Origin of the sequence: Stenotrophomonas sp. OVS01A (assembly GCF_019969775.1) — a bacterium.
GTDB lineage: Bacteria > Pseudomonadota > Gammaproteobacteria > Xanthomonadales > Xanthomonadaceae > Stenotrophomonas > Stenotrophomonas indicatrix.
In genome coordinates this window covers 461,374-519,044 of record NZ_JAHXYV010000002.1, presented here as the reverse complement: position 1 = coordinate 519,044, position 57,671 = coordinate 461,374, and the positions used below count along the sequence as shown (strand labels likewise).

Sequence of the window (57,671 nt, the reverse complement as noted above, 5' to 3'; positions counted from 1 at the left end):
CTGCACATCACGGAAGCGCAGGCGCTCGGGCGCCGTCAATGCAAGATTGGCACGCAGGGCCAGGGCAAGGTGGCCGCGCTCCTGGTGCAGGTAGGCGAGCGAGGCACGGGTGCGCTCGTCGCCCGGATCCAGCGCGATCGCCCGCTCGTATTCGGAAATGGCCTGCGGCATCTGCCCGAGGCAGTCGTAGGCATAGCCTCGAAGCGCGTACACAGCACCCTCCTGCGGCGCGAGTTCACGTTCGATGTTGGCCAGCGCCAGCCCTTCCCGGACCTGCTCGGGCGATCCATTGAACAGACAGCCCTGCGCGGACAACGCTCGTGACAGGCCGCGGCGCGCCGGACTGGAATCAGGGTCCACCTGCAATGCCTGCCGGTACAGGGCGATGGCGCGCTCGTTGTTGCTGGCCTGGCCAATGCTGGCGTAATAGTCGGCGCGCTGCAGCAACGGCAGCGGGCCACCGGCCGCCGGCGTGCGCGGCCAGAACGAGGCGGCAGCGGCGAGAACGACGACACCGGCGCCGGCAAGCCATGGCCACTTCTTCCGGTGCGCGGCAGCGGGCAACGCCGCTGCCGGCGGTGCGGTGGTCGGCACTGCACACAACTGATAGCCACGCCCGCGTACCGAACGGATGTAGCGCGGGCGTCGGCTGTCATCACCCAGCGCCTGCCGCAGCAGCTTGACCCGCTGGCTGATCGCATCCTCGCCAACCACTGCAGGTGCCCACACCTGTGCAGCCAGCGTGTCGAAGTCGACAACGTCGTTGCCGTGTGCCAGCAGCACGTCGAACAGGCGCCAGCTCAGCCCCTGGATCGGCAGTACGTCGCCGTCGCGGCTGACCCGCTGCGCGGGGCGATCGATCTGCAGGTCAAGCAGGCGCAGGGTGTCCATGGGTGAAGCATAGCGCCGCGGTACGACGTAGGCAGCGCCGGACGACAGGCAAAGAAAAAGCGGGCCGAAGCCCGCTTTTTCATTCTGGCGTGTCAACCAAGGTTGACACCTACCGTCATCGACCTGCGGTCGATTACTCGGCGGTGGCGCCTTCGCCTTCCTCGACGGCCTTCATCGACAGGCGGATACGGCCCTGCTTGTCGACTTCCAGCACCTTGACCTTGACCACATCGCCTTCCTTCAGCACGTCGCCGACCTTCTCGACGCGGTCGCTGGAGATCTGCGACACGTGGACCAGGCCGTCCTTGCCCGGCAGGATGGTGACGAACGCACCGAAGTCCATGATCTTGGCGACCTTGCCTTCGTAGATGCGGCCCGGCTCGACGTCCGAGGTGATCTGCTCGATGCGGGCCTTGGCGGCCTGGGCAGCGATGGCATTGACCGAAGCGATGACGATGGTGCCGTCATCCTGGATGTCGATCTGGGTGCCGGTTTCCTTGGTGATGGCCTGGATGGTCGAACCACCCTTGCCGATCACTTCGCGGATCTTGTCCGGGTGGATCTTGATGGTCAGCAGGCGCGGCGCGTAGTCCGACAGCTCCTCACGCGGGGCGGTCAGGCCGTGGGCCATTTCGCCCAGGATGTGCAGACGGCCAGCCTTGGCCTGCTGCAGAGCCTGCTTCATGATCTCTTCGGTGATGCCTTCGATCTTGATGTCCATCTGCAGGGCGGAGATGCCCTCAGCGGTACCGGCAACCTTGAAGTCCATGTCGCCCAGGTGATCTTCGTCACCCAGGATGTCGGACAGGACGACGAAGCGATCGCCTTCCTTGACCAGGCCCATGGCGATGCCGGCCACCGGAGCCTTCACCGGCACGCCGGCGTCCATCAGGGCCAGCGACGAACCGCAGACCGACGCCATCGACGAGGAACCGTTCGACTCGGTGATTTCCGAGACGACGCGGATGGTGTACGGGAAGGATTCCAGCGACGGCATCACTGCCAGCACGCCGCGCTTGGCCAGACGGCCGTGGCCGATCTCGCGACGCTTCGGGCCCATCATGCGGCCGGTTTCACCCACCGAGTAGGGGGGGAAGTTGTAATGGAACAGGAAGTTCTCTTTGTACTCACCGGAGACGGCATCGATGACCTGGCCATCACGGGCGGTGCCCAGGGTGATGGTCACGATGGCCTGCGTTTCACCGCGGGTGAACAGCGAGGAACCGTGGGTACGCGGCAGGATGCCGGTCTTCACTGCGATCGGGCGGACGGTGTCCAGCGCACGGCCGTCAATGCGGACCTTGGTGTCCAGCACCGAGTTGCGCATGGTGCTGTATTCCAGCTCGCCGAATTCCTTCGACAGCTCGGCCGGGTTCCAGCCTTCAGCGGCAACGCGGCCGGCCAGCGACTCGACCACGTCCTTCTTGATCGCCGAGATGGCGTCGCGGCGCTGCAGCTTGTCGCGCACCTGGAAGGCCTCGCCCAGACGCGGGCCGATGGCTTCCTGCAGGGCGCTGATCAGCACGTCGTTCTTGGCCGGGGCGACCCAGGTCGACGGCTTGGTGCCGGCTTCCACGGTCAGTTCGTTGATCGCGTTGATGACCTTCTGCATTTCGCGGTGACCGAAGGTCACGGCGCCCAGCATCACGTCTTCGGACAGCAGCGCGGCTTCGGATTCCACCATCAGCACAGCGTTGGCGGTACCGGCAACGACCAGCTCCAGCTCCGAATCCTTCAGTTCGGTCACGGTCGGGTTGAGGATGTACTCACCGTTCTTGTAACCCACCTTGGCGGCGGCGATCGGACCCTTGAACGGGGTGCCGGCCAGCGACAGCGCAGCCGAGGCACCGATCAGGGCCGGGATGTCACCGTCGATGTCCGGGTTCAGCGACATCACGGTGGCGATGATCTGGACTTCGTTCTTGTAGTCTTCCGGGAACAGCGGACGGATCGGACGATCGATCAGACGCGAGATCAGGGTTTCCTTCTCGGTCGCGCGGCCTTCGCGCTTGAAGAAGCCACCCGGGATACGGCCACCGGCGTAGAACTTCTCCTGGTAGTCACAGGTCAGGGGGAAGAAGTCCTGGCCCTCACGCGCGCTCTTGGCGGCAACGGCGGAGACCAGCAGCACGGTGTCGTCGAACTTGACGATGACGGCGCCACCGGCCTGGCGGGCGATTTCGCCGGTCTCAAGCGTGACGGTGTGCTTGCCGTACTGGAAGGTTTTGGTGATTTTTGCCACGGAGGGTGTCCTTGGGGATGCTGTCTGCGAATGGACCGTGGGCGACCCTTGCCGCCAACGGATGACCGGTCGTTCCGATCTGAAAAAGGTATTGCGGTGCTACAAAACAAAACCGCGGCGCATCGCTGCGCCGCGGGGGATTCGTTGCTTAGCGACGCAGGCCAAGCTTCTCGATCAGGGCCTTGTAACGCTCGACGTCCTTCTTCTTCAGGTAGTCGAGCAGGCTGCGGCGGCGGTTGACCATCTGCAGCAGACCACGGCGGCTGTGGTGATCCTTCTTGTGGGTCTTGAAGTGGCCGGTCAGCAGTTCGATGCGGGCGGTCAGCAGTGCAACCTGGACTTCCGGGGAGCCGGTATCAGCCGAGCTGCGCTTGTTGTCTTCAATGACCTTCTGGGTGTCGATCGACATGTCTTTTTTTCTCTGTGATGCGTGGCCGGCAGGAACGCGCTTTCGCGCACCGCCTGGCTCGCCGTGAACCAACAATGGATGAAACCCGCCTTCGGCAGGCTGCCGTAAAACGGCCGCGGAATTGTAACGGCCAGGGGGCTTTGGAACAAGGTCCGGGGCTGAACCGGGCCTCCTCGTTCAGAGGTTGAAGCGGCGCTGCGGGGCCAGCAGACCGCTGTCGTCGACCTGGCCCAGGCCCTGCGCCACCGATCCAGGGCCAAACACCGCCACCAGGCCGCGCGGCCAGGAGAGGTCGCGCTGGCGCTGGCCCACGCAGAAGCGCTGGGTCTGCTCGGCGTCCAGGTCAACCCGGGGGTATTCGGACAGGCCCGCCGCCAGCGGCAGCAGCAGCGCGTCCATGGCGGCCTCATCCTGCGCTTCCACCAGAGCCCTCAGCTGCTCCAGGGTGACCATCGCCGGTTCGTGGAACGGTTCCACCCACAGGCGCCGCAGGGCGCTGATGTGCGCGCCACAGCCCAGCGTTTCACCCAGGTCACGGGCCAGACTGCGGATATAGGTGCCCGAGCCGCAGGTGACCCGCAGCCGCAGCCGCTCGGGGTGCTGCTCCAGAATCTCGATGGCGTGGACCTTGACCTGGCGCTCGGGCGCCTCGATGGCGTCGCCACGGCGGGCCTTCACATACAGCGGCTCCCCGCCCTGCTTGAGCGCGGAATAGATCGGCGCACGCTGCAGGATGTCGCCAAGCAGCGGCGCGATCGCCGCCTGCAGGGTCTCGGCGCTGATCACGGGCACCGGCCGTTCGAGCAGCACCTGGCCCTCGGCGTCGTCGGTATCGGTGGTCTGGCCCAGCACGATCTCGGCGTCGTAGGCCTTGGCCGAGCCCAGCAGCAGGCCGGCAATCTTGGTGGCCTCGCCGAAGCACAGCGGCAACAGGCCGGTGGCCAGCGGGTCGAGGCTGCCGGTGTGCCCGCCCTTCTCCGCACGGAACAGGCGACGGGCGACCTGCAGCGCGGCGTTGGAGCTCATGCCGGTCGGCTTGTCGAGCAGCAGGATGCCATCCAGGCGGCGGAACTGAATTCGGGTCATGACAGGTACGGGTAGCGCCGGGCCATGCCCAGCGAGCGCGCAGCGCGGTCTGCATCAGACATCGCGCAGCCGGAATGCAACAACGCCGGGCATGCCCGGCGTCGCGCGGTTATTCTTCGTCGCCTTCGCGACGCTTTTCGGCGGCCACGGTATCGGGCAGGTCGCGCAACAGGTTGTCGATGCGCTCGCCACGATCGACCGAGTCGTCGTAGTGGAAATGCAGCTCCGGCACATGCCGCAGCTTCATCGCGCGCGCCAGCTCCATGCGCAGGCCCCAGGCCAGTTCCTTCAGGCCCTTCACGGCTTCAACCGAACGTTCCGGCATCAGCGCGGTGACGAACACCTTGGCGTGGGCCATGTCGCGGGTGATTTCCACGTCGGACACGCTCACCGAGGGCAACCCGTGCTCACGCACGGCGTTGTGCACCAGGGTGCCGAGTTCACGGCGCAGCTGGGCGGAGACACGGTCGGTTCGATGGAAAGTCTTGGGCACGAGGGACTCTTGATTGAGTTGTCGCCCGACCAACGGTCGGGCGCTACATGTACATGGTAGGGCCCGACCGTTGGTCGGGCCACCGCACAGCATTACAGGGTGCGCGGCACTTCGATACGCTCGAAGCACTCGATCTGGTCACCCGGCTTGACGTCGTTGTAGGCCTTCACCGCGATACCGCATTCGGTACCGTTGCGGACTTCCTCGACGTTTTCCTTGAAGCGGCGCAGCGATTCCAGCTCGCCTTCGAAGATCACCACGCTGTCGCGCAGGACGCGGATCGGCTTGTTGCGCTTGACCACGCCCTCGATGACCATGCTGCCGGCGACGGCACCCAGCTTGGAGCTGCGGAAGACGTCGCGGACCTCGGCGATACCGATGATCTCTTCGCGGATCTCCACGCCCAGCAGACCGGAGGCCACCTGCTTCACCTGATCGATCACGTCATAGATGATCGAGAAGTAACGCAGGTCCACGCCGTTGGATTCGATGATGCGACGGGCCGAAGCATCCGCACGCACGTTGAAGCCGATGACGGTGGCCTTCGAAGCGGCAGCCGAATTGGCATCCGACTCGGTGATGCCGCCCACGCCGGAGTGGATCACGTTGATGCGGATGTCGTCGTTGGACAGCGCCACCAGGGCCTGGCTCAACGCCTGCACCGAACCCTGCACGTCGGCCTTGATGACCAGGTTGAGGACCTGCTGGCCCTCGCCCTTGCCCAGGGTCGCCATGATGTCTTCCATGCGGCTGCCAGCGGTGGCGACCAGGCGCGATTCGCGGCGCTTGGTCTCACGCTGCTGGGCAACGTCCTTGGCCAGACGCTCGTCGTCAACGACGACGAAGTCGTCACCGGCTTCCGGCACGCCGGACAGGCCCAGGACCTGCACCGGGATGGACGGACCAGCGAACTCCGGCTGCTTGCCGGTTTCGTCGAACAGCGCACGCACGCGGCCGTACTGGATGCCGCACACCAGGTAATCGCCCTTCTTCAGGCGGCCCTGCTGCACCAGCACCGTCGCGATCGGGCCACGACCCTTGTCCAGCGACGATTCGATGACCACGCCGTTGGCACGACCGTCGTCGACCGCCTTCAGTTCCAGCAGTTCAGCCTGGACCGAAACAGCTTCCAGCAGATCGTCGATGCCCAGGCCGGTCTTGGCCGAGATCTCCACCATCTGGGTGTCGCCACCGAAGTCTTCGGCCACGACCTGCTCGGAGAGCAGCTCGTTCTTGACCCGCATCGGGTCGGCACCGGACTTGTCGATCTTGTTGATCGCCACGATCAGCGGCACACCCGCCGAACGGGCGTGCTGGATCGCTTCCTTGGTCTGCGGCATGACGCCGTCATCGGCAGCCACGACCAGCACCACGATATCGGTCAGCTTGGCACCGCGGGCGCGCATCGAGGTGAACGCGGCGTGGCCCGGGGTATCCAGGAAGCTGATGACGCCCTTCGGCGTTTCAACGTGGTACGCACCGATGTGCTGGGTGATGCCGCCGGCTTCGCCGGTGGCGACCTTGGTGCGACGGATGTAATCCAGCAGCGAGGTCTTGCCGTGATCGACGTGGCCCATGATGGTGACCACCGGCGGACGCTGCACGGCCTCGCCCTGGTTCTCGCCAGCCGATGCCAACAGCGCGTCTTCAGCGTCGTTGTCGCTGGCGCGGATCGCCTTGTGACCCAGCTCTTCGGTGACCAGTGCCGCAGTGTCGTGGTCGATGGACTGGGTGATGGTGGCCATCACGCCCATCTTGAACAGCGCCTTCACCACCTCGCCGCCCTTCAGCGCGAGCTTCTGCGCCAGGTCGGCCACGGTGATGGTGTCGCCGATCGCCACTTCACGCACGACCGGTGCGGTCGGACGTTCGAAGGCGTGCGGGCCGGAGTTGCCACCGCCGCGCGACATGTCGCGACGGCCGGACGTCGGACGGCTGCCCGGGCGACCACGGTTGTTGCTGTTGTTGCTGTTGCCACGGCGCGCACGATCGGCGGCGGACAAGTGCATCTGACCGGCAAAGCGATCACCCGGGCCACGCTCGTTGCGCGGCGCGTTGCGATTGTTGCGGTCGTCGCTGCGCGGCGGCGCACTACGCGGAGCAGCCGGGGCTGCAGCCGGAGCACGCGGCGGGCGCGGCGCGGTTTCGTCGATCGGCGCGCGCACCTTGGGCTGGCTGGCAGCCAGGGCTTCGGCAGCCTTGGCGGCGACCGCAGCTTCCTCGGCCGCCTTCTTCTCGGCCTCGGCACGCTCCTTGGCAGCGACCTCTTCCTCGCGCTTGCGGACGATTTCCTCGTCACGCAGGCGGTCCTTCTCGGCCAGTGCCTGCTGCTCGGCGAGGTTGCGTGCGCGCGACTCTTCCAGCTTGCGCAGGATGTCGGCACGCTCTTCGTCCGGGGTCATCGCGCGACCACCATCGGCCTTGACGTAGGTGCGCTTCTGGCGCACTTCCACGTTCACGGTTGTCTTGCTGCGACCGGAATTGACCGTCACTTCCTGCTGCTTGCGACGGTTGAGGGTGATCTTCTTGGCAGACTGATCAGTCTCTTCCGGGGCCTGCTCGGGCTTGCCATGCGAACGACGAAGGAAGCCCAGGAGCTTCACTTTCTCGGAGCTGGTCACGACCTGGTCGGGACCGCTGAACTTCATGCCGGCACCAGCCAGCTGTTCCAGCAGTTTTTCGACCGGTGTATTGACCAGTTCAGCAAGCTTGCGGATGGTGGTTTGCTGCGACATTCGGATCCTATGATCTTGTGGGCGCCCCCCCGCATCTGGAGGTGGCGCGGATTCTACGCCCTGATCGGCTCAGGGCCCTGTTCATTGCCGGCTCATTCGCCGCGTTCCAGTCGGGCGATTTCCTCGGCACGCGCGGCCAGGATCAGCGCCGCGGCGCGCTCCTGGTCCAGCCCTTCGATGCCGAAGTCCATGACCTCGTCGGCGGCCAGGTCGGACAAGTCCTCGCTGGTACGCACGCCGTGGCCGGCCAACGCATATGCGGTGGCTTCGTCCATGCCCTTCAGGGACAGCAGGTCCTGCGCCGGCTGGCCGTCCTCCAGGCCTTCCTCGACTGCCAGGGCCTCATTGAGCAGCGCATCGCGGGCACGTGCGCGCAGCTCTTCGACGATGTCTTCGTCGAAACCTTCCACGGCCAGCAGTTCGCCGACCGGTACATATGCGATTTCCTCGACCGTGCCGAAGCCTTCGCTGACCAGGATGCCGGCGATTTCCTCGTCCACTTCCAGCTTGTCCATGAACAGCTGGCGAGCCGAAGCCTGCTCGGCTTCCGACTTGGCGGTCACCTGGTCCTGGGTCATCACGTTCAGCTGCCAACCGGTCAGGCGGCTGGCCAGGCGCACGTTCTGGCCGCCCTTGCCGATCGCCTGGGCCAGGCGGTCTTCAGCAACGGCCAGGTCCATCGAATGCTTGTCTTCATCGACGATGATCGACTGCACTTCGGCCGGCGCCATCGCGTTGATGACGAAGTTGGCCGGGTTCTCGTTCCACAGCACGATGTCCACGCGCTCGCCATTGAGCTCGTTGGACACGGCCTGCACGCGCGAACCACGCATGCCGATGCAGGCGCCGATCGGATCGGTGCGGGCATCGTGGGCGAGCACGGCGATCTTGGCGCGGTCGCCCGGATCGCGGGCGCACGCCTTGATTTCCACCAGGCCCTGGCCGACTTCCGGTACTTCCAGCTTGAACAGCTCGATCATGAATTCCGGCGCTGCGCGGCTGATGAACAGCTGCGGGCCACGCGGCTCCGAACGCACTTCGGCCAGGTAGCCGCGGACGCGGTCGCCGGCACGCAGGACATCACGCGGAATGCCCTTGTCCTTCGGAATGAAGCCTTCGGCGTTGCCGCCCAGGTCGACATAGATGTTGCCGCGCTCGGCGCGCTTGACCACACCGGTGATCAGCTCACCGACGCGATCGGCCCAGGCATCGACCACCTGCTGGCGCTCGGCTTCGCGCACACGCTGCACGATCACCTGCTTGGCGGCCTGGGCGGCGATGCGACCGAAGTCGGGGTTCTCGATCTGCTCTTCGATGTAATCGCCGACATCCACGCCTTCGGCTTCGTCGATGGCGTCCATCAGGCGGATCTGGCGATCCGGCGATTCCATCACTACGTCGTCGGCCACCACTTCCCAGCGGCGGAAGGTTTCGTAGTTGCCATCCTTGTGGTCGATGACCACGCGGGTCAGCACTTCCTCGTCGGGATAGCGCTTCTTCGCTGCCGAGGCCAGGGCGGCCTCGATGGCATCGAAGATCACTTCACGCGGCACGCCCTTCTCGTTGGCGACCGCGTCCACTACCAGCAACAGTTCCTTGCTCATTGGCTCACTCCGCGCGCGGCTTCTTTGCCGCCGGCTCGTTGGAAGAAGAATTCTTGTTCGGCTTCGGACGCTTCGGTGCCGGACCGGTCGGCTTGCTCGGGGCCAGCCCCAGCGCCACCCAGTCAGGCATGATCCGCGCCTTGTCGATGTTGTCGGCCGACACCACCAGTGCGGCGTTGTCGACGATGAAGGTGATGCTGCCCTGCGCCTCGTCGATCGCTTCGATGCGACCCTGCAGGCGACGACGGTTTTCCTGCGGCAGCTTCAGGGTGACCTTGGCCGATTCGCCGAGGTGACGACCGAACTGCTCCAGGTTGAACAGCGGGCGATCCACGCCCGGCGAAGACACTTCCAGCGTGTAATTGCCGCTGATCGGGTCTTCGACGTCCATCTGTGCGGACACTTCGCGGCTTACCCGCTCACAGTCGTCCACATTGATGATGCGCTCCGGCTGTTCCGCCAGCGGCACGTCGATGTAAAGGCGAAGGGTCGCACCGCCGGGGGCCGGCAGATACTCAACGCCCAGCAGCTCCAGGCCCAGCGACACAACGGTCGGGGCGAGCAGATTCGCGATGTCGGTTGCCTTGTCGCTCACAGCCTGCCTTGATCTCTTGGTTGGGTGCCGGCCTTGGCCAGCATGGAAACATGACGCCCCGAAAACGACGAAGGGCCCGCTGGGCCCCTTTTCCGGAAAGACTCCGGTGACTGGATTCCGGTTGCAACGCGCTGAACAAGCGTGCTGCGGCCCTCCTTCCGGGTGGATCTCCGATGGGGAGCGCCGCCGTCAGGGGTACTTCTAGGCCGCTGATGATAGCCCCTGCACCGCTCTGGTGCAAGGCTGCGGCCGTCCTGAAACCCTCCGCTGCACTCGCCGGGCATGGCCCGGCGCTACCGGGTGACCGCGCGATGGTAGCGCCGGGCCATGCCCGGCGGATCGGCGGAAGCCGCAAAGAAAAACGCCCTCGAAGCAGAGCTTCGAAGGCGCATTCTTTACTTGGTAGCGGGGGCAGGATTTGAACCTGCGACCTTCGGGTTATGAGCCCGACGAGCTGCCAGACTGCTCCACCCCGCATCAGAAGCGGAATTATGAGGGATAACTTCAAAACCTGCAAGCTTTTCCTCATTCATCGAATTGGTTGGCGCCGATTCGATGTGTTGGTAGCGGGGGCAGGATTTGAACCTGCGACCTTCGGGTTATGAGCCCGACGAGCTGCCAGACTGCTCCACCCCGCACCGGAAGTGTTTGAACCGCTGCCCCACTCTGGCGAGGGAGGCGCTCCGCAACGATGTTCTGGCTGAACCGCTGCAGTGACAACTCAAGCTGCGTATATTACACGAATCGCGCAGCTTTGTGTCAACTTTTATGCAAGATGCGCAAATGCCTGCTGGCACCAGACCATGATCGGGTTCCAGGCCAGGCCGAGCGCCAGCAATGCCAGTGCGTTCACGCCCAGCACGACACCCAGCACGCGATCCTTGCTGCGCGGCATGGCCTCGCCCACCGGCTCATCGAAGTACATGACCTTGATGACACGCAGGTAGTAGAAGCAGCCGACCACGGCACACAGCACGCCCAGGATCGCCAGCCACAGCAGGCCGCCATTGATGGCAGCGCCGAGCACGGCCAGCTTGGTCCAGAAACCGAGGAACGGCGGAATGCCTGCCAGCGACGCCATGATGCACAGCACCAGGCCGGCCATCCACGGGTTGCGGGCGTTCAGGCCCTTGAAGTCCTCGATGTTCTCGGCCTCGAAGCCGGCGCGCGACAGCGCGATGATCGCGCCGAAAGCAGCAGTCGACATGATCGCGTAGGCCAGTGCGTAGAACAGCGCGGCCGCATAGCCCTGCGAACCGCCGCCGGCGATGCCCATCAGCAGGAAGCCGATATGCGAGACCGTGGAGAACGCCAGCATGCGCTTGAGGTTGCTCTGCGCAATGGCCATCAGGTTGCCGATCACCAGCGAGACCGCGGCCAGGCCGGCGATCAGCAGCTGCAGTTCGGTGGACAGCGGGCCCACGCCCATTTCCAGCAGGCGGTAGGCCATGCCGAAAGCGGCCAGCTTCGGCGCCGAGCTGATGAACAGCGCGACCGGCGCCGGGGCACCCTGGTACACGTCGGGCAGCCACATGTGGAACGGTGCGGCACCCAGCTTGAAGGCAACGCCGGCAATCATGAACACCGCGCCGGTGACCAGCAGCACGCGCTCTTCCGAGTGCGGGATGGCGGCCTGGATGGCGTCCAGGTGCAGGCTGCCGGTGGCGCCGTAGATCAGCGACATGCCGTACAGCAGCAGGCCCGAGGCCAGCGAACCGAGCACGATGTACTTCATCGCCGCTTCCGAGGCCAGGCCGTTGTCACGGTTGCTGGCAACCAGTGCGTAGGAGCACAGGGCCAGCAGTTCCAGGCCCAGGTACACCATCAGCAGGCTGCCGGCGGACACCAGGATCATCATGCCGGCGGTGCCGAACAGGATCAGCACCGGAATCTCGCCCTGGAACAGCTTGCGCTCGCGCAGGTAGCCCCAGCCGTAGATCAGGGTCAGGCCGCTGAGCAGCACGATCCCAGTCTTCATCACGTCCGCGGCGGTATCGCGCACGAACATGCCATGGAAGACCTCCCCCTGCCCGCCCACGCCGGTGGCCAGCATGAACAGCACCACGGCCAGTGCGGCGACCGAGAACAGGTGGGTGACGATCTTGTTCCGTTCGCTGACGAACAGGTCGAGGATCATCAGGGCGAAGGCACTGCCGATCAGCACCAGCTCGGGAGCGAGCGGTGGCAGGTCAGCAGCGGTCAGTGGCAGCAGCGGCGAGGTGGTCATCATCAAATCCTGGAATTACAGCAACTTGCTGGATGCGATCTGCATCGCCAGCTTTGCGATCGAGGGCTCCATCAGGTCGGTCAGCGGCTTGGGGTAGATGCCCAGGGCCAGTACGCCAATGGCGAACACGCCCAGCACCAGCCATTCGCGGCCGTTGATGTCCTTCAGTTCGGCGACGTGGCTGTTGGCCACCTCACCGAAGAAGATGCGCTTGTACAGCCACAGGGTGTAGGCCGCACCGATGATCAGGGTGGTGGCTGCGCCCAGGGCGATCCACGGGTTCCGCTGGAACGCCGACAGGATGACCATGAATTCACCGACGAAACCGCTGGTGCCCGGCAGGCCGGCGTTGGCCATGAAGAACAGCATGGCGAACGTGGCGAACCACGGCATCACGTTGACCACGCCGCCGTAATCGGCGATGCGGCGGCTGTGCATGCGGTCGTACAGCACGCCGACGCACGAGAACATCGCGCCGGACACGAAGCCGTGCGAGATCATCTGCACCATGGCGCCCTGCAGGCCCAGGCGGGCCGCATCGACGTTGCCGGCTTCACGCACCAGCCACAGGGCGATGAAGGTTCCCAGGGTGACAAAGCCCATGTGCGCGATCGACGAATAGGCGATCAGCTTCTTCATGTCGTCCTGCACCAGGGCGACCAGGCCGACGTAGATCACTGCGATCAGCGACAGCGCGATGACCAGCCATGCCCATTCCTGCGAGGCATCGGGAACGATCGGCAGGTTGAAGCGCAGGAAGCCGTAGCCACCGATCTTCAGCGCGATGGCGGCCAGGATCACCGAACCGGCGGTCGGCGCTTCCACGTGCGCGTCCGGCAGCCAGGTATGCACCGGGAACATCGGCACCTTGACCGCGAACGCGATCAGGAAGGCGAAGAAGATCCAGGTCTGTTCCTTGCCCGACAGCTGCAGTGCGTAGAGGTCGGCCAGCTGGAAGCTGCCGCCCTTCATGTACAGGTAGATCAGCGCCACCAGCATCAGCACCGAGCCGAGGAAGGTGTACAGGAAGAACTTCAGTGCGGCGTAGATGCGACGCGGGCCACCCCAGACACCGATGATCAGGAACATCGGGATCAGCATCGCCTCGAAGAACACGTAGAACAGCATCGCGTCCGTGGCGGCGAAGATGCCGACGGTGACACCTTCCAGGATCAGGAAAGCGGCCACGTACTGGTTCACGCGCTTGTCGATCGCGCTCCAGGCGCCGATCAGGGCGAGCACGCTGACCAGCGTGGTGAGCAGGATCAGCGCTACGGCGATGCCGTCCACGCCCAGGTTGTAGCCGATGTTGTAGGTCGGGATCCAGGCGTGGGTCTCGACGAACTGCAGCGCGTCGATGCCCGGGTTGTAGCCGCCCAGCAGCGACAGACTCGCCACGAAGGTCAGCACCGCGACGCCCAGCGACGCCCAGCGGGCGGTCTGCGCATCACGGATCGCAAGGATCAGGGCACCGCCGAGGATCGGCAGCCAGATGAGGACACTGAGTAGAGGCCAGTTCGACACGTCTTCTTATTCCGTACAGGTCATCAACGCAGGTAATGCATCAGCACGCCCAGGAGGGCAATCAGGCCGATGATCATCGCGAAGGCGTAGTGATAGAGGAAACCGGATTGGGTACGGCGCAGCACGCTGGCTGCGACGTCCACAACACGTGCCGAGAGATTGACCACGCCGTCGACGATGTTGCTGTCGATCCAGCGCGAGACCTTGCCCAGCTTGACACTGCCACCGGCAAAGCCATCGATCCACAGCTTGTCGAAGCCGTACTTGTTTTCCAGCACGGACACCACCGGGGAGAAGGTCTTGCGTGCCTTGCCCGACAGGTCCGGCTTCCACAGGTAGAACAACGCAGCCAGCAGGAAGCCTGCCAAGGTCAGCCAGAACGGCGGCAGCATCATGCCGTGCAGCGCGAACGCCACCGGACCATGGAACTCCTCGCCCAGGAAGGCCACGGTGTTCTTGGCCGGATCGTAGAAATCGACGATGCCGGTGAAGAACGTGTTGACCTGGCCCTTGATCGCCACATGGGCGTGGTGACCGGCCCAGTCGGTGCCGTGCAGCATCGGACCGATGCTGAAGAAACCGATGGCGATCGACGGGATGGCCAGCAGGATCAGCGGCAGCGTCACCACCCACGGGGTTTCATGCGGCTCATGCGGACCGTGGCCATGGCCGTGGTCGTCATGCGCGTCGGCATGATGTGCATCGGCAGCATGGTGGTCGTCATGACCATGGCCATGATCGTCGTGCGCATCGCGGAAGCGTTCCTTGCCGTGGAAGGTCAGGAACAGCAGGCGGAAGCTGTAGAAGCTGGTCACCAGCACGCCACCCAGCACCGCCCAGTAGCCATAGGTGGCCACCCAGCTGTTCTGCATGTGGGCGTGGATCTCTGCGGCCTCGATGATGGTGTCCTTCGAGTAGAAGCCGGAGAAGAACGGCGTACCGACCAGAGCCAGGGTACCGATCCACATGGTGATGAAGGTGATCGGCATGTACTTGCGCAGGCCGCCCATCTTGCGCATGTCCTGCTCGTGGTGCATCGCGATGATGACCGAGCCGGCACCCAGGAACAGCAGCGCCTTGAAGAAGGCGTGGGTCATCAGGTGGAACACGGCAGCGGAGTACGCCGACACGCCCAGCGCCACGGTCATGTAACCCAGCTGGGACAGCGTGGAGTACGCGACGACGCGCTTGATGTCGTTCTGCACGATGCCGATCAGGCCGGTGAAGAACGCGGTGGTGGCACCGATGAACAGGATGAAGTTCAACGCGGTCTGCGACAGCTCGAACAGCGGCGACATGCGGGTGACCATGAAGATACCGGCGGTCACCATCGTCGCGGCGTGGATCAGTGCCGAGATCGGGGTCGGGCCTTCCATCGAATCAGGCAGCCAGACGTGCAGCGGAACCTGGGCCGACTTGCCCATCGCACCGATGAACAGGCCGATGCAGATGACGGTGGCGATCGACCAGATCACCGGCTCGTTCAGCAGCTGCATGCCGAACATGGTGCCGTCCCAGATCTGCAGCTGGGCGCGCGGGTCGGCGAGCATGCCGGCCTGCGAGAACACCTGCGAGTAGTCCAGGGTACCGAACACCCACAGCACGCCGGCGATGCCCAGCAGGAAGCCGAAGTCACCGACGCGGTTGACCAGGAACGCCTTCATGTTGGCGAAGATCGCGGTCGGGCGCTTGAACCAGAAACCGATCAGCAGGTACGACACCAGACCCACTGCTTCCCAGCCGAAGAACAGCTGCAGGAAGTTGTTGCTCATCACCAGGGTGAGCATCGAGAAGGTGAACAGCGAGATGTAGCTGAAGAACCGCTGGTAACCCGGATCATCCTGCATGTAGCCGATCGTGTAGATGTGGACCAGCAGCGACACGAAGGTCACCACCACCATCATCATCGCGGTCAGCTTGTCGACCATGAAGCCGACATGGGCCGAGTACTGGCCGACTTCGAAGAACGTGTACAGGTTCTGGTTGAACGGCTGCGCCCCGCCCCACAGCAGCTGGTAGAGCGTGTGCATCGACAGGCCGCAGGCAACCGCGACACCGAGGATCGTGATGGTCTGCGCGCCGAAGCGCTTGACCTGGCGACCGAACAGGCCGGCGATGATGCTGCCGAACAGCGGTGCAAGCACCACTGCGATCAACAGACTCTTGGAGAGAGTGATTTCCATCTGTGGATCAGCCCTTCAACGAATCGACTTCGCCGACATTGATCGTGCGGCGTGTACGGAACAGGGTCACCAGGATCGCCAGGCCGATGGCGGCCTCGGCAGCAGCCACGGTCAGGATGAAGAACACGAACAGCTGGCCGGCCGTGTCCCCCAGTTCCCGGGAGAACCCGACGAAATTGATGTTGACCGACAGCAGCATCAACTCGATGGACATCAGCAGGACGATGATGTTCTTTCGGTTGAGGAAGATGCCGGCGAGGCTGATGCAGAACAGCACCGCGCCCAGCGCCAAGATGTGGCCCAGAGTGATCGAGATCATGCCTTGGTCTCCTCGTCGCCCGCGGCCGGCGTGCTGTTGCTGTGGATCTGCGGCTGTTCGGCGTCCATCTTGACCATGCGCAGGCGGTCGTGTGCCTTGACCATGGTCTGCTGCGACGGGTTCTGCGTCTTCAGGCCTTCACGACGGCGCAGGGTCAGCATCACCGCGGCGACCACGGCCACGGTCAGGATGACGGCGGCGAACTCGAACGGCAGCAGGTACTCGGTGAACAGGCTGCGTGCCAGCCAGGTGACGTTGGAACTGTCGGCGGCGAGCGCGGCGGCGTTGTCGGCCGGGAACGGGTTGACCGTCCTGCCCTTCACGCCGATCAGGATCAGCATCTGCACCAGCATCGCCACGGCCACGATCAGGCCGACCGGCAGGTAGCGCACCCAGCCTTCACGCAGCTTGTCCGGATCGATGTCGAGCATCATCACCACGAACAGGAACAACACCATCACCGCACCAACGTAGACCAGCACCAGTGCCACGCCGAGGAACTCGGCGCCGACCAGCAGCCACACGCAGGCGATGGAGAAGAAGGTCAGCACCAGGCACAGGACAGCGTGCACGGGGTTGCGCACGCTGATCACCGCACCGGCCGAAACCGTTGCCGCGATGGCGAAGACCCAGAAAGCGATATTTACCCAATCCATCTCTCGACCTCAGCGGTAAGCGGCATCGGCGGCACGACGCTCGGCGATCTCGGATTCGAGACGGTCGCCCAGGGCCAGCAGCTGCGGCTTGGTAACGATGTTTTCGCCACGATTCTCGAAGTGGTACTCGAGGATGTGGGTCTCGACGATCGAGTCCACCGGGCAGCTTTCCTCACAGAAGCCGCAGAAGATGCACTTGAACAGATCGATGTCGTAGCGCGTGGTACGGCGGGTGCCGTCCTCGCGCTTGGCCGAATCGATGGTGATGGCCAATGCCGGGCACACCGCTTCGCACAGCTTGCAGGCGATGCAGCGCTCTTCACCGTTGGGATAACGGCGCAGGGCATGCAGGCCACGGAAGCGCGGCGACTGCGGGAACTTCTCCATCGGGTACATCATCGTGTACTTCGGCTTGAAGCTGTACTTCAGCGTCAGCCAGAGACCGGCCAGCAGTTCGAGCAGCAGCAGGCTCTTGAAGTAATGGGTAATCCTGTTCATCACTTAGACGCCCTTTTGAATCACGCCGAAGAACACCATGACGGCGGTAACCGCGATCCAGAAAATGGTCAGCGGGATGAAGACCTTCCAGCCCAGGCGCATGATCTGGTCATAGCGGAAGCGCGGGAAGCTTGCTCGGAACCAGATGTAGGCGCTGGCGAAGAAGAAGACCTTGACGAACAGCCACGGCCAGCCGCCCTTCCAGATCCAGTCGATGAACGGCGAGATCTCGCCCGGGTTGACCCAGCCCTGGATCGGGCTCAGCCAGCCGCCGAGGAAGAAGATCGAGATCAGGAAGCTGATCAGGATCATGTTCGCGTATTCGGCCAGGAAGAACAGGGCGAACGCACCGCCGGAATACTCGACCATGTGGCCGGCGACGATTTCCGACTCGCCTTCCACGACGTCGAACGGCGCGCGGTTGGTCTCGGCAACGCCGGACACCCAGTACACGATGAACAGCGGGAACAGCGGCAACAGGAACCAGTCGAAGAAACCGGAGTTGCCAGCTTGGGCCATCACGATGTTGCTGAGATTGAGGCTGCCCGAAGCGATCATCACGCCGACCAGGGCGAAGCCCATCGCGATTTCGTAGCTGATCATCTGCGCCGAGGCGCGCATGGCACCCAGGAACGCATACTTCGAGTTGGAGGCCCAACCGGCGAGGATGATGCCGTAGATGCCCAACGAGGTCATCGCCAGCAGGTACAGCAGGCCGGCGTTGGCGTTGGACAGCACCAGCTGCGAATCGAAGGGCACCACCGCCCAGGCCGCAAAGGCCGGGGCAAGGGTGATCAGCGGTGCCAGCAGGTAGATCGCCTTGTTGGCGCTGCTCGGCTGGACCACTTCCTTGAACAGCAGCTTGAAGACGTCGGCGAAGGCCTGGAAGATGCCCATGCCCACGTACATCGGTCCGTGGCGGACGTGCATCCAGCCGATCAGCTTGCGTTCCCAGACCACGTAGAAGGCCACCGAGACGATCACCGGAACGGTGATCACCAGGATCTTCAGGATGATCCAGATCAGCGCGCCGATGTCACCCAGGCCAAGCAGCCACTGGTGCAGCGGATCGACCGCGTTAATCAGCAATTCGTTCATGCAGCCACCACCGAAACACGAGCGGCACCCAGCGGCGCGGTTGCGCCGTGGCCCGATTCAATCCAGACCGAACCCGCAGCGACGCGGGCGTCGACCACCACCGGCAGGGTGGCCTTGCCGGCATCGGTGCCGACCTTGGCCATCTGCCCTTCCTGCAGCTGCAGGCGGGCGGCATCGTCAGCGTTGAGCACGATGCGCGGGGCGTTGTTGAGCGGATGCGACTGCAGCGCCGGGGCGCGACGGACCACCGCATCGGTGCGGTAGATCGCAGCGGTCGAGGCCACTTCCATGCCCTCGCCCGCCAGCACCGGCTGTGCCGAAGCGGACACCTGCACGTTCACCGGTGCCAGGCTGGCGCGCAGGCCGGCCAGGTCGATGAACTCGAAACCGGCCACGGCCAGCTCACCGCCGAGTGCACGCAGCACGCGCCAGCCCTCGCGGGCCTCGCCCGGCAACTTGCCGCCGGCACGCGCCGACTGCTCGCGACCATCGAGGTTGGTCAGGGTGGCATCGATTTCCGGCAGCGCACCGATCGGCAGGATCACGTCGGCAACGTCGCGGGTCGAGGCGCAGGCGAACTGGCTGAAGGCCACCACCTGTGCGCCGACCAGCGCCTTGCGCGCGGCCGGAGCATCGGCGAAGTCCAGGCCCGGTTCCAGGCCGTAGACCACGTAGGCCTTGCGCGGATCGGCCAGCATCGCAGCGACGTCCTTGCCGGCCGGCAGTACGCCGGCGCGGGTCAGGCCGATCGCATTGGCGCCCTGCGGGATGCGGCACAGCTTGGCACCGGTGGCGGCGGCGAAATCACGCGCAGCGGCGCGGATCGCGGCAGCCTGCGGATGGTTCTCGGCGATGCCACCGACGATCAGCACCGTATTGGTACCGCCCTGCACCGCCGAACGCAGCTCGGCGTTGGCCAGCGCATCGGCGAACTTCGACGGAGCCACGATCTGCTTGCCGGCAACGCTGAACGCGAAGTCGAAGTCGACCGGGTTGACCACGTGGATCTTCGCGCCGTTCTGGGTCTGCGCCTTGCGCAGGCGGGCGTGCAGCAACGGCAGCTCGTGGCGGATGTTGCTGCCGAGCACGACGATGCGGTCCGCGCCTTCGATCTCGGCCAGCGGCAGGCCGAACACTTCGGCAGTGGCGGCGTCGGAGAAGTCGCGGTTGTTGATGCGGTGGTCGATGTTGGCCGAACCCAGGCCGGTGGCCAGGCGGGCCAGCAGTGCGCCCTCTTCGTTCGACGTCGACGGGTGCACCAACACGCCCAGGTTGTCGCCCTGGTTGGCCTTGAGGATCTCGGCGGCCGCGGCCAGGCCTTCAGCCCAGCTCACTTCCTTCCACTCGCCGTTGACCTTGCGCAGCGGCTTGACCGCACGGTCTTCGCTGTACAGGCCCTGGTGCGAATAACGGTCACGATCGGACAGCCAGCACTCGTTGACCGCCTCGTTGTCGCGCGGCACGGTACGCAGCACTTCGCCGCGACGTACGTGCAGGAACAGGTTCGAGCCCATCGCGTCGTGGTAGCCCAGCGATTCGCGCGCGGTCAGTTCCCACGGACGGGCGCGGAACTGGAACACCTTGTTGGTCAGCGCGCCGACCGGGCACACGTCGACGACGTTGCCCGAAAGCTCGGTGGTCAGCGGCTTGCCGTCGTAGGTGCCGATCTGCAGGTTTTCACCGCGGTACATGCCACCCAGTTCATAGGTACCGGCAACGTCGGCGGTGAAGCGCACGCAGCGGGTGCACTGGATGCAGCGGGTCATCTCGGTGGCGACCAGCGGGCCCATGTCCTCGTCGGCCACCACGCGCTTGCGCTCGTTGAAGCGGCTGACCGAACGGCCGTAGCCCAGCGACACGTCCTGCAGTTCGCACTCGCCGCCCTGATCGCAGATCGGGCAATCCAGCGGGTGGTTGATCAGCAGGAACTCCATCACCGAGCGCTGGAACTTCAGCGCCTTTTCACTGCGGGTGGCGACCTTCATGCCTTCCATCACCGGCGTGGCGCAGGCCGGTGCCGGCTTCGGCGACTTTTCCACATCCACCAGGCACATGCGGCAGTTGGCAGCGATCGGCAGCTTCTCGTGGTAGCAGAAGCGCGGAATCGAAATGCCCGCCTTGTCGGCGGCCTGGATGATCATCGAACCCTTGGGCACGACCAGCGACTTGCCATCGATCTCGATGGTGACGTGGTCCGGTGGCACGCTGGGATTTATGGGTTGCGCGCTCATGCAGCGGCTGCCTCCACCTTCTTGCCGTCAACCATCGAATGACCGTTGACGATGTAGTACTCGAATTCGTCCCAGAACTGGCGCAGGAAGCCCTGGATGGGCCATGCCGCCGCTTCGCCGAACGCACAGATGGTATGGCCTTCGATCTGGCCGGCCACGGTCTTCAACTGGTGCAGGTCTTCCATCGTGGCCTTGCCGGCGACGATGCGCTCCAGCACGCGGTGCATCCAGCCGGTACCTTCGCGGCACGGGGTGCACTGGCCACAGGATTCCTTGTGGAAGAACTGGCTGATGCGGCAGGCGAACTTGACGCAGCAGACGCTGTCATCCAGCACCACGACCGCACCGGAGCCCAGGCCGGAGCCCAGCGCACGGATGGTGTCGTAGTCCATCGGCAGGCCCTTCAGCTCGGCCGCGGTCAGCACCGGCATGGACACGCCGCCCGGGATCGCGCCCTTGAGCTTGCGACCCGGCTTGAGGCCGCCGGCCATTTCCAGCAGGTCGTCGAAGGTGGTGCCCAGCGGCACTTCGAAATTGCCGCCCTTCTGCACGCAGCCGGACACCGAGAAGCACTTCGGGCCGCCATTGGCGGTCAGGCTCAGGCCCTTGAACCACTCCGGACCATTGCGGATGATCGCCGGCACCGAACCGTAGGTTTCGGTGTTGTTGATCGTCGACGGCTTGCCATACAGGCCGAAATTGGCCGGGAACGGCGGCTTGTAGCGCGGCTGGCCCTTTTTGCCTTCCAGCGATTCCATCAGCGCGGTTTCTTCGCCGCAGATGTAAGCGCCGGCACCCAGGGCGCCGTAGATGTCGATATCCACGCCCGAGCCCAGCACGTTCTTGCCCAGCCAGCCGTTTGCATAGGCATCGGCCAGGGCCTGCTCGAAGTGCTCGAACGGCTCGTGGTGGAATTCACCGCGCAGGTAGTTGTAGCCCACGGTCGAACCGGTGGCGTAGCAGGCAATCGCCATGCCTTCGACCACCGAATGCGGGTTGTAGCGCAGGATGTCGCGATCCTTGCAGGTGCCCGGCTCGGATTCATCCGAGTTGCAGAGGATGTACTTCTGCACGTTGCCCTTGGGCATGAAGGACCACTTCAGGCCGGTCGGGAAACCGGCGCCGCCGCGGCCGCGCAGGCCCGAGGCCTTGACCATCTCGATGACCTGCTCCGGCGGGATCTTCTCTTCGAGGATCTTGCGCAGGGCAGCGTAGCCACCGGTCTTCAGATAGCTTTCGTACGACCACGGGGTGTCGTAATGCAGGGTGGTGTAGACCACCTGGTGCGGCAGCGGCGCGGGGCCGACCGGACCCTTGGATTCGTGGTGATGTGCCATGCCCTTACTCCAGCCCGTCCAGAAGCTCGTCGACCTTTTCCAGGGTCAGACGCTCATGGTAGTGACCATTGATGACCATCATCGGTGCACCCGCGCAGCCGGCCAGGCACTCTTCCTCGCGCTTGAGGTAGACGCGGCCGTCAGCGGTCGACTGACCGTTCTTGATGCCCAGCTTCTTCTCGCAATGGCGCACGATGTCTTCGGCGCCATTGAGCCAGCAGCTGATGTTCGTGCAGATGGCCACGTTGTTGCGGCCCACCTTCTCGGTCTCGAACATCGAGTAGAAGCTGGCAACCTCGTAGGCCCACACCGGCGGCAGGTCCAGGTACTTGGCCACGCCGGCGATCAGCTCGTCGGTCAGCCAGCCCTGGTTCTGCTCCTGGGCAGCATGCAGACCCTGCAGCACGGCAGAGCGCTTGCGGTCCGGCGGGAACTTGGACAGCCAGTGATCGATGTGAGCGCGGGTTTTGTCGCTCAACACCACCATCGGGTCGACGTCGCGCGCCGCCTCGAAATTACCTGTCGCCTTCATCGGCCGACCTCAGCGAAATGCATAACGTGAAATTGCAGAAACTGCGGCGCCGGCTTGCGCCGGCTGCCTGCAGCGGGCGTTGGCGTGGCGGACGGCATTACCGGTCAACCTCGCCGAACACCAGATCGTAGGTACCGATCATCGCCACCACGTCGGCCAGCATGTGGCCGCGCACGATCGAATCGATCGAGGACAGGTGGGCAAAGCCCGGCGCACGAAGGTGTACGCGGAACGGCTTGTTGGCGCCGTCGGAAACCAGGTAGCAGCCGAATTCGCCCTTGGGCGCTTCAACCGCGGCGTAGGTCTCGCCGGCCGGCACGCAATAGCCTTCACTGAACAGCTTGAAGTGATGGATCAGCGCTTCCATGTCGTCCTTCATGTCCTCGCGCTTGGGCGGAGCGACCTTGAAGTTCTTGACCATGACCGGGCCGGGGTTGGCCTTCAGCCATGCCACGCACTGCTTGATGATGCGGTTGGACTCGCGCATTTCGGCAACGCGGCACAGGTAGCGATCGTAGCAATCGCCTTCCTTGCCCAGCGGGATGTCGAAATCGACGGCATCGTACTTCGCATAGGGGCGCTTCTTGCGCAGATCCCAGGCGACGCCCGAGCCACGCAGCATCACGCCGGTCATGCCCCACTGGTGGGCCAGCTCCGGGGTGACCACGCCGATGCCGACGGTACGCTGCTTCCAGATACGGTTGTCGGTCAGCAGGGTCTCGTATTCGTCGACACGGCCGGGGAACTCATTGGTGAAGTTCTCCAGGAAGTCCAGCAGCGAACCTTCGCGCGAGGCATTGAGGTTCTTCAGGGCCTTGCCCTTGTGCCAGCGCGATTCCTTGTACTTCGGCATGTGGTCCGGCAGGTCGCGGTAGACACCGCCCGGACGGTAGTACGCCGCGTGCATGCGCGCGCCGGAGACCGCTTCGTAGCAGTCCATCAGCTCTTCGCGCTCGCGGAAGGCGTACAGCATCACCGCCATCGCACCCAGGTCGAGCGCGTTGGAACCCAGCCACATCAAGTGGTTCAGGATGCGGGTGATCTCGTCGAACATCGTGCGGATGTACTGCGCGCGCTCCGGCGCCTCGATGCCCATCAGGGTCTCGATCGAGCGCACGTAGGCGTGCTCGTTGCACATCATCGACACGTAATCCAGGCGATCCATGTAGCCGATCGACTGGTTGAAGGGCTTGGATTCGGCCAGCTTCTCGGTGCCCCGGTGCAGCAGACCCACGTGCGGGTCGGCACGCATGATGGTCTCGCCGTCCATCTCCAGGATCAGGCGCAGCACACCGTGCGCGGCCGGATGCTGCGGGCCGAAGTTCATGGTGTAGTTGCGGATTTCCTGCCGGCTTTCGGCAGCGTTGCTGGCGAATGCTTCGCCGGCCTGGTGTACGTGACTCACTTCACTGCCTCCTGCGAGCGCTCGCCGGCAGCGGTCTGCAGGCGGGCGTCGTCGCGGATCACGCGCGGCACGCCGACGCGCGGCTCCACCGAGGTGACCGGTTCGTAGATGACACGCTTCTTTTCTTCGTCGTAGCGGACTTCGACGTTGCCGATCAGCGGGAAGTCCTTGCGGAACGGATGACCGACGAAACCGTAGTCGGTCAGGATCCGGCGCAGGTCAGGATGACCTTCGAAGATCACGCCATACAGATCGAACGCTTCGCGCTCGAACCAGTTCAAGCCCGGCCAGATGCTGGTCAGCGACGACACCACCGGCAGCGCTTCGTCAGGCGCGAAGCAGCGCAGGTGCATCATCAGGTTGTGCTGGTACGAACGCAGCTGCGCGACCACGGCAAAGCGCTGGGTCGGCATGTGCTGCGGACGGGCACCGTCGGCGCTCTCTTCGCTGGGGAATTCGCCCCAGGCGAAGCGGCCCTGGGCCTTGCCCTCGACACCGCGGCTGAAGCCCTGCGAGGACACGTCGGCGGTGTCCCACTCGTCGGAGCCATAACCGAGGTAATCGACGCCGCAGAGGTCCACGGCCTGCTCGAAACCAAACTCGTCACGCAGCGCGAGGGCGGTGGCGTGCCACTCAGCGGCAGGCACTTCCAGCGTCACTTCGCCGCGGGGTTCGACCACGATGACCTTCGCACCTGCGAAACGTGCGGAGAGTCGGTCGATGAAGGATGCTTGCTCTGCCATGGGGGCTTGGCGCGCTCTTGTCAGGTGAAGGGGTCAGCGGGCGATGGTCTGTGTACGCCAGATCTTCTTCTGCAGCTGCAGGATCCCGTACACCAGCGCCTCGGCGGTCGGCGGGCAGCCCGGGACGTAGACGTCCACCGGCACCACGCGATCACAGCCGCGCACCACAGAATAGGAATAGTGGTAGTAACCACCGCCATTGGCGCAGCTGCCCATGGAGATCACCCACTTGGGGTCGGGCATCTGGTCATAGACCTTGCGCAGCGCCGGGGCCATCTTGTTGACCAGGGTGCCGGCGACGATCATCACGTCGGACTGGCGCGGCGACGGGCGGAACACCACACCGTAGCGGTCAAGGTCCAGGCGCGCTGCACCTGCGTGCATCATTTCGACCGCACAGCAGGCCAGACCGAAGGTCATGGGCCACATCGAGCCGGTGCGTGCCCAGTTCAGCAGCGCATCGACGCTGGTGGTGACAAAGCCCTTTTCCAGCAGCGGGTTGTCGCCTTCCGGCCGCAGGATGTCGTCAACCCGCCCTTCCGGGACAGGATTGGTCATCAGGCCATCGAGAGTCTGAATCACTCCCATTCCAGCGCTCCCTTCTTCCAGACATAGATGAAACCGAGGAACAGCATGCCGACGAACAGACCCATGGTGACGAGCGAACGCGCGCCAAGCTCCATGAAGACCTGCGTCCACGGCACGATGAAGATGATTTCCAGGTCGAAGACGATGAACTGGATCGCGATCAGGTAGTAGCGCACGTCGAACTTCATACGCGCGTCTTCGAAGGCTTCGAAGCCGCACTCGTACGGCGACAGCTTTTCCAGATCGGGGCGGCGGGGACCGAGGAATCGACCAACCAGCATCAGCGTAATGCCGATACCGGTGGCAACGATCAGAAACAGCAGAGACGGCAAATATTCGGCCAGCACAGCGATTCTCTCTTGCCTCTGCCGCTGCGCCTGCAGGCGCTTTGGCATGGGGGAGTGGACGGGAAGCTGCCTGGCGCCTTGCGCGCCAGACCAACCCGCTTTACTTACTAAATGGTGCCCAAGAGGGGACTCGAACCCCTACGACCTAAGTCGCTACCACCTCAAGGTAGTGCGTCTACCAATTCCGCCACCTGGGCAAACGATCACATCAGACTATCTTCCCGATGCGCCGCGTATTGTAACCGGCTTCAGTCTTTCTGGGAGCCTTCCGAAGGCTTTTCTTCACCAGAAACCGAAGATTCCGCCTGAGCCGGCACAGTTGCGGCCGGAACCGGGGCGGCCGGGACCGCATCGGCCTTCGGAACGGCCGGCAATTCGCCCGCCGGAGCGGCCGGAGCGCTGGCCGCCGGGGCGGACATCAGACCCAGATCCTGATCGGCGGCCGGGCGGTTGCCATGGCCGGCGTACCAGGCCATGAAGAGGCTGATGCCGAAGAACACCACGGCCAGCCACTTGGTCGACTTGGACAGGAAGTTGGACGCGCCACGCGCACCGAACACGGTCCCCGAGGCGCCAGCGCCAAAGCCCGAACCTGCCGCCGCACCCGAGCCACGCTGCATCAGGATCAGCGCGACCATGGCTACGGCAACCAGCACGTAGACGACATTGAGGATCAACATCAGCATTGGAAATCCGCCCTCGGACTAGAGTGCCGGCGGCTAGCCGGCAACCGTAACTAATTGTTTGCCGCCGCCTCTGCGATGGCCAGGAAGTCGGCGGCCACCAGGGAGGCACCACCAACCAGCCCACCATCGACATCCGGCTGCGCGAACAGTTCCCCGGCATTGTCGGGCTTCACGCTACCGCCGTAAACAATGGGCAGTGAATCAGCAATTCTAGCATCGATGCGCGCGACTTCGCCACGAATGAACGCGTGCACCTGCTGCGCCTGCTCCTTGGTTGCGGTGCGGCCGGTTCCGATCGCCCAGACCGGCTCGTAGGCGACCACGGCATTGGCGAAGCCTGCGGCCCCGACAAGCTCGAGCACCGGGGCCAGCTGGCTGGCGATGACCGCCTCGGTCTGCCCGGCCTCGCGCTGCTCAAGGGTTTCACCGACGCAGAGTACCGGCACCAGGCCGGCATGCAGGGCGGCAGCGAACTTGCGCGCGACCAGTTCGCTGCTCTCGTTGTGGTACTGGCGGCGCTCGGAGTGGCCGACCAGACCATAGCGGGCACCCACCTCGTGCAGCATGGCCGCACAGACCTCACCGGTGTAGGCGCCCTTCTCATTGCTGCTGACGTCCTGTGCACCAAAGGCCAGGCCGGTCTCGCCGAAGTCTTCGACCAGCTCACCCAGGTAGGGCATCGGCGGCAGGATGACCACCTCCACCCCGCTCTTGGGCAGCCCGGCAGCGACCTGCCCCAGCAGTTCGGTGGCGAATTGACGGCTGCCGTGCAGCTTCCAGTTTCCAGCGACGATCTTGCGGCGCATGAGCGGGTGGCTCCTGTGTGAACTCAGCCGCCCATGATACCTGCTGCGGCAAAAAACCGTTTCCGTGTAAGCGGTTACATGGATTTTCAGCCAACGGCGCAGCCCCTCGTGGCGGGTTTAGGTTGGTCGCGGAGAGCCCCGGGTGGATTTGCGGGGTTGGCCGGGCGGGTGGGACTGCGCAGGGGTCGCCGCAAGTACGTCCCTGTAAGCTCGGTCGCCGCATCCATGCGGCTCACGCCCCTGCGCAGCCCCACCCGCCCGGCCCCCTGACACATTCCGGCGGTTCCGCCCGCCACGGAAAGAAAAAAGAAGATCAAAAGCAAAAAGCAAAATCGAAAGCGAAAGCGAAAGCGAAAGCGAAAGCAGAGCTTCAACTCCTCCCTGCCTCGAGCCCTGACAGATCTCATCCACGCATGGCGTGGATCTACCAGACGCAGCCGAACCGTCGTGCCGCCGCCAGATGTAATCCAACCGTCACCGGGAAACTGTCGAAGGCGGGGCGGTGTGGGTTGGCAGGACCGTTGGCGCCATGGGCCCGAGGCATGCCTCGGGCGGGTTGGGCAGGACGCCCAACCCCGGTCTTGCCGTGTGCGCAGGACAGCGCACACGAGCAAGGCGCCATCGAGCCCCCAGGGATGGGTTTACGGCGTGTCCTGCCAGCCCACACCGCCCCGCCCAACCCACAGAAACCCAGAGCCGCTTTGGCTTTGGCTTTGGCCTTGGCTCTGGCCTCTGCGGGTGCAGGGTGCAACCCTGCCGAAACCCCTCCGCTGCGCTCGCCGGGCATGGCCCGGCGCTACCCGTAACAAAAAGGCCGCCTTTCGGCGGCCTTCTTGTTACTTCAGCTTGATCTCGCGCAGGCGCTCTTCGAGGAAACCGTGCGCGGTGATCGGTTCCGGGTACCGGCTCGGGTTCTCCTCGGTGATGCACGAAGGCAGCACGTCGATCAGGAAATCCGGGTTCGGGTGCAGGAAGAACGGCACCGAATAGCGCGGCTGGCGGGCCAGCTCACCCGGGGGATTGACCACCCGGTGGATGGTCGACGGATACACGTGGTTGGTCAGGCGCTGCAGCATGTCGCCGATGTTGACCACGATGGTGTCCGCGTCCGAGGTGAACGGCACCCAGTCCCCGTCATGCGACTGCACTTCCAGGCCTGCCGCGCTGGCACCGACCAGCAGCGTGATGAAGTTGATGTCGCCATGCGCACCAGCGCGCACGTTGGGAATGTCGTCGGTGGTGATCGGCGGGTAGTGGATCGGGCGCAGGATCGAATTGCCGAAATTGGTCTTGTCGGCGAAGAAGTGCTCCGGCAGGCCGATGTGCAGGGCCAGGGCCGAAAGCACGCGCGAACCCAGGTTGTCCAACGCCTGGTACAGGCCGTAACCACGCTCACGGAAGCCCTCGACCTCGGAAGGCCACAGGTTCGGCGCCATCACGTCCCGGTACTTGGAGTCGTCGGCGATCTCGCGGCCGATGTGCCAGAACTCCTTCAGGTCGAAGTGCTTGGAGCCCTTGGCGGTCTCCACACCGAACGGGGTATAGCCGCGGGCGCCGCCGCTGCCAGCCACGTGGTACTTCCGCTTCGTCTCATCCGGCAGTGCGAAGAAGGCCTTGAAGACGTCGTAGGCCGCATCGATGTCGGCCTGCGGAATGCCGTGGTTGCGGATGCCGGCAAACCCCCATTGGCGATATGCCGCCCCCAGCTCGGCCACGAAGGCGTCGCGGTCACTGTCGAAACGGGTGATGTCGAGGGTGGGGATCTGGCTCACAGCGGTTCCTGGCTTGTCGTTGAGTCGGTACGGGCCCGCCATGCAATGGCGACCGATCTGAACATTGTGACAGATAGATCGGAACACGCCACCGACACGCTGAAACAAACCGATACAATGCGCCACCCGCGCGCGGTTTAACGACTTCGTCACGCCGGAAATCGCCCCGTTGCCCACCTGAACCCGCCCCGCCATGGATGCCGCCCTGCCCGACGCCACCGCCGCTGTTATTTCCGGCCCTGCCCGACGCTGGCGCCGGCTGGCCTGGTGGTCCTTGTTCGTGGCCGCCAACGCCGTGCTGGCCGCGCTCATCGCGCTGGGCAACGTGCCGCTACGCGATAACCCCGGCGGCACGCTCGGCCTGGCCTACTTGGCGTTCGCCCTGCCCGGCCACCTGCTCGCGTTCGGTGCCCTGGCTGGCCTGCTGCCGCTGGCCATCGGCCTGTGGCCGCGCAGCGCGCGCGCATTGAGCGTCTCGGCGGTGATCTGCCAGGGCCTGTGGCTGTGCCTGCTGCTGGTGGATGCCAAGGTCTTCGCGCTGTATCGCTTCCACCTCAACGCGATGGTCGCCAACATGGTGTTCGGCGGCGCCCTGCAGGATCAGGTCAGCCTGTCCTGGAAGACCTGGCTGCAGGCGGCGGCTCTGGTATCGGCGATCTTCGCCGCGCAGGGCCTGCTGGCCTGGGCGTGCTGGAAGCTGCTGCCCGCAGCGCCACGGCGGCGGCGGGTACTGCAGGCCTGGGCGGTGGTTGCCCTGCTGATGGGCGGCGGCCAGGTCGCCACTGCCTACTACGACGCGCTCGGCGAACGCGCAGTGATCAGCCAATGGAACTACCTGCCATGGGCGCAGCCGATCACCGCCAAGAGCGCGATGCGTCGCTTCGGCGTGGTCAGCCAGCACCAGGTCGGCCTGCCCGATCCGCGCCATGCCCAGCTCAACTATCCGTTGCAGCCCCTTCGCTGCCAGAGCCACCAGCGGCCGAACGTGCTGATGGTGGTACTGGAGTCGTTGCGCCATGACGTGCTCACCCCGCAGTTCATGCCCAACGCCTCGGCGCTGGCCCGGTCCTCGCGGGTGTACGAACATCATTTCAGCACCGGCAACGCCACCCGTTATGGTCTGTTCGGGCTGCTGTACGGTCTGCCGGGTGGCTACTGGCCCAGCATGCTCGACGAGCAGCGCGGCTCGCAGTTGTTCAAGGTGCTGGGACAGCAGGGCTATGACCTGCATCTGTATGGCAGCGCGCCGCTGTACAGCCCGGAGTTCGATCGCACAGCGTTCGCCGATGTCCGCGACCAGCTGCACCAGGGGCCGTCCGAACTGACCTCCGACGGCCGTGATGCCGCCATCGTCGCTGGACTGCAGAAGGACATCCGCGCCAGCCAGGCTGCGCAGCGCCCGTGGTTTGGTTTCGTGTTCCTCGATTCCACCCACGCGCCCTACCACATGCCGGCCGGCTATCCGCCGCTCGCTACGCCGATGGCCGATGCCATCGATTTTCTCAAGTTCGGCCCCGAGCACGATCCAACGCCGGAATTGAACCGTTATCACACCGCGGTGCATTACGCCGACAGCCTGATTGGATCGCTGCTGGATGACCTGCGTGCGCAGGGACTGGACCAGGACACGATCGTGCTGGTGACCGGTGACCACGCCGAGGAATTCAACGACCTCAAACTCAACTACTGGGGCCACAACGGCAACTTCTCCAACCACCAGCTGCAGGTGCCCTTCGTGCTGCATTGGCCCGGCCAGGGTGGCGGCCGCGACGCGCGGGTCAGTTCGCATGAAGACTGGGTGCCGACGCTGATGCGCCACGGCCTGGGCTGCGAGAACGCATTGACCGACTACAGCACCGGCCACGACCTGCTGGCTGCACCAACCGGCAAGCGTGCGCTGGTGGTGGAAAGCTGGTCGCAGCGTGCGGTGCGCAATGGCGAGGCGATCTACGTGTTCGACAAATTCGGCAACGCCACCGCGCTCGATGCGCGCTACCGCCCCCTGCCGCAACAGACCCCCGACGCCGCCAGCATCCGCGCGGCATGGGAAGCGCTGACGCGCTTCCGCAACCGCTGAATCCAAGGACCGATCCACCATGAACCGTCCGCTGCGCATCCTGCATACCGAAGCCGCCAAAGGCATGGGTGGGCAGGAGATCTACATTTTCCGCCACATGCAGGTGATGCGCGCGCGCGGCCATGACGTCGCCCTGCTTTGCCAGCCGGACGCGCGCCTGGCAAAGCGCGCGCGCGATGATGGCTTCACCGTGCATACGCTGCGCATGGGCGGCCTGGCCCGGCTGCTGCGCGGCATCTGGTCGGTGTCACGGCTGGTCCGCCGCGAGCGCTACGACGTGGTCAACACCACCAGCCGTCGCGATGCATTGATTGCCGCCGCGGGCGCACGCCTGGGCGGCACACCGCTGGTAGTGCGCTCGCGCCACCTGATGAGCCCGGTGAATTCGCTGCTGACCTACACCGGCCTGCCGCACCGGGTCATCACGGTGAGCAATTTCGTCAAGCAACTGCTGGCCGACCGTGGCATTCCCGCCGATCACATCGGCATCGTGCCGCCGATGGCGGTTGCGCCAACCGACACCACGCATGAGCCCTCCTGGCAGGCGTTGCAGGAGGCGCGCGCACGCGTGCGCGCCGAGCTCGGATTCGACGAACAGGACATCGTAGTGGGCTGCGTGGCCGTGCTGCGCGAACCCAAGGGCCACGCCGAACTGCTGCAGGCCATGGTGCCGCTGTGCAAGGCCAATCCCCGCCTGCATCTGGTGGTGGTCGGCGATGGCCAGGCAGTGATGCAGCGCCTGCAGGCCACGTGCGCCGAGCACGACCTGCAGCACCAGGTCCATCTGCTGGGCTTCCGCAGTGATGCCAGTCAGCTGATGCCCGGCTTTGACATCTTCGCCCTGGCCACACACAAGGAAGCATCGGGCACGGTGTTCCTGGAAGCGGCCCAGGCCGGCCTGCCGATCGTGTCGCATCGGGTCGGCGGCGTGCCTGAAATGCTGGTGGAAGGCAGCAATGCCATCCTCACCCGGCTTGGCGACAATGCTGCCCTCACCGGCGCGTTGCGGCTGCTGGTGGACGATCCCGAGCGTCGCCGGCAGATGGGACGTTCCGGCTGGGACTGGATCCGCAGCGCCAAGCGTTTCAGCCCCGAGGGCCACGCTGAAGCCACCGAACACTATTACCACCAATGGATGAAGGAGCTGGGTCATGGCTAATGCCAGAACCGTACCGGTGCTGATGCATCACCACGTCAGCAACTCGCCCGGCATGATCACGGTGTCGCCGGAGAATTTCGAAAGCCAGATCGCCTGGCTGGCGCGCACGGGCTGGACCTCGTTGACGCTGGACCAGTACGCCGGCTTCCTGGCCGGCAAGCCGGTGCCGCGCAAATCGATCGTGATCACCTTCGATGATGGCTACCTGGACAACTGGGTCTACGCCCATCCGATCCTGCAGAAGTACGGCATGCACGCGGTGGTGTTCGTGGTGACCGGCTGGATGCACGAGGGGCCGATGCGCCCGCATGCCGGCATCGCCGGCGCCACGCTGCCGGAAACGCCCGAACATCGCGCCTGCGAAGACCTGATCTACAAGCAGGGCCGCAGTGACGAGGTGATGATGCGCTGGAGCGAAGCACGTGCGGCCATCGAGGCGGGCACGTTCGAGATCCATTGCCATACCCACACCCACACCCGCTGGCTGCGCCGCCAGGACCTGGATCGCGCCCAGCGCCGCGCCGGCATCAGTGGCGACCTCTCGATGGCCAAGGAAGTGCTGCTGGAGAAACTGGGCGAAGTGTCGGACACCCTGTGCTGGCCGTACGGCGATTTCGACCAGGACTATATCGAAGTGGCGCGTGAGCAGGGTTTCCGCTACCTGCATACCACCCATCCGTTCGGCCGCAACGTGGTCGGCGGCGATCCCGAGCGCATCTACCGCTTCGCCATCCGCAACCGGCCGGCAAGCTGGCTGCGCAAACGCATCGCGTGGAGCTACAACCCGCTGATCGCACCCCTGTTCAACGGCTTCAAGGCGCGGCAGAAGAAGATGGTGCCGGGGCCGTGATGGCGCTGCCAGCACTGGGCTGGCACAGCTTCGGCAAGGAAGCTCCAACAGAGTGGAAGGACTACAGGAAATGAACGTTCTGGTTACCGGCGGCGCTGGATTCATCGGCTCCCACACGTGCGTGGAACTGCAGCAGCAGGGCCATGCGGTGGTCGTCGTCGATTCACTGTGCAACAGCGACGCCGGGGTGATCGGCCGGATCGGCGACATCACCGGCATCGCGCCGCTGTTCGTACAGGCCGACGTGCGTGACCGTGCGCGGATCACCGCAGTGCTGCGCGAGCATTCGATCGATGCGGTACTGCATTTTGCCGCGCTGAAATCGGTTGGCGAATCGCGGCAGATGCCGTTGGACTACTTCGACAACAACATCAGCGGCACCCTCGCCCTGCTCGGCGCCATGCGCGATGCCGGCGTGGGCACGTTCGTGTTCAGCTCGTCGGCAACCGTGTACGGCGACCAGGACCATTGCCCGGTGGCCGAAACGGCCTCGACCTGCGCGATGACGCCCTATGGCCGTTCGAAGCTGGTGGTGGAGCAGCTGCTGTCCGACCTGGTCGGCGCCGATACGTCGCTGCATGTGGCAACGCTGCGCTACTTCAACCCGGTGGGGGCGCATTCAAGCGCGCTGATCGGCGAGCTGCCGCACGGAACGCCCAGCAACCTGATGCCCTACATCGCCCAGGTGGCCGCCGGCCTGCTGCCCGAAGTGCAGGTATTCGGAGATGACTATCCGACCTGTGACGGCACCGGCGTACGCGACTACATCCATGTGCAGGACGTGGCGCGGGCCCATGTGCTGGCGCTGCAGTACCTGCGCGACAAGCGCCGCAGCATCACCCTGAACCTGGGCACCGGCAAGGGCCACAGCGTACTGGAACTGATCAAGGCCTTCGAGCAGACCGTCGGCCGGCCGATTCCTTTCCGGATCACCGGTCGTCGTACCGGCGACATCGCGGTGAGTTTTGCCGACCCGTCCCTGGCCCTGCGCGAGCTGGGCTGGACCGCGTGCCATGGCCTGGCGGACATGTGCCGCGACACCTGGAGATGGCAGACGGAGATGCCGCGCAGCGCCTGATGCCTTGCTTGCGGCAGACAGCAACATGGCCGCACAAGCGGCCATGTTGTCGGTTCGATCCAGCGACAGGGTTCAGGCCGCAGCCGCTGTCCTGACCGCCGCCGAAAGCCGGTCCAGGGTGTCCTGCATCAGCGTCGCGTCATCGGCCTCGACCGTGACCCGCACCACCGGTTCGGTGCCGGAGGGACGCAGGAAGGCGCGCCCGCGACCGGATACCGCCTGCTGCGCTTCGAGCAGCGCAGCCTGCACGCTCTCGGCCTGCACGGTGGCCTTGGCCGAGACATCGCCAAGGCGCACGTTGACCGTCTTCTGCGGCACCTTGGACAACGGCTGCAGCGCTTCGCGCAGGTTCTTTCCCTGCTGCTTCAGCGCCACCAGTACCTGCAGGGCACTGACGATGCCGTCGCCGGTGGTGGCCCGGTCCAGGCACAGCAGATGGCCGGACGCTTCGCCACCGAGCACGCCGCCTCCCTCCACCAGTGCCTGATGCACGTAGCGGTCGCCGACGTTGCTGCGCTGGAACGGAATCTGCAGTTCGGCCAGGGCCTTTTCCAGACCGAAGTTGCTCATGAGGGTACCGACCACCGGACCGCGCAGGCGCCCTTCGGCCTGCCATGCGCGCGCCAGGATGTACACCAGGTCATCGCCATCGACCGGGTTGCCGCGGTCATCGGCCATCAATACCCGGTCACCATCACCGTCGAAGGCGATGCCCAGGTCGGCGCGGGTCTCACGCACCTTGGCAGCGAGGTTGTCGATGTGGGTCGACCCGACGCCGTCGTTGATGTTGACGCCATTGGGTTCGGCACCGATGCCGATGACCTCCGCGCCCAGTTCGCGGAACAGCAGCGGCGCGATCTGGTAGGTGGCGCCATGCGCGCAGTCGAGCACCAGGCGCACACCGCGCAGATCGAACGCGCGCGGCACGCTGGACTTGCAGAACTCGATGTAACGGCCGACGGCCTCGCGTGCACGCGAGGCCTTGCCGAGCTTTTCCGAAACGGCCGTGGTGAACGGCACGTCCAATGCGGCTTCCAGCGCCAGTTCGGTAGCATCGTCGAGCTTCTCGCCCTGGGCGGAGAAGAACTTGATGCCGTTGTCGTAGTGCGGGTTGTGCGACGCACTGATGACGATGCCCGCGTCCACGCCCAGCGTACGGGTCAGGAAGGCAACGGCCGGGGTCGGCATCGGGCCGAGCAGCTGCACGTCAGCGCCCGCGGCGACCAGCCCGGCTTCCAGCGCGGCTTCGAACATGTAGCCGGAGATCCGCGTGTCCTTGCCGATCACCACGATCGGACGGCGCCCCTCCTGGCCGCGCTGGGCGACCAGCACGCGGCCAAGGGCGTTGCCAAGGCGCAGCACGAAATCAGCCGAGATCGCCCCTTGGCCGACTCGACCGCGGATGCCGTCGGTACCGAAGTACTTGCGGCTCCCCATCAAGCTTCCTCCGGTGCCGGCTCGCGACGCAGCATCGCCAGCAGGTCGGCCAGGCGGTCGCGCAGTTCACGACGGTCACAGATCTGGTCGATGGCGCCGTGCTCGAGCAGGAACTCCGAACGCTGGAACCCTTCCGGCAGCTTCTCGCGCACGGTCTGCTCGATCACGCGCGGGCCGGCGAAGCCGATCAGTGCACGCGGTTCGGCGATGTTGATGTCGCCCAGCATCGCGAACGATGCCGACACACCGCCGGTGGTCGGGTGGGTCAGCACCGAAATGTACGGCTGTCCGGCTTCACGCAGTTTGCCCAGTGCGGCCGAGGTCTTGGCCATCTGCATCAGCGAGAACAGGCCCTCCTGCATGCGCGCGCCACCACTGGCGGAGAAGCACACGTACGGTGCGCCGATCTCGGCGGCGGTCTCAGCGGCAAGGGCGAAGCGCTCGCCGACCACCGAGCCCATCGAGCCCCCCATGAAGGCGAAATCGAAGGACGAGGCCACCAGGGGACGGCCCTTGAGCAGGCCGCGCATGGCGATCAGCGCGTCGTACTCACCGGTGTTCTTCTGCGCGATCTTGATGCGCTCGCTGTACTTCTTCTGGTCCTTGAACTTCAGCAGGTCGGTCGGCCCCAGGCGGGCAGCGATCTCGGTGGTGCTGTCGGCGTCGAACAGCGCAGCCAGACGGGCGCGCGCGCGGATGGCCATATGGTGGCCGCACTTCGGGCAGACCTCCAGATTCTCTTCCAGCTCCGGACGGTACAACGCACTGCCGCAGTTGCTGCACTTTTCCCACAGGCCCTCGGGGACGCTGCGCTTCTTGCTGGGGGTGTTGTCGGTGCGGATGCCAGACGGCATCAACTTGCTGAGCCAACTCATGCGGGAGGACACTTCCGTTCAGGGCGGCCCGGGGGCCGCAAAGGCGGACAGTCTAGCTCCGCTTTCCCTGCCCGTGCACCCCCTGCCCGGCCTTGGGCCCGCTGGAAAAAACCATGCTGGGACGTACGTTTAGGTGCTGGGTAGCGCCGGGCCATGCCCGGCGGATATTCTTGCGCGCCCCACCGCCGGGCATGGCCCGGCGCTACCATTACTGATCCAGCGCCTGCCGCAGCGGAGCCAGGAACGCTGCGGCGCGCTGCGCCGCATCCTCGGTGGAGGTCGCTTCGGCCAGCACCGCCACCAGTGCGCTGCCGACCACCACGCCGTCGGCCTGGCGCGCCATGGCCGCCGCACTGGCTGCGTCCTTGATGCCGAAGCCGGCCACCACCGGCACGCTGGCCCTGGCCCGCAGCGCCTGCAGGCGTGCGCTGGCCGCGTCGCTGTCCAGTCGTTCCGAGGCGCCGGTGACCCCGGCAAAGCTGACGTAGTACAGATAGCCACGGGCCAGCGCCAGCAGCTTGTCGGCGCGTGCCTCGCTGGTGGTCGGCGATGCCAGCAGAACCAGCGCAAGGCCTGCAGCGTCGAAGGCCTGCTGGGCTTCGCCGGCCTCTTCCGGCGGCAGGTCGACCAGCAGCACGCCGTCCACGCCAGCCGCCACCGCCGCTTCGGCGAACGCCACGTAACCGTGGATCTCCACCGGGTTGAGATAGCCCATCAGCACCACCGGCGTCTGCGTGTCCTGTTGCCGGAACTGCGCCACCGCCTGCAGCACGTAACGGTTGCCGGCACCGCGCGCCAGCGCTCGCTCGGAGCTGCGCTGGATGGTCGGGCCGTCGGCCATCGGATCGGAGAACGGCACGCCCAGTTCGATCACATCGGCACCGGCCTGGACCAGCGCGTGCATGACCGGCACCGTGGCTTCCAGCGAGGGATCACCGGCGGTGATGAAGGGGATCAGGGCCTTGCGCTGCTGCTGGCGCAGGCGCTGGAAACAGTCATCGAGTCGGGAAACAGGCATCTCAGGCACATCCTTCAATCAGTTCAATCGCTTCGCTGGTCCCCCAGTACATCAGGATGACCTTCCCTTCAAACACTTCCAGGCGGATGCCCAGGTCGGAACCCGGATCCTGCCAGGTCAGGTACTCGCCCTGATCGCCGTCGTAGGCATGCGGGCTGGAGACCGGCGCGCCGGGGAACTGCGCCACCGCCTGCGCCCGCGTCATGCCGATGCGCAGTCCGAACGGACCCGGCTGGTCGACCGGCGCCCTGGCGTCCTCGCCCGGACCAAGATCGAAACGGACCACGCGGTCTTCGTCGGTCATCATCGACACGCCGGGCGGCAGCCCCTTGCCGTCGTAGTACTCGCAGCTGCCGCCGATGGCTTCGACCGCGCCCATTGCCTTCCACGGCCCGAAGGCCTTCAGGTCGCTCATGTGCTGGCCGATCAGCACCTCGCCGGCATGATCCAGCGCCACCGACGCCACGGCGGGCGCGTCATCGCTGGAGACGGCGGCCGAGGCCGGTGGATCATCGATGGGCGTGCTCGCAATCGGGTCGACGTCATCGTTGGCCGCCATCGGCTGCGCCGGTTGCGCAGCGGCCTTGGCCGCCGGCGCCAGCACCGGCGGTTCCGGCGGTTGGCACGCGGCCAGGCCCAGCACCAGCAGCACGCCCGTACTGCGCATCAGTGCGCTCACAGCACCAGCCCTTCGCGCGCCGCGATGGTATGCACGTCCTTGTCGCCACGTCCTGACAGGTTGCACAGCACGATCTGGTCGCGCGGACGCCCGCGCGCGAGCTTCATCGCCTGCGCAAGCGCGTGGCTGGACTCCAGCGCCGGCAGGATGCCTTCGGTGTGGGCCAGCAGATGGAAGGCCTGCAGCGCCTCTTCGTCGGTGATGCCGACGTAGCGCGCACGGCCGCTGTCGGCCAGGAACGCATGCTCGGGGCCTACACCCGGGTAATCCAGGCCGGCCGACACCGAATGGGTCTCGATGATCTGGCCATCGTCGTCGCACAGCACATAGGTGCGGTTGCCGTGCAGCACGCCCGGGCGGCCGGCGGCAATGGAAGCTGCGTGGCGGCCGGTGTGGATGCCATCACCGGCCGCTTCAGCGCCGACGATCTCGACCTGGCGGTCGTTGAGGAAGGCATGGAACAGGCCGATCGCATTGCTGCCGCCGCCGACGCAGGCGGTGATCGCATCAGGCAGGCGACCGTACTCGGCCAGCATCTGCTCGCGTGCCTCGCGGCCGACGATGGCGTTGAAGTCGCGCACCATGCGCGGGTACGGGTCTGGACCCGCTACCGTGCCGATGATGTAGAAGGTGTCCTGCACGTTGGTGACCCAGTCGCGCATCGCTTCGTTGAGGGCGTCCTTCAGGGTGGCCGAGCCGGAGGTCACCGGCACCACCGTCGCCCCGAGCAGTTTCATGCGGTAGACGTTGATCTTCTGCCGCTCGATGTCGGTGGCGCCCATGTACACCACGCACTCCAGGCCCAGCCGCGCCGCGACGGTGGCACTGGCCACGCCATGCTGGCCGGCGCCGGTCTCGGCGATGATGCGCTTCTTGCCCATCCGCGCCGCCAGCAGCGCCTGGCCGATGGTGTTGTTGATCTTGTGCGCGCCGGTGTGGTTCAGGTCCTCGCGCTTGAGCAGGATCTGGGCGCCACCGACGTGGTCACTCAATCGTTCAGCATGGTAGATCGGGCTCGGCCGGCCCACGTAATGGGCCAGGTCGCGGTCATAGGCCAGCTGGAACGCCGGATCCTGGCGGGCCTGGTCATAGGCCTGGGCCAGTTCCTGCAGCGGGCCGACCAGGGTTTCGGCGACGAAGCTGCCACCGTAACGGCCGAAGTGGCCCTGGGCGTCAGGGAAGGCATGGAAATCGGCGATGGGAGAGTCAGGCATGGAGACGACCGGTCGTTCAGACAGGTGGATACTCTAGCGCACGGATTGTGCCCGGAAAATGGATATTATCTGGCCTATCCCGTCAGGAAATCTCACATGAGCACGTCACCGCTGCCGCCCTTGAATGCCCTGCGGGCGTTCGAGGCCACCGCACGCCTGGGCGGGGTCGGCCGCGCGGCCCAGGCGCTGCATGTGACCCATGGCGCGATCAGCCGGCAACTGAAGCTGCTGGAAGACCATCTGGGCCTGGCCCTGTTCCAGCGCGCGGGCCGCGGACTGCGCCTGACCGCCGCCGGCACCCGCCTTCAACAGGCCTGCAGCGAGGCGTTCGGCGGCATTGAAGACTGCGTGCGCGAACTGCGGCGGCCAAGCGCAGAGCCGGCCCTGGTGCTGGGCTGCAGCGGCAGCGTGCTGGCGCGCTGGATGATTCCGCGGCTGCCGGCACTGCAGGCTGCCCTGCCCGGCGTGCGCCTGCAGTGGTCGGCCCTGGATGGCAGTTTCACCGAGGCGCAGGCCACGCTGGATGCGGTGCTGCTGCTGGCACAGGGACCATGGCCGCGCGGCTGGCAGGTGCGCGAGCTGGCACCGGAACGGGTGGGTGTGGTGGTGGCGCCCTCGCACCCGGCGGCGCAACGGTTGCGCCATGTCCTCCCGTCGGCCTTGCTCCGGGAAACGCTGCTGCACACCAGTTCGCGCCCGCAGGCGTGGCCTGCATGGGCGCAGTCGCACGGGCTGGACCCGGCCCAGCTGCAGCTCGGCACCGGCTTCGAACACCTGTACTACCTGCTGGAAGCAGCGGTAGCGGGGCTGGGCCCGGCGATCGCGCCGGAGCCACTGGTGGCCGAGGATCTGGCAGCCGGGCGGCTGGTCGCGCCGTGGGGGTTCGCCGCGACCGGCGGGTTCTGGGTGCTGGCGCGGCCGGACGGCCCTGTCGATGCACGCGTGGACGCGTTGGCTGATTGGGCGGTAGCCCAGCTGAAGTGAAGATCGCCGCCACAAAGTGGCCGCCAGGGCAGGCAACCTCGCTTGACGTCGATTACATCCCGTCAGAAAACAGGTCGAGCACGTCAGCACTGACCCAGCCCTGCGCGCAGTTGCCAGCGTAGTGTCCCGGCCCTGCCACGTGGCAGGCTTCGCTTCCCATTTCCTTCATGCCGCTGATGGGCCTGTCACCATAGGTCTCACACAACGCGCTGCCTTTGCACTTGTCGACCGTTGCGGCGGGAATGGCGACCACGTAATAGAAGAGCGGATTCTGTCCGGCACGACCGATGCCCTGTACGCAGACCAGCTGCCCTTTCGACAGCCTTGCGGTCGTCGAAACCCTGCTGCCGGTGCTCGGCACTGCGTCCAGGGTGTCCACGCCCTTATCCTCGGCAACGCCGGCGAAGAAGCCCTGTTCGCCACAGGCCGGGGAAAGCTCGACGTCGTAGAAATCACCGCTGTCGACGTCACCCGCCGTGCAGCCAGCGCCCTTGCTGGCGTCGCTGCATTTCACCCCGCTGGCCTGGATCAACGCGGCCAACCCGCTGTCGGCCGATGCTGATGCAGACACGGGTGCGGCCGTCGAAGCAGTGGCGGGCGCCGTTGCAATGGTTGGCGACGAAGTGGCCGGGCTCGACGATTCTCCGGCGGCGCACGCAGCCAGAGCGAGCAGCAAACCTGGAACAGCGGCGATGTGGGCCATGCGCGAACGGAGAAGGGGCATATCCATTTGCAACCTCATTGACGGCATGTCGCACCGCAGACGTCGCGCGATGGTGGAACGCGCACGGCTGGCACCCACCCGTGGCAGGTTGGGTGCATTGTGTCCGGCCAGATGCCTGGTGGATGTGGGGTGACCGTTACGACGCCGTCGGCGCCGCCAGGCGCTGCTGCAGGTCCTCGCGCAGGCGCGACAGCTCAACTTCGGCCTGCTGCCGCTGCTGCATGCCTTCGCGATGGATGCTGCGCACTTCCTCGACGGTAGCGATCAGCTGATCGTGAACGTGGCGCAGCGTGGCCACGTCGATCACGCCGCGCTGGTTGCTGCGTGCGGTGTCCACCGACGCCTGGCGCATCAGGTCGGCATTGCGTCGCATCAACTCATTGGTCGCATCGTCAATGGCATTGGCCAGTTCGGCGGCGTTCTTCTGTTCGCCCAGCGACAACTGGATCGCGAACTGGCGCTTCCACGAGGGGATGGTGATGTCGCGGACGGTGTTGAACTTCTCGATCAGCTGCAGCGCATTGGCCTGGATCAGGCGGATCATCGGCAGCGACTGGTCAGCCGCGTGCTGCATCAGCTGCAGGTCGGAGACGCGCTTCTCGATCAGGCGGATCGCATTGTCGATCTCGCTCTGGCGGATGCGCTGCTGCGGGTCATCGCTGCCCTGACCCAGCAACTGCTCGGACTGCAGCTGGGCCAGGCGCTGCTTGCCGGCGGCGGCATACAGGCCCAGCGCATGACGCTCCTCGCGGACGATGTCATGCATGCGGTCGAAATCGCTTACCCGCTTGCCCATCAGCGCCTGTTGCGCACCCACGTCGCCGAGCAGCTGTTCGATCTGCGAATTGGTATCGCTGAACTTCTGCACCAGCTCGCCCTTGGAAGAACGCAGGCGATCGATCAGGCCACCGATCAACGGCACCTTCGAGCGCTGGGAAAAACCATCCAGCTTGAGCTCGCGCGCGATGCGCACCACTTCGCCGAGTTTCTCGCCATTGGCGTCGAGGTCACGGTTGCGCACCTGGTCCAGCAGCTGGCTGGAGAAGGCCGTTGTGCGTGCGGCGGCCTCACGGCCGAACACCTGCAGGTTGCCCGGACGCAGGTCTTCCAGCTCGCGGCCGATTTCGGCGATGCGCGGCAGGTCGTCGCGGACCAGGCCGAGGGCATTCAACGTGCTGTCATCAAGTTCAGGGGCGGGCGTGGTGGCGGGCACGAGCGTGCCGGAGTTCTGGCTGTCCTGGGTCATCGGGCAGTGTCCTTGCGGTGGATAAGCGGCAGCGGCGGCCGGCTCAGGGCAGTCTAGCCTGAGCGGCAGCTACTTCGTCGTCGATCTGGGCCTGCAGCGTGGCTGCCTGCTCGGCCTGTGCAGCCTGCGCCAGTGCCTGGCGCGCCAATGCGGCCTGGCGCCAGGCCGGCAGCAGGACATCGTGGATGCGGACGAAGCGCTGCAGCAGGGCTTCGTCCTGCTCCTGCAGCAGCCGCCACTGCCCGTTTTCGATGCGTCGCAGCGTGGCAAGCCGCCGCAGATGGTCCACGCGTGGGGCCAGCGCGACCTGCGCAGCTCCCTGCAGTGTCGCCAGCTGCGCGGCGCCGAACGTGGTCCAGGCCTCCAACGCGGCGGCAGCCGCATCGTTGTCATTGATGGCCCGGGCACGCTGCTGCACACGCTGCGCGAGACCCTGGGCCTGCTCGCGCGCCTGCAGCGCCAGCACGCCCAGCTGCGCCTGCAGCCCCTGCGCCTGTGCCTGGCGTTCAACGTCACGGCCGAGCAGGCGCCCCCACCAGCTCTCCTGCCGGCGCAGGCGCGCCGGATCGCTGGCCTGCAACGCCAATGCGATCCGCGCCAGCGCAGCCACCAGTCCCTCGCCTTCCGCGCCGGCCTGCAACGGTGCAGGCTCGGCCAATACCTGCAGCAAGTGGCTGCCATACGCTGCCAGCGTGGCCACATCGGCGCGCGCCGGAAGCGTGGGTTCGGGCAGGGAGCGCACGCAGGTCACGGCAGTGGCGGCGGCCGTGGGCCGTCATCAGCCACCGTTTCCGGCGGCAATGATTCACCGTAGAAGTGGCGCATCAGCGCTTCGTCCAGCGCACGTTCTTCCGGAGTCGCTGCACGACGCACCCGCGGGCGACGACGCGTGTCGGTCGTGACCACATCGGCCGTTACCTGCTGCCGGGCCCACCCGGCAAACGCCGCCAACGTCTGCGACAACTGCACCTGCTGTTCCTGCGAGGCGACCAGCAACTGCAGCAGCGGTGCCAGACCAGCCTGCAGGTCTTCGGCCAATGGCGTGGCTGCGGCCTGCGGTACGGCGGCAGCCGGCGCGCTGGCCGGACGTGCATCGGCCAGGCGCTGCAGCGCTGCCAGCAGGGCCGGCCATGGCGCAGGCTCCGGTGCGACGGCCACCTCTGCCGACGGTGGCGGTGGCAGCTGCAACGCACTGGCGATGTCGGCCAGCTGCGCGACCACGCGGCCGCCGACATCACTGTCACCGGCACCCATTGCCTTGTTGCGCAGGAAATCACGCTTGATCTGCGCCCAGCGTTGCGCGCGTTCTTCATCGAGCACGCCACGCAGCTCGGCCAGCTTCAGCAGATTCTCTTCGGCACCGGTGGTCAGCAGCTGCGCTTCGCCCAGGTAGTGGTCGGAGATCAGCTGCTGCAGCTCGTCGTCATTCATCACCGGCGAAATCTTCTCCGCCAGCTTGTTCATGTTGCGGTAGCTGCCCTGCAGGCGGAAGGGCGGCTCGGTGCGATAGCGGTCATCCTGGGCAGCGCTGGCGATGTACTGCTGGTTGACCTTGTAGACCACATCGCGGACCTGCAGCATGCGCTGCAGGGTGGCGGTGATCTCGTTGATCTCGGCGCCGCTGTAGGCGTGGCTCAGCCCGTTGGTGGACACATCCTTGCCCATCGCGCGGTCGACCAGCAGGTACAGGTCGGCCATCTCGCGCGTGGCCAGCGGCGCCAATACCGGGTTGGAGGTCAGGCTGTTCTCGATGTAGCTGAGCGTGAAGGCAGATTCCATGCCACCGAGCACATCGCCCAGGTTGTAGATGTCGGCACGGTTGGCCAGCATGTCCGGAATCTTGAACACTTCGCCGGATTCGGTGTACGGGTTGCCGGCCATGACCACGCAGAACTTCTTGCCACGCATGTCGTAGGTGCGCGTACGGCCGCGCCATACGCCTTCGATGCGGCGCGTGCCATCGCACAGCGAGATGAACTTCTGCAGGAACTCGGGGTGCGTGTGCTGGATGTCATCGACATACAGCATGGTGTTGTTGCCCATCTCCAGCGCCAGGTTGAGCTTTTCCAGCTCCTGCCGCGAGGTGGCGTCCGGTGCCTGCTGCGGATCCAGCGACCGCACTTCGTGGCCCAGCGCCGGGCCGTTGATCTTCATGAAGACCAGGCCGAGGCGATGTGCCACGTACTCCATCAACGTGGTTTTGCCGTAACCGGGCGGCGAGATCATCATCAGCAGACCCATCAGGTCGCTGCGCTTGTTCTCGCCAACGGTACCCATCTGCTTGGCCAGGTTGTCGCCGATCACACCGAGATATACGTCGTTGATCAGCTTGTTGCGCACGAAGGAAGACAACGGCCGGGCCTTGAACTCCGACAGCCGCAGGGTTTCGCGTTCGCGACCGATGATGCCCTGGCGCACCGCCTGATAGGCATGGAAGGCCGGTACGAACGCCTGCAGGTGATGCTGCAGGCGTGCCAGGAAATCGTCCAGCGACACGGTCAGGCTGCCGTTGCGGATGCGGGCGTGTTCACCCAGCAGGCCGCTGACCTCCGCCTGCAGCGGTGCATCGCTGGCACGGGTGCGCAGCTGTCGCTGCACCAGCAGCAATGCCGCTGCTTCTTCGACATAGCCGGCATGCGCCGACTGTGCCGGCAGCCCGGCGAGCGCCCGCAGCCATTGCCCGGCCAATGCCCAACGCATGGCCAGCGGATCCTGCGAGCGCTGCAGCGCACGTTCAAGCGCATCACGCTGGCCCGCCTGCTCCAGTTGCTGCGACAGCGCGTCCAGCAATGCCTGCGCGTGCCGGCTGGTGCTGAACACCGGCTCGCCGGCCACCAGTTCTTCGCCCAGGTATGCCGCTGCTGCATCGGCGGCGGCAGCGTCAAACGGCAGTGCATGCGCGAGTGCATGGTCATGCAGCGCCTTGGCCATTTCCGCACGCAGGGCCTGGCGCCCCTCATCGGAACCGAACAGGCGCGCGATGGCCTCGGCACCAGCCTGCCGGCCGGGCCACTGCGCCACGGCTTCATCGCGTTGCCGCGCGGCCCAGAACAGCAGTGCCAACGCACGCACATGGGGCGAATGCCGCAGCGGTCCGGCGGCCTGCTGCAGCGGCAACAGCGCGCGCAGGATCAGGGCGGCGTCATGGTCATGGATACCGCGCTCGTAGCCTTCGCGGTAACGGGGCGCGGCAAAGGCGCGGACCCGCTGGCCCAGCGCTTCCGGTTCGGCTGCATCGTGCTGCAGCTGGGCCAGGTCCAGGCCATCGCGACCCTCCTCCGCAGCCAGCAACAGGCACCCGGCCAGGTATTCGCCGCGGTAGATCGCTGCCGATTCCGAATCCAGGGTCACCGGCCAGAACGGCTTGAGCGCATCAAGCTCGGGATCGTGCAGGGTCTCCAGGAAATCGGTGCCGGTGAGGTGGATGGCAAGGGTTTCACCCCGTGGCAGCAGGGTCAGGTCCAGCGCCTGGGTGTTCACGCTGAATCGATGGCGCGGGCCAAGGCGGACCACGTTGCCGCCGGCCTCGTACAGGTCGCTGCGGTCGCGCAGCTGGCGCACGGCCTGGTCGCGCACGCCCTTCAGGCGGGCCTCGACATCGTCTGCCTTGACGTTGTCGCGCAGCGCACGCAGGCGCTCGGCCAGTTCACGCAGCTTGAGGATCAGCGGATCGCCGGCGAAGAACGCGTTGAGCTCGTCGGCCGTGCCGAACCGCTCGGTACGCTTTCCGAGGCCATCAAGGATGCGGTTGGCGGCATCGAGCACCGAGCGCGCCTTGCGCTGGCGATCATCCAGCAGGGCCTGCTTGTGCGTATCGAAGGCTTCGACCAGCTCTTCGCGCTTGCTCAGGATGTCGCCGAGGAACTGCTCGTGCTCGCCGAACTGGCTTTCCAGTTCTTCCAGCTGCACCAGCAGGCGCGACAACTGTTCGTCGGCCCGCTCAGGGTCGCTGGCCATCGCCAGCGCGCTGGTGATCGACTGCGAGAACAGGGCGAACTGGGCGGCGAACTGGGCCACGGCTTCGGCCGAACCCAGCGACTTGCGGCGCTGTTCGGCGCGTGCGCGCGCCTGGTTCAGGCGCCCGTACAGCAGCGAGATGGATTCGACGACGCGGGTACGCGCGGTCGCATCGTCGACCTTCAGTCCGGCCATCAGCTCGGACAGCATGTCCAGATCGCCGGCCATGCCGCGCAGGCCGTCCAGCTGCTCATCCAGCTGGCGTGCACTGGCGGCCTGCTGTGCGGCTTCGTCCAGCGCCTGCATGCGGGCGGTCAAGGGGGCCAGTGCTGCATCGCCGGCAAGGAAGGTACCGGTGGCGGCGCCGACACGGTCGTGCGCCTGCACCAACTCGGCGGCCATCGCCTCGATGCGCGCGGTATCGATATAGCGCAGTTCGCGGATGGTCAGCAGTCGACCGCGCAGTGCGGTGATCGCGTTGAGCGCTTCGACGAAGGCCTGCACCTCGTTCCAGTTTTCCGGCTGCAGCCGGCCCAGCAGCGCCTTGTGCGTGGCCTCGGCCTCAGCCATTGCCTGGGCCGACTGCTGGCGGATCGACTGCACCTTTTCGTATTCGTCCAGCACCGATTCGCCGGTGGCGCTGATCTGCCGCAGCAGGGCTTCGGCGCCATCGCAGGCCTCGTCACCCAGCCAATGATGCGCATCGAAAAGCCGCCGGGTGTCGGCTACCAGGCGCTGGTAGCGCTGCACCGATACATCCTGGCCGTCGATCTCGCGCGCCAGGTTGAACAGGTTGGAGATGCCGCGAACCAGCTCGGCGTTGCCGATGCGCCCCATGAAGGTATTGCCGGGCGGACGGCTGGCGGCGAACTCATCGCTGCTGAAGGGCGTCTGCCAGACCTGCATCGGATGGATGCGGGTCGGCTCGGTGCCTTCGGCATGGAACAGCACCATGCGCCCGTCCTGCATGAAGGCATAGCCGTGGCCGAACACGGGGTTCTGCAGCACGCGCTGGATGGTGTTGTAGACGAACAGCGCCGAACGCCCGCCTTCGCGCTCGTAGAAGATGTACAGCACGTCCTCGCCGTTGGGCGAACGGATGCTGCGCTTGAACTGCATGCCATCCATCGAGGCGTCGAACGCCTTGTGCTCGCCACCCTGCAGGTAATAGCCGCCGGGGAAGATGATGCCGTGGTCTTCGGGCAGCTGCACGCAGGCCTGGACGATGGCATCGTTGCGCACGATGTCGCCGGTAAGCGTGTTGTAGATCAGTCCGCGCCATTCGGTTTCGCGGTAGGGCAGCACTTTCAGCAGCACCAGCGAGCCGACCCGGGCGAACTCGAACTGGGCATCGTCCAGCGACTGCGTGCTGTCCTCCACCGGTTCGCTGTAGATGCCCTGCCCGGTTTCGGTGTTGTTCTCCACCTTGATGGTGAGATCGCCACCGGTGGTTTCCACGAACAGGGTATCGAGGATGTTCAGATGCGAATGGCGGCCGTTGACGGCAAGGTCGCGCGTGGCGCGGGTCCATTCGAAATCGAAGGGTGGCGGCAAGGCGATGTCACGCTCGCCGCGCGCATCGAGATAGGTCAGTTCACCTTCGCGTGACAACGCCCAGCGGAACACGCGCACGTCGCTGCTGCGCTCACCGATCTGGAACGAGGCCAGCAGCTTGTCGCCCACCACGATCAGCTGCAGCAGGCGCGCATGCTTGTAGTACGCGTACAGCTCGTTGAAGTCATGCACGAAGCCGGGCTGGTCGAGGAAACTGCCCCTCAGTTCAAGGGCAGCGACGTCGTAGCCATCAGCGCCCTGTACCAGCCGGTACAGACCGAACACATCTTCGATGCGGGTCTGGGTCTTGAGCCCGATGAACACGTTGTAGCCGAACAGCAGGCGATCCGGGCCGACCTGGACGATGTCGCGGCCGACACAGTTGTTCTCGCTGCGGATGCGGAAACGGCCGACCACCTCCAGGCGGCTGTCGCCGAACTCGGCCAGGCGCTGGCGGTTCAGCTGCTCGGCAACGGCCTGCAGGCGCTGGCCCTGTTCGCCGAGACGGCGCCGCAGGACTTCATAGGCGCCGCCCTGGGCTACGGCCTGGTCGACGGTATCGCCGGCAGCCTCTGGTGCGACGGACTCGGTGGACGGTTTGGTTTCGGACATCAGCAGGTTTCCGGCTCACGGACGGCCGGCCGTCGATGCGGCCGGCACGGGTGGGCGATGGCGATGGCCATCGCCGGGTGGATCAGCGCGCGCTGTCGACCACAACGGTCGCCGCGACGGGCACGGTCTCTGCGTCCTCGGCGATCTGCCGCGGTGCATTGTCGGCCACGTTGACGCCCAGGTAGCGCTGCATCAGGTCCTGCACGATCGGACTCTTGCCGGCGAAGCCTTCGATCGACTTGCCCAGCGAAACCGCCTTGATCAGGTTCTCGAACATGCCGCCGTCGCCGCCAACCAGGTCGATGTCGGCGTTGCGCAGCGCGCTGGCGATGACGCCGGCGTTCTCGCGCGAGACTTCCTTGCCGGCTTCGATCGAGGCCAGCGCCTGCTTCAGGCTGTTGTCCAGCATCATGCGGAATTCTTCATGGCCGCGCGCCTGGTCGCTCAGCGAGGCGATGGCCTCGAACTTGCGGACCAGGCCCTCGGCCTCGGCCAACAGCTTCTTCTGCACCACGCCGGCTTCGGCGTTGCCCAGCGATTCGGTGGCGGTGGCGCGGGCCAGGCCCATCTTCTCCTCGCCCTGTGCCTGTGCCTGCAGCGTCTCGGCCAGCACGCGCGCCTCGTTGCTGCCCTGCTTCAGGTTCGCTTCGGCCTTGGCTTCGATCACGCGCGCCTCGGCGATGCCGACCTTTTCGATGGCCAGCGCCGACGCTTCGCGTACCTGCGCTTCGGCCAGGCCGGGTGCGGCCTGCTCGGCGCGGAAGGCGTCGGCCAGCAGGCGCTTGGCCTCGGCCTGCTTGCCGGCGGCTTCGTGCTCGGCCTGCGCCAGCGTGGTCAGTTCCACCGCGCGATGCTTGGAGGCGGTCTCGCGGGCCTGGGCTTCCTTCACTTCGCGCACCAGCGATTCCTGCGCCTTCGCCTCGGCTTCCAGGATCAACACCTGCTTCTGGCGGTCGGCCTCGGAGACTTCGCGCACCTCCTTGATGCGCTCTTCTTCCTGCGCCACGGTCTTGTCGATGGAGATGCGTTCGCGGGTGATGTTGGCCACGTCCATCTTGCCCTGCTCGACCACCTTGTCGCGCTCCACGCCCTGCAGCTGCACTTCGCGGTCGGTGGTGACCTGCTCCAGCTGGCGTGCGCGCTCGACGCGCTCGGCTTCGATGGCCACGGCGCGCTGGCGGTTCTGCTCGGCCACTTCAACTTCGCGCATGCGGTTCTGCTCGCGGATGTCGATCACCTGCTGCGCTTCGATGCGGGCGTTCTCGGACAGCTGGCGCTGCTCTTCCTGCACCTTGGCGGTCTCGGCTTCCTCGCGCGCACGGATGGTCTCGATCTCGCGCTTCTGCCGTGCCTCGGCTTCGGCCTGCTGCCGTTCAAGGGCCAGCAACGCTTCGCGGGCTTCGACGTTCTTCTTGGTGATGGCCAGCTTCTCGTTCTGCTCCAGCTCGTTGGTCACCACGTTCTGCGCAGCGGTCAGCTCGGTGATCTTGCGGATGCCCTGCGCGTCGAGGATGTTGAACTGGTCCAGCAGCGACTTCGGGGTCTGCTCCAGGTAGTCGATGGCCACGTCTTCCAGCACATACCCATTGAGGTCGTTGCCGATCACCGCGATGATCTCGTCGCGGAATTCCTGGCGCTTCTCGAACAGCTCGGTGAAATCGAACTTCTTGCCGACCGTCTTCAGTGCTTCGGAGAACTTGGCGTTGAACAGCTCATCGACGGCATGCTTGTCCGACGCGCGGTCGGCGCCGATCGCCTTGGCCACGCGCAGTACGTCGGCCTGGGTCTCGTTGACGCGCAGGTAGAACGCCACGGCGATGTCGGCGCGCATGTTGTCGCGGCAGATCAGGCCTTCCTTGCCGCGGCGGTCGATCTGCAGGGTGATCAGGCTGATCCGCATCAGCTCGGCGCGGTACAGCACGGGAATGATCAGCGCACCGGTGAAATGCACTTTCGGGGTGGAACTCATGTCGTTGACGATCAGGGCCACGCCCTGGTCGACCTTGCGGTAGAACGCCTTGAACAGGCCCGCCACGCCGAGCAGGATGGCCACGATGGTGCCCACGATGGCCAGGAAAGGTAGTGCGGATGCCAACGTCATTGATGTTTCTCCTTGTTGCCCGGAAGCAGGTTGTCCTGGAAGTCGAGGGCGACCGCGTCGGCGCGGACCACCCGGTAATGGTGTTGTGCAGCCACGTGCTCGACCAGCACGATGCGCTCGCCGCGCTGCAGTTCGATGTCGCTGCGGATCTGCAGGACCAGGCCGGCACCGCCGTCATCGACGGTGGCATGGCCACTGCGTGCGTCGACCTTCGGCGAAGCGACCACGCCGACCCGGCCCAGCAGCGAGGCCTGCGGCACCGGGCGCAGGCGCAGCAGGAAGCGGCGGATGGGACGCAGCAGCAGCGCGGTGACCGGCACCGCCGGCAGGGGTGCGAGCACCGCCACGACGGTGCCCAATGACCAGCGCAGCAGGTCGGGCAACGGCAGCAGCAGGTACAGATGGATGAAGTAGGTGAGGGTCCAGGCGAACAGGCTCAGCAGCGTCACCACCACCATGAGCGGCACGCCGCCCAGGCCCCAGCGCGCCAGCAGCGCTGACAGGCCACTGAGATGGGCATCGCCTTCAAGGGCGCCATCGGCACCGGCCTCGCCGAAACCGTCATCGACCAGGCCAAAGGCGGCAATCCCCCAATACAGAACCGCCACCGCCAGCGCTACGCTGTACGGGAGGGTCGGATAACCGAGTACGACGGTTAGGAATTCCTGCATCGCTTGCCTTCCTGGGCGGGGGCGCCAGGCGCCCGTTCGGAGCACGCCACCAGCGGCTCCGTCGATCCTCGTGCCGGCCCTCATGGCCAGCACGCTTGGGGATCATCCTATGTGAAGAGGGTGTGCAGGCTCAAATGTGAAGACCGGACACCTCGGAAGTGACCGTGTCTCAATCCAGCACGGCGCAATCGGAGCGCCGGACTTCTTCCACGAACGTGCGCATCTTGTAGCCGTCCTTGATGCCCGGCTCCAGTTCGATGCCACTGGAGACATCCACGCCCCACGGCAGGGTCGCCAGCACGGCGTCATGCACGTTCTCCGGCGTCAGGCCTCCGGCCAACAGGAACGGCCGGTGCAGGCCGGTGGGGATACGCGACCAGTCGAAGGCCACGCCGGTACCGCCGCCGCCGCCCGGCGCATGGCTGTCGAACAGGAAGCCGGCGGCGCTGGGGTAGCGCAGCTGCAGGGTGCGCGCATTGATCTCCTCGCGCCCGCCCATGGCGATCGCCTTCAGGTAAGGCATGTTGAAGCTGCGGCAGAAGCTCTCGTCTTCCTCGCCATGGAACTGCAGCAGGGTCGGCCGCACGGTACGCAGCACCTCGCGCACTTCTTCCCTGCTGTTGTTGCGGAACAGCGCCACCACGTCGACCATCGGTGCGATCGCCTGGCGCATCGCGCGCGCTTCGGCCGGCGCGACCCGGCGGCTGCTCTCGCGGGCGAAGATGAAGCCCACCGCATCCACGCCCAGCTCGCCGGCCAGGCGCACGTCGCCGGCACGGGTCATGCCACAGAACTTGATGCGGGTACGGTAGTAGGAGCGGCTCATAGCGTTACCTCGGCGGGCAGATGCCAGTTGTCGGGGTACAGCGGCCCCAGGAACACCAGTCCCTGCGGAGGAGCGGTGGGACCGGCCACGGTGCGGTCGCGCCCGGCCAGCAGTTCGGCGATCCACTCCACCGGCTGCTCGCCACTGCCGACCAGTATCAACGAACCGACGATATTGCGGACCATGTGATGAAGGAATGCATTGCCGCGCACCGCCACCTCGATGACGTCGTCGTGGCGGCTGACCTGCAGCGACTGCAGCTCTCGCCGGGCATGCAGGGCCTGGCACTGGACCGAGCGGAAGGCGCTGAAATCGTTCTCGCCCAGCAGGGCCTGCCCGGCCAGGTGCATGCGCTCGGCATCGAGCGGGCGCCGCTCCCAGCTCAGGGTCTGCCGGCCCAGCGCCGGGCGCACTTCGCGATTGAGCAGGCGGTAGCGATAACGTCGTGCGCGGGCGGAGAAACGGGCATGGAAATCGTCGGCCACCGGCACGCACCAGCGCACGGCGATCGAACGCGGCAGGCGGGTAGTGGTGCCGAGCATCCACGCGCGCGGATCACGCACCACGTCGGTGTCGAAGTGCACGACCTGGCACTGGCCGTGCACGCCGGCATCGGTGCGGCCGGCGCAGACCACCTGCAGCGGGGTATCGGCCACCGATGACAGGGCCTGTTCCAGGCTGGCCTGGACGCTGGGTCCGCCCTCGCCCAGGTTCTGCCATCCCCTGAAATCGCTGCCGTCGTACTCGACGCCGAGCGCGTAACGCATGTGCTACCTCGATATTGCGGGTGGGGCGGCGCTCAGGCCGGGTCGCGCTCGGACCAGACCGCCAGTTCGTTGCCACCGGGCTCGACGAACTGGAAACGGCTGCCGCCAGGGAAAGAGAACACGGTCCGCACGATCTGACCACCGGCCGCACGCACCGCCGCTTCCATCGGCGCCAGCTGGTCGGCATACAGCACCAGCAGTGGCGCGCCTTCGCTGGCACGTTGCGGTTGGCCACGGAAGAAGCCTCCCTGCAGGCGGCCATCATCGAAAGCGGTGTAGTCGCTGCCGTAATCGACAAACGACCAGCCGAACACGACCTCGAAGAACGCGCGGCTCGCAGCCGGGTCGCTCGAGGCGAATTCAACGTAGTCGAGACGGCGTTCGCGGGTCATCGCAGGTCCTTGTCGAAAGGGTGTCAGGGCAGACGGGCCAGCAGTTCGCGGGCCTGCGCCTGGCAATGCAGGTCACCCCCTTCGGCAACCTCCTGCAGCAGGGTGCGCGCGGTCTGCGCGTCGCCCAGGTCCAGATAGGCGATGGCCAGTTCCAGCCGCTCCTGGCCAATACGCGGTGCCCAGTCATGGCTATTGTCTGCAGCAGACCCGACGGCGTCCTCGGCGGCAGCACGGTCGTCGTGCAGGTCGACCGGTGCAGCCGTCTCATGCTCATGCGGTTCGGCCGGCAGATCGAACACACCGCGGAACTGCGGCTCCTGTTCGGCCTGCAGCGCGTATTCGGGCACGGCCACCTCGGCTGGCTCGATGGGCGCCACCGCAGCAGCGCCGGCAGGATCGTCCCAACGCGGCAGATCGTTCACCGCAGCAGGCAGTTCAACCCGTTCGTCTTCATCAAGCTCACCCGCCCGCCACTCGGCCGGCGAGGCATCCTCATGGATGTCCGCAGCCGGCACGTCATGGTCGGTGGCAGCCCAGGCCGGCATCGCCGGTTCCTGGCGTCCGCCATCGGCGGCGAAGTTCACCCCGGCGTCCTGTTCGGTCAGGGTATCCAGCGCGGCACCTGCCGGCAGCGCTGCTGCCAGGCCGGCGGCATCGTGTTCCTCGCGCAGCGGCGGCAGCGGCGAGGGCTTGCGACGACGCAGCAGCCAGGCGCCCAGGGCAACCAGCACGAGCAGCGGCAGGCCCAGCCAGTACCACGGCGTGCCAGCGCCGGGCGCACCGGGCGCCTGGGCCAAACGCTGCTGCGCGGCGGCCAGGTCGTTGTCCTTCATCGCGATCAGTGACTGCTGCTGCTCCTTGAGCTTCTCCAGCTCCGCCACGCGCTGCTTCAGATCGCCGATTTCGGCATCGCGGGTGGCGATGTCCTCCTTGGCCTGGCGCAGTTGTTCGTTGCCCAGCATGTCACCCTCGCTGCCGGCACTGGTGCCGGTGGTTGTGCCCGCGTGCGCGGCGTCGGATGCCAGCGCCGGAGCGATTTCAAGTCGTGCCCCGGTGGCCGCAGCCGGGGAAGAAGCAGCGCCATCGGCCTTGGCCACCGGCATCGCGGCGCCAGCCGGCTGTGGCACGGTGCGTGCCTGCCGCCACTGTGCGGCATGCTCGCGGACCAGCGCGGCCGCCTCGGCCGCATCCACCGCGGCCAGTGCGGTATCGCCCGGCATGCGCAGTACCGCGCCCTGCTTGAGCAGGTTGACGTTGCCACGGATGAAGGCTTCGGGGTTGGCACGCAACAGCGCGATCATCGCCCGGTCGCGACTGATCTGATTGCCACGGGCCAGCGAGCCGGCGATCTGCGAAAGCGTCTGTCCGCGCTGCACGGTCACACTGCCGTCTGCAGCGAGCGCTGGTGCAGGTGCAGGTGCAGGTGCTGGCGCCGGTGACGCAGCCCGTGGACGCGGTGCAGCAGGTGCGGCGGCCGCCGTGACCGGTGCCGGCTCGGGTGCGGTTGCAGCGGCGGCAGGCGCATCACGGACGATGGTGTCCGACAGCACGCCGGCCGGCGCGACGATCTCCGGTTCGGCCACGGCCAGTGCACTGGCCGGTGCATCGACCAGCGCCGAGTACTCACGCACCAGCCGGCCCTGGCCCCAGTCGGCCTCGACCAGGAAGCTCAACGAGGGTGTTTCCACTGGCGTCTGCGAGGTCACCCGCACCACCGCCCTGCCCTGCGCATTGCGGGTCAGCTCGAACTGCAGTTCGCTGACCAGACCCGCCGGGCGCTGCAGGCCAACGCGCTCGAAGGTGACCGGCGAAGCGAGCGCGACGCGCAGGTTCTCAAGTTCGGACGGATCGGCCGAGATCACCGGGATCTCGGCCAGCAACGGCTGTCCCGGCTTGGACAGGACCCGGATGTCGCCCAGGCCCAGGGCCATGGCCGAACTGCTGACCAGGGCCAGCAGCGCGGCGGAAAGACAGGTGAGCGGACGCCGTGCGCCCTTGGCTCGTTTATTCATGGGCGACACTATAAAGCGTGCGGACCACGGTCCGCACCCACCGGGGAGGCGGACTGCGCTAGTGCCGGCCAGCGGCCGGCAGGCACGGGCATGCACCGATAAGGCAGTGCCGGCCAGCGGCCGGCACTACCGGTCAGGCAACAGCGGGGATCAGCGCTGCTCGGCGGCGACCAGCTCGGCCAGCTGCACCGCGTTGAGGGCTGCGCCCTTGCGCACGTTGTCCGACACGATCCACAGGTTCAGGCCGCGCGGATGCGACAGGTCCTCGCGGATGCGGCCGACGTACACCGCGTCGGTGCCCGAGGCATGGGTGACCGGCGTCGGGTAGCCACCGGCCTCGTGACGATCCACCACCTCGATGCCCGGCGACTGTTCCAGCAACGCGCGCGCTTCGGCCACGGTCACCTTGTCACGGGTTTCGATCGCCACCGATTCGGAATGGCCATAGAACACCGGCACGCGCACCGCGGTCGGGTTCACGAGGATGCTGTCGTCGCCCAGGATCTTGCGGGTCTCCCAGACCAGCTTCATCTCTTCCTTGGTGAAGCCGTTGTCCAGGAAGTCGTCGATGTGCGGGATCAGGTTGAAGGCGATCTGCACCGGGAAACGCTGCGGATCGATTTCCTGGAAGCTCAGCAGCTGGCCGGTCTGCTTGCCCAGTTCTTCCAGTGCCGAACGGCCACCACCGGATACCGACTGGTAGGTGGACACGTTGATGCGCTCGATGCCGTACTTGCGGTGCAGCGGTGCCAGCGCGACCAGCATCTGCATGGTCGAGCAGTTCGGGTTGGCGATGATGCCGCGCGGACGGTTGGCGATCTGGTCCGGATTGACCTCCGACACCACCAGCGGCACGTCATCGTCGTAACGGAAGGCCGAGGAGTTGTCGATCACCACCGCACCAGCGGCAGCGAACTTCGGGGCGTATTCCTTGGACACGCTGCCACCGGCCGAGAACAGGGCGATGTCCACGCCACTCGGGTCGAAAGTGGCCAGGTCCTGGATCCTGACCTTGTTGCCGTTGTATTCGACTTCGCCGCCGGCCGAGCGCTCGGAAGCGAGCAGGCTCAGGGTGCCGACCGGGAAATCGCGCTCGGCCAGGATGGCCAGCATGGTCTCGCCGACCGCGCCGGTGGCACCGACGATGGCGACGTGGAAGCTGCGTTGTGCATTGCTCATGGGGGAACTCTCACGAAAACGGGAAGGGGGAAAACTCACGCACGACAGCTGGGTTCGGGGAGCCTCCTCGGATGGATGCGCGGAGGTTCCCTATCGTTTCCCGCTTTTTTTGTCCGAGGTCGCGCGCGCGGCAAGGGCCGCGTCGGCGTTGATCGCGCTCGGCATGCGCGACGGGCTGCCATCCAGGCCAAGCCCGGCCAGCAGATTGTCCACGGCCAGCTGCACCATGGCCGTACGCGTGGCCAGCGATGCGCTGCCGATATGCGGGGTCAGCACGATGTTGCGCAGGGCCAGCAGTTCCGGCCGCACGTTCGGTTCGCCTTCGTAGACATCCAGGCCGGCCGCCGCCAGGCGACCGTTGGCCAGTGCATCGGCCAGCGCCAGTTCGTCGACGATGCCGCCGCGGGCGATGTTCACCAGGGTGGCAGACGGCTTCATCTTGGCCAGCGCGGCAGCGTCGATGATGTGGTGCGAGGCGGCGGTGTATGGCAACACGGTCAACAGATGGTCGGACTGCGCCAGCAGCGTGTCCAGATCCACGTAGGTCGCGCCGAGCGCGGCTTCGGTATCGGTCGGCAGCCGCGAACGGTTGTGGTAGAGCACCTTCATGCCGAAGCCGTGCGCGCCGCGACGGGCGATGCCCTGGCCGATGCGGCCCATGCCGAGGATGCCCAGCGTGCTGCCATGGATGTCGGCCCCCAGCATGGTCTGGAACGACCACTGCCCCCACTGGCCCTCGCGCAGCCAGCGCTCGGATTCGGTGATCCGGCGCGCGGTGGCCATCAACAGCGCAAAGCCGAGATCGGCGGTGGTCTCGGTGAGAACGTCCGGGGTGTTGCTGGCGAGAATGCCGGCGGCACTGAGCGCGTCGACATCCAGATTGTTGTAGCCGACGCCGACATTGGCGATCACCTTCAACTGCGCGGCATCGGCGACCTGGGTCGCACCGATGCGCTCGTTGAGGGTGATGATCGCCCCGTCAACGTCGGCCAGCTGCGCGGCGATCTGCTGTGGCGACCAGGCGGTGACGGTATCGGTGGTGCGCAGCTGCACGCGATCGCGCAGCGGCGCGATGGCCGCGTCGATCAGCGGCTGGCTCACCCATACCGTCGGCCGCGTATCAGCCATCAAGCTGGCCGGGAATGCGCGGGGTGATGGTGCCGACATCGCCGCACTGCGCGCGGTGACGCAGCGCCTGGTCCATCAGCACCAGGGCCATCATCGCCTCGGCGATGGGCGTGGCGCGGATGCC

General features: G+C 65.8%; 48 protein-coding genes and 3 tRNA genes (2 of these 51 only partly in view). 5 read left to right on the top strand and 46 right to left on the bottom strand.

The features are described 5' to 3' along the window. The 28 genes from LC407_RS11110 to LC407_RS10975 form a co-directional block, all read right to left on the bottom strand. Positions 1 to 891, bottom strand: the 5' portion of a protein-coding gene (locus tag LC407_RS11110) for a winged helix-turn-helix transcriptional regulator (RefSeq protein WP_223482831.1). The gene continues 675 nt to the left of window position 1, outside the view; the window shows 891 of its 1,566 coding nt (coding positions 1-891); the start codon lies at positions 889 to 891; the stop codon falls past the left edge of the window. 133 nt (positions 892 to 1,024) lie between these two features. Further along, positions 1,025 to 3,133 carry a polyribonucleotide nucleotidyltransferase gene (gene pnp / locus LC407_RS11105; protein ID WP_025876239.1) on the bottom strand — a complete coding sequence of 703 codons (2,109 nt, stop codon included), beginning with the start codon at positions 3,131 to 3,133 and terminating at the stop codon, positions 1,025 to 1,027. A gap of 148 nt (positions 3,134 to 3,281) precedes the next feature. Beyond that, on the bottom strand, positions 3,282 to 3,542 hold the full coding sequence (gene rpsO, locus LC407_RS11100; RefSeq protein ID WP_005410445.1) for a 30S ribosomal protein S15: 261 nt from the start codon (positions 3,540 to 3,542) through the stop codon (positions 3,282 to 3,284). 177 nt (positions 3,543 to 3,719) lie between these two features. Beyond that, the gene (gene truB, locus LC407_RS11095) at positions 3,720 to 4,628 is read right to left on the bottom strand and encodes a tRNA pseudouridine(55) synthase TruB (RefSeq protein WP_223482830.1); all 909 of its coding nucleotides are present in this window, start codon (positions 4,626 to 4,628) and stop codon (positions 3,720 to 3,722) included. Positions 4,629 to 4,737: 109 nt separating this feature from the next. Further along, complete coding sequence (gene rbfA / locus LC407_RS11090; protein WP_025876229.1) at positions 4,738 to 5,121, bottom strand: 30S ribosome-binding factor RbfA; 384 nt, start codon at positions 5,119 to 5,121, stop codon at positions 4,738 to 4,740. 92 nt (positions 5,122 to 5,213) lie between these two features. Beyond that, positions 5,214 to 7,856, bottom strand: coding sequence for a translation initiation factor IF-2 (infB, locus tag LC407_RS11085; RefSeq protein WP_025876227.1), 2,643 nt, complete (start codon positions 7,854 to 7,856; stop codon positions 5,214 to 5,216). A 92-nt stretch (positions 7,857 to 7,948) separates the two neighbouring features. Continuing rightward, positions 7,949 to 9,460 (bottom strand): transcription termination factor NusA, encoded by a 1,512-nt coding sequence (gene nusA / locus LC407_RS11080; protein WP_025876225.1) that lies wholly within the window; start codon positions 9,458 to 9,460, stop codon positions 7,949 to 7,951. 4 nt (positions 9,461 to 9,464) lie between these two features. Then, entirely contained in the window at positions 9,465 to 10,055 is a 591-nt protein-coding gene (rimP, locus tag LC407_RS11075) for a ribosome maturation factor RimP (RefSeq protein ID WP_025876223.1), read from the bottom strand. Positions 10,056 to 10,455: 400 nt separating this feature from the next. Continuing rightward, positions 10,456 to 10,532, bottom strand: a tRNA-Met gene (locus tag LC407_RS11070). 84 nt (positions 10,533 to 10,616) lie between these two features. Next, positions 10,617 to 10,693, bottom strand: a tRNA-Met gene (locus LC407_RS11065). A gap of 128 nt (positions 10,694 to 10,821) precedes the next feature. Further along, positions 10,822 to 12,282, bottom strand: coding sequence for an NADH-quinone oxidoreductase subunit NuoN (gene nuoN, locus LC407_RS11060; protein ID WP_025876222.1), 1,461 nt, complete (start codon positions 12,280 to 12,282; stop codon positions 10,822 to 10,824). A 15-nt stretch (positions 12,283 to 12,297) separates the two neighbouring features. Continuing rightward, a complete protein-coding gene (locus LC407_RS11055; RefSeq protein WP_025876221.1) occupies positions 12,298 to 13,806 on the bottom strand; it encodes an NADH-quinone oxidoreductase subunit M in 1,509 nt (502 codons plus the stop codon). 23 nt (positions 13,807 to 13,829) lie between these two features. Continuing rightward, positions 13,830 to 15,989, bottom strand: a complete 2,160-nt coding sequence (gene nuoL, locus LC407_RS11050) for an NADH-quinone oxidoreductase subunit L (RefSeq protein ID WP_223482829.1) — start codon at positions 15,987 to 15,989, stop codon at positions 13,830 to 13,832. 7 nt (positions 15,990 to 15,996) lie between these two features. Continuing rightward, the gene (gene nuoK, locus LC407_RS11045) at positions 15,997 to 16,308 is read right to left on the bottom strand and encodes an NADH-quinone oxidoreductase subunit NuoK (protein WP_032951897.1); all 312 of its coding nucleotides are present in this window, start codon (positions 16,306 to 16,308) and stop codon (positions 15,997 to 15,999) included. Then, on the bottom strand, positions 16,305 to 16,964 hold the full coding sequence (locus LC407_RS11040) for an NADH-quinone oxidoreductase subunit J (RefSeq protein WP_025876216.1): 660 nt from the start codon (positions 16,962 to 16,964) through the stop codon (positions 16,305 to 16,307). The genes nuoK and LC407_RS11040 overlap by 4 nt, the downstream gene beginning before the upstream one ends. Positions 16,965 to 16,973: 9 nt before the next feature. Next, positions 16,974 to 17,462: an NADH-quinone oxidoreductase subunit NuoI gene (gene nuoI / locus LC407_RS11035; protein ID WP_005417924.1), complete on the bottom strand. Its 489-nt coding sequence runs from the start codon at positions 17,460 to 17,462 to the stop codon at positions 16,974 to 16,976. A gap of 3 nt (positions 17,463 to 17,465) precedes the next feature. Further along, positions 17,466 to 18,560 carry an NADH-quinone oxidoreductase subunit NuoH gene (nuoH, locus tag LC407_RS11030; RefSeq protein ID WP_132824585.1) on the bottom strand — a complete coding sequence of 365 codons (1,095 nt, stop codon included), beginning with the start codon at positions 18,558 to 18,560 and terminating at the stop codon, positions 17,466 to 17,468. Beyond that, positions 18,557 to 20,791 carry an NADH-quinone oxidoreductase subunit NuoG gene (nuoG, locus tag LC407_RS11025; RefSeq protein WP_025876207.1) on the bottom strand — a complete coding sequence of 745 codons (2,235 nt, stop codon included), beginning with the start codon at positions 20,789 to 20,791 and terminating at the stop codon, positions 18,557 to 18,559. Before nuoG ends, nuoH begins: the two co-directional genes overlap by 4 nt. Next, the gene (gene nuoF, locus LC407_RS11020; RefSeq protein ID WP_025876206.1) at positions 20,788 to 22,128 is read right to left on the bottom strand and encodes an NADH-quinone oxidoreductase subunit NuoF; all 1,341 of its coding nucleotides are present in this window, start codon (positions 22,126 to 22,128) and stop codon (positions 20,788 to 20,790) included. The genes nuoG and nuoF overlap by 4 nt, the downstream gene beginning before the upstream one ends. Before the next feature lie 4 nt (positions 22,129 to 22,132). Continuing rightward, a complete protein-coding gene (gene nuoE, locus LC407_RS11015; protein WP_025876204.1) occupies positions 22,133 to 22,660 on the bottom strand; it encodes an NADH-quinone oxidoreductase subunit NuoE in 528 nt (175 codons plus the stop codon). Between the two features lie 97 nt (positions 22,661 to 22,757). Further along, complete coding sequence (locus tag LC407_RS11010; RefSeq protein ID WP_025876202.1) at positions 22,758 to 24,065, bottom strand: NADH-quinone oxidoreductase subunit D; 1,308 nt, start codon at positions 24,063 to 24,065, stop codon at positions 22,758 to 22,760. Then, the gene (locus tag LC407_RS11005) at positions 24,062 to 24,808 is read right to left on the bottom strand and encodes an NADH-quinone oxidoreductase subunit C (protein WP_025876200.1); all 747 of its coding nucleotides are present in this window, start codon (positions 24,806 to 24,808) and stop codon (positions 24,062 to 24,064) included. The genes LC407_RS11010 and LC407_RS11005 overlap by 4 nt, the downstream gene beginning before the upstream one ends. A 33-nt stretch (positions 24,809 to 24,841) precedes the next feature. Beyond that, the gene (locus LC407_RS11000; protein WP_025876198.1) at positions 24,842 to 25,396 is read right to left on the bottom strand and encodes an NADH-quinone oxidoreductase subunit B; all 555 of its coding nucleotides are present in this window, start codon (positions 25,394 to 25,396) and stop codon (positions 24,842 to 24,844) included. Beyond that, on the bottom strand, positions 25,387 to 25,743 hold the full coding sequence (locus LC407_RS10995; protein WP_005414075.1) for an NADH-quinone oxidoreductase subunit A: 357 nt from the start codon (positions 25,741 to 25,743) through the stop codon (positions 25,387 to 25,389). The genes LC407_RS11000 and LC407_RS10995 overlap by 10 nt, the downstream gene beginning before the upstream one ends. A gap of 112 nt (positions 25,744 to 25,855) precedes the next feature. Further along, positions 25,856 to 25,940: transfer RNA gene (locus LC407_RS10990), tRNA-Leu, on the bottom strand. A 51-nt stretch (positions 25,941 to 25,991) separates the two neighbouring features. Beyond that, on the bottom strand, positions 25,992 to 26,429 hold the full coding sequence (gene secG / locus LC407_RS10985) for a preprotein translocase subunit SecG (RefSeq protein WP_025876192.1): 438 nt from the start codon (positions 26,427 to 26,429) through the stop codon (positions 25,992 to 25,994). Positions 26,430 to 26,479: 50 nt separating this feature from the next. Beyond that, a complete protein-coding gene (gene tpiA / locus LC407_RS10980; RefSeq protein WP_025876190.1) occupies positions 26,480 to 27,235 on the bottom strand; it encodes a triose-phosphate isomerase in 756 nt (251 codons plus the stop codon). Positions 27,236 to 28,071: 836 nt separating this feature from the next. Further along, complete coding sequence (locus LC407_RS10975; protein WP_049469229.1) at positions 28,072 to 29,049, bottom strand: 2-oxoglutarate and iron-dependent oxygenase domain-containing protein; 978 nt, start codon at positions 29,047 to 29,049, stop codon at positions 28,072 to 28,074. 151 nt (positions 29,050 to 29,200) lie between these two features. Between LC407_RS10975 and LC407_RS10970 the strand changes: the two genes are divergently transcribed. From LC407_RS10970 to galE, 4 genes are all read left to right on the top strand, one after another. Next, positions 29,201 to 31,084 carry a sulfatase-like hydrolase/transferase gene (locus LC407_RS10970; RefSeq protein ID WP_223482828.1) on the top strand — a complete coding sequence of 628 codons (1,884 nt, stop codon included), beginning with the start codon at positions 29,201 to 29,203 and terminating at the stop codon, positions 31,082 to 31,084. Between the two features lie 19 nt (positions 31,085 to 31,103). Further along, complete coding sequence (locus LC407_RS10965) at positions 31,104 to 32,243, top strand: glycosyltransferase family 4 protein (RefSeq protein ID WP_059064708.1); 1,140 nt, start codon at positions 31,104 to 31,106, stop codon at positions 32,241 to 32,243. Beyond that, positions 32,236 to 33,093, top strand: a complete 858-nt coding sequence (locus tag LC407_RS10960; RefSeq protein WP_025876181.1) for a polysaccharide deacetylase family protein — start codon at positions 32,236 to 32,238, stop codon at positions 33,091 to 33,093. The genes LC407_RS10965 and LC407_RS10960 overlap by 8 nt, the downstream gene beginning before the upstream one ends. Before the next feature lie 70 nt (positions 33,094 to 33,163). Beyond that, on the top strand, positions 33,164 to 34,171 hold the full coding sequence (gene galE / locus LC407_RS10955) for a UDP-glucose 4-epimerase GalE (RefSeq protein WP_223482827.1): 1,008 nt from the start codon (positions 33,164 to 33,166) through the stop codon (positions 34,169 to 34,171). 72 nt (positions 34,172 to 34,243) lie between these two features. Here the strand turns inward: galE and glmM are convergent, their stop codons facing one another. The 5 genes from glmM to trpB form a co-directional block, all read right to left on the bottom strand. Further along, on the bottom strand, positions 34,244 to 35,608 hold the full coding sequence (gene glmM, locus LC407_RS10950) for a phosphoglucosamine mutase (RefSeq protein ID WP_032975001.1): 1,365 nt from the start codon (positions 35,606 to 35,608) through the stop codon (positions 34,244 to 34,246). Continuing rightward, positions 35,608 to 36,483, bottom strand: a complete 876-nt coding sequence (accD, locus tag LC407_RS10945) for an acetyl-CoA carboxylase, carboxyltransferase subunit beta (protein ID WP_032975002.1) — start codon at positions 36,481 to 36,483, stop codon at positions 35,608 to 35,610. Before accD ends, glmM begins: the two co-directional genes overlap by 1 nt. Positions 36,484 to 36,691: 208 nt before the next feature. Beyond that, entirely contained in the window at positions 36,692 to 37,501 is an 810-nt protein-coding gene (trpA, locus tag LC407_RS10940) for a tryptophan synthase subunit alpha (protein WP_140228026.1), read from the bottom strand. A 1-nt stretch (position 37,502) separates the two neighbouring features. Next, the gene (locus LC407_RS10935) at positions 37,503 to 38,180 is read right to left on the bottom strand and encodes a hypothetical protein (protein WP_223482826.1); all 678 of its coding nucleotides are present in this window, start codon (positions 38,178 to 38,180) and stop codon (positions 37,503 to 37,505) included. Continuing rightward, on the bottom strand, positions 38,177 to 39,394 hold the full coding sequence (gene trpB / locus LC407_RS10930; protein ID WP_032975005.1) for a tryptophan synthase subunit beta: 1,218 nt from the start codon (positions 39,392 to 39,394) through the stop codon (positions 38,177 to 38,179). The genes LC407_RS10935 and trpB overlap by 4 nt, the downstream gene beginning before the upstream one ends. Positions 39,395 to 39,490: 96 nt before the next feature. Here trpB and LC407_RS10925 point away from each other — a divergent pair, with 96 nt between their 5' ends. Next, positions 39,491 to 40,378 carry a LysR family transcriptional regulator gene (locus LC407_RS10925; protein WP_223482825.1) on the top strand — a complete coding sequence of 296 codons (888 nt, stop codon included), beginning with the start codon at positions 39,491 to 39,493 and terminating at the stop codon, positions 40,376 to 40,378. Between the two features lie 52 nt (positions 40,379 to 40,430). Here the strand turns inward: LC407_RS10925 and LC407_RS10920 are convergent, their stop codons facing one another. The 13 genes from LC407_RS10920 to aroC all read right to left on the bottom strand — a co-directional run. Further along, positions 40,431 to 41,108 (bottom strand): hypothetical protein, encoded by a 678-nt coding sequence (locus LC407_RS10920; RefSeq protein WP_223482824.1) that lies wholly within the window; start codon positions 41,106 to 41,108, stop codon positions 40,431 to 40,433. Positions 41,109 to 41,238: 130 nt separating this feature from the next. After that, positions 41,239 to 42,348 (bottom strand): toxic anion resistance protein, encoded by a 1,110-nt coding sequence (locus LC407_RS10915; protein ID WP_223482823.1) that lies wholly within the window; start codon positions 42,346 to 42,348, stop codon positions 41,239 to 41,241. 43 nt (positions 42,349 to 42,391) lie between these two features. Next, positions 42,392 to 43,090, bottom strand: a complete 699-nt coding sequence (locus LC407_RS10910; protein ID WP_223482822.1) for a hypothetical protein — start codon at positions 43,088 to 43,090, stop codon at positions 42,392 to 42,394. Between the two features lie 5 nt (positions 43,091 to 43,095). Next, positions 43,096 to 48,471, bottom strand: coding sequence for a DNA repair ATPase (locus LC407_RS10905; protein WP_223482821.1), 5,376 nt, complete (start codon positions 48,469 to 48,471; stop codon positions 43,096 to 43,098). Positions 48,472 to 48,553: 82 nt separating this feature from the next. Next, positions 48,554 to 50,572: a hypothetical protein gene (locus LC407_RS10900; RefSeq protein ID WP_059064715.1), complete on the bottom strand. Its 2,019-nt coding sequence runs from the start codon at positions 50,570 to 50,572 to the stop codon at positions 48,554 to 48,556. Continuing rightward, a complete protein-coding gene (locus LC407_RS10895) occupies positions 50,569 to 51,243 on the bottom strand; it encodes a DUF1449 family protein (RefSeq protein WP_032975011.1) in 675 nt (224 codons plus the stop codon). Before LC407_RS10895 ends, LC407_RS10900 begins: the two co-directional genes overlap by 4 nt. Positions 51,244 to 51,412: 169 nt before the next feature. After that, positions 51,413 to 52,069 (bottom strand): phosphoribosylanthranilate isomerase, encoded by a 657-nt coding sequence (locus LC407_RS10890; RefSeq protein WP_025876155.1) that lies wholly within the window; start codon positions 52,067 to 52,069, stop codon positions 51,413 to 51,415. Next, on the bottom strand, positions 52,066 to 52,836 hold the full coding sequence (truA, locus tag LC407_RS10885; RefSeq protein WP_025876154.1) for a tRNA pseudouridine(38-40) synthase TruA: 771 nt from the start codon (positions 52,834 to 52,836) through the stop codon (positions 52,066 to 52,068). Before truA ends, LC407_RS10890 begins: the two co-directional genes overlap by 4 nt. Before the next feature lie 32 nt (positions 52,837 to 52,868). Beyond that, positions 52,869 to 53,228, bottom strand: coding sequence for a VOC family protein (locus LC407_RS10880; RefSeq protein ID WP_025876153.1), 360 nt, complete (start codon positions 53,226 to 53,228; stop codon positions 52,869 to 52,871). 23 nt (positions 53,229 to 53,251) lie between these two features. Then, positions 53,252 to 55,240, bottom strand: coding sequence for a FimV/HubP family polar landmark protein (locus LC407_RS10875; RefSeq protein WP_223482820.1), 1,989 nt, complete (start codon positions 55,238 to 55,240; stop codon positions 53,252 to 53,254). Positions 55,241 to 55,390: 150 nt separating this feature from the next. Next, entirely contained in the window at positions 55,391 to 56,419 is a 1,029-nt protein-coding gene (locus LC407_RS10870; RefSeq protein WP_223482819.1) for an aspartate-semialdehyde dehydrogenase, read from the bottom strand. A 90-nt stretch (positions 56,420 to 56,509) separates the two neighbouring features. Then, the gene (locus LC407_RS10865; protein WP_223482818.1) at positions 56,510 to 57,547 is read right to left on the bottom strand and encodes a D-glycerate dehydrogenase; all 1,038 of its coding nucleotides are present in this window, start codon (positions 57,545 to 57,547) and stop codon (positions 56,510 to 56,512) included. Then, on the bottom strand, positions 57,540 to 57,671 hold the 3' end of the coding sequence (aroC, locus tag LC407_RS10860; protein WP_080148350.1) for a chorismate synthase. Its footprint extends 972 nt past the window's final position; the window shows 132 of its 1,104 coding nt (coding positions 973-1,104); its start codon lies beyond the right edge, outside the window — the gene reads right to left on this strand; the stop codon is at positions 57,540 to 57,542. The genes LC407_RS10865 and aroC overlap by 8 nt, the downstream gene beginning before the upstream one ends.

Excerpts from the sequence above, each read along its gene's own strand:
- rpsO (WP_005410445.1), bottom strand. The coding sequence starts at position 3,542 with ATGTCGATCGACACCCAGAAGGTCATTGAAGACAACAAGCGCAGCTCG.
- truB (WP_223482830.1), bottom strand. The coding sequence starts at position 4,628 with ATGACCCGAATTCAGTTCCGCCGCCTGGATGGCATCCTGCTGCTCGAC.
- infB (WP_025876227.1), bottom strand. The coding sequence starts at position 7,856 with ATGTCGCAGCAAACCACCATCCGCAAGCTTGCTGAACTGGTCAATACA.
- nusA (WP_025876225.1), bottom strand. The coding sequence starts at position 9,460 with ATGAGCAAGGAACTGTTGCTGGTAGTGGACGCGGTCGCCAACGAGAAG.
- nuoN (WP_025876222.1), bottom strand. The coding sequence starts at position 12,282 with ATGACCACCTCGCCGCTGCTGCCACTGACCGCTGCTGACCTGCCACCG.
- nuoL (WP_223482829.1), bottom strand. The coding sequence starts at position 15,989 with ATGGAAATCACTCTCTCCAAGAGTCTGTTGATCGCAGTGGTGCTTGCA.
- nuoK (WP_032951897.1), bottom strand. The coding sequence starts at position 16,308 with ATGATCTCGATCACTCTGGGCCACATCTTGGCGCTGGGCGCGGTGCTG.
- LC407_RS11040 (WP_025876216.1), bottom strand. The coding sequence starts at position 16,964 with ATGGATTGGGTAAATATCGCTTTCTGGGTCTTCGCCATCGCGGCAACG.
- nuoI (WP_005417924.1), bottom strand. The coding sequence starts at position 17,462 with ATGAACAGGATTACCCATTACTTCAAGAGCCTGCTGCTGCTCGAACTG.
- nuoH (WP_132824585.1), bottom strand. The coding sequence starts at position 18,560 with ATGAACGAATTGCTGATTAACGCGGTCGATCCGCTGCACCAGTGGCTG.
- nuoG (WP_025876207.1), bottom strand. The coding sequence starts at position 20,791 with ATGAGCGCGCAACCCATAAATCCCAGCGTGCCACCGGACCACGTCACC.
- nuoF (WP_025876206.1), bottom strand. The coding sequence starts at position 22,128 with ATGGCACATCACCACGAATCCAAGGGTCCGGTCGGCCCCGCGCCGCTG.
- nuoE (WP_025876204.1), bottom strand. The coding sequence starts at position 22,660 with ATGAAGGCGACAGGTAATTTCGAGGCGGCGCGCGACGTCGACCCGATG.
- LC407_RS11005 (WP_025876200.1), bottom strand. The coding sequence starts at position 24,808 with ATGGCAGAGCAAGCATCCTTCATCGACCGACTCTCCGCACGTTTCGCA.
- LC407_RS11000 (WP_025876198.1), bottom strand. The coding sequence starts at position 25,396 with ATGGGAGTGATTCAGACTCTCGATGGCCTGATGACCAATCCTGTCCCG.
- secG (WP_025876192.1), bottom strand. The coding sequence starts at position 26,429 with ATGCTGATGTTGATCCTCAATGTCGTCTACGTGCTGGTTGCCGTAGCC.
- tpiA (WP_025876190.1), bottom strand. The coding sequence starts at position 27,235 with ATGCGCCGCAAGATCGTCGCTGGAAACTGGAAGCTGCACGGCAGCCGT.
- LC407_RS10975 (WP_049469229.1), bottom strand. The coding sequence starts at position 29,049 with ATGGCGGGCCCGTACCGACTCAACGACAAGCCAGGAACCGCTGTGAGC.
- LC407_RS10970 (WP_223482828.1), top strand. The coding sequence starts at position 29,201 with ATGGATGCCGCCCTGCCCGACGCCACCGCCGCTGTTATTTCCGGCCCT.
- LC407_RS10965 (WP_059064708.1), top strand. The coding sequence starts at position 31,104 with ATGAACCGTCCGCTGCGCATCCTGCATACCGAAGCCGCCAAAGGCATG.
- LC407_RS10960 (WP_025876181.1), top strand. The coding sequence starts at position 32,236 with ATGGCTAATGCCAGAACCGTACCGGTGCTGATGCATCACCACGTCAGC.
- galE (WP_223482827.1), top strand. The coding sequence starts at position 33,164 with ATGAACGTTCTGGTTACCGGCGGCGCTGGATTCATCGGCTCCCACACG.
- glmM (WP_032975001.1), bottom strand. The coding sequence starts at position 35,608 with ATGGGGAGCCGCAAGTACTTCGGTACCGACGGCATCCGCGGTCGAGTC.
- accD (WP_032975002.1), bottom strand. The coding sequence starts at position 36,483 with ATGAGTTGGCTCAGCAAGTTGATGCCGTCTGGCATCCGCACCGACAAC.
- trpA (WP_140228026.1), bottom strand. The coding sequence starts at position 37,501 with ATGCCTGTTTCCCGACTCGATGACTGTTTCCAGCGCCTGCGCCAGCAG.
- trpB (WP_032975005.1), bottom strand. The coding sequence starts at position 39,394 with ATGCCTGACTCTCCCATCGCCGATTTCCATGCCTTCCCTGACGCCCAG.
- LC407_RS10925 (WP_223482825.1), top strand. The coding sequence starts at position 39,491 with ATGAGCACGTCACCGCTGCCGCCCTTGAATGCCCTGCGGGCGTTCGAG.
- LC407_RS10920 (WP_223482824.1), bottom strand. The coding sequence starts at position 41,108 with ATGGATATGCCCCTTCTCCGTTCGCGCATGGCCCACATCGCCGCTGTT.
- LC407_RS10915 (WP_223482823.1), bottom strand. The coding sequence starts at position 42,348 with ATGACCCAGGACAGCCAGAACTCCGGCACGCTCGTGCCCGCCACCACG.
- LC407_RS10905 (WP_223482821.1), bottom strand. The coding sequence starts at position 48,471 with ATGTCCGAAACCAAACCGTCCACCGAGTCCGTCGCACCAGAGGCTGCC.
- LC407_RS10900 (WP_059064715.1), bottom strand. The coding sequence starts at position 50,572 with ATGACGTTGGCATCCGCACTACCTTTCCTGGCCATCGTGGGCACCATC.
- LC407_RS10895 (WP_032975011.1), bottom strand. The coding sequence starts at position 51,243 with ATGCAGGAATTCCTAACCGTCGTACTCGGTTATCCGACCCTCCCGTAC.
- LC407_RS10890 (WP_025876155.1), bottom strand. The coding sequence starts at position 52,069 with ATGAGCCGCTCCTACTACCGTACCCGCATCAAGTTCTGTGGCATGACC.
- truA (WP_025876154.1), bottom strand. The coding sequence starts at position 52,836 with ATGCGTTACGCGCTCGGCGTCGAGTACGACGGCAGCGATTTCAGGGGA.
- LC407_RS10880 (WP_025876153.1), bottom strand. The coding sequence starts at position 53,228 with ATGACCCGCGAACGCCGTCTCGACTACGTTGAATTCGCCTCGAGCGAC.
- LC407_RS10875 (WP_223482820.1), bottom strand. The coding sequence starts at position 55,240 with ATGAATAAACGAGCCAAGGGCGCACGGCGTCCGCTCACCTGTCTTTCC.
- LC407_RS10870 (WP_223482819.1), bottom strand. The coding sequence starts at position 56,419 with ATGAGCAATGCACAACGCAGCTTCCACGTCGCCATCGTCGGTGCCACC.
- LC407_RS10865 (WP_223482818.1), bottom strand. The coding sequence starts at position 57,547 with ATGGCTGATACGCGGCCGACGGTATGGGTGAGCCAGCCGCTGATCGAC.